Here is a 47,291-nt window from a genome sequence, read left to right as displayed (position 1 = left end):
GCAAAGAATGTGACTGGGCTGCGCGAATTCGCTTTCTATGGCGAGAACGCTTTTGATGCTCTTGTCCGGCTGTCTACCTCGCTCCAGGGGGTCAATGAAGGGTTGGAGCTGATAGACGGCACTTTCATTAGATCAACAATGTCAGGCGCCAATGCTGCTTATAAGCTCACCGAACTTATGGGCGGGCTTGATAAATTCTCCGACGCTATCGACACCTATTTTACAACCATGTTCAGCGATGCCGAACAGGAAGGGCGCAAGGCAGCCCAGGCAGCCCGCCAGGTGAATGTCGCTTTCAACGAGATGCATTTAACCGTGCCAACTACCCGCGAAGGATTCAGGACTCTGGTTGAAAGTTTGGATCTGACCAGGGAAACCGGCCAGGCGCTTTTTGCCTCTCTGATGAATATTGCCGAATCGTTCGGCACGGTCATGGACGCAGTTGACGCGGCGTATGCAGCCCAACAGGATCTGCAGATCCGCCGCTTGAGAGTAGCCGGCAACGATGCCTCGGCCGATCTCCTGGAGCTGGTAATCGATCAGCAGAAAGAATACCAGGATTATCTCGGCAAGGGCTATGACGTCACTGAGCTGCTGATTGTCCAGCAACTTGAATATGAAAAGGCAGTAAAAGACGTTTCAACCACCCTTAAAGAGTCGTCAAACGAGATGACCATTGCTGCCGAGCAGATCAAGAGCAAACTATCCTCGGCAGTTTCGGCTCAGATGCAGATCATGACTACTCTGAAAAACATGCTGAGTGGTGATCTTTCGACGCTCTCGCCTGATCTCAAGTACAACCAGCTCGGCTCATCGTTCCGGGCCACTGCCGACCGCGCCCGGCTCGGCGATGTTTCTGCTTTGGAAGGGATCAGCCAGATCGCCCAGGAGTTCCTGACCTCGTCGCGCAGTTACAATGCCAGCGGTCCGGCCTATGCTGCCGATTTTGCCTTGGTCACTCAAACCCTGGCCGAGCTTGGCGGCCTGCCAACCTCCACCGAGATCCAGATCGACGTGGCCCAGCAGCAGCTTAGCAAGCTTAAAGAGATCCAGGCCTCGATTGCTGACGGCAATATCGACCAGCTCACCTACCTCAAGTCGATCCTGGGTGAAAACAGCGGCGTTTCGACTTTGCTTGAGCAGTACCTCAAGGCGGATCAGGCGGCCAAGGATTCCGCAACCCAGGCGGCAGCCGATGCCCAGGCTGCAGCAGAGGCCGAGCGTCAAAGAATAGCTGCAGAGCAGGCGAGGGCAGCTGCCGTTGCTGCCGAGGTGCAAGTTAAGGCCAGAGAATATGCTCAGGTCGCCATGGAATATTCAGTTGGCAAGCGCACCGGCTACGACTCTAAATATGACGTCGGGCCAATAGTTAATGGCGTTTCTTCCCCGAACGGCAAGATTGACACCGGTGACGGTATTGTCTGGCTGAGTATCGCCAACGGCAGCGGCAATGTCACCGATGAAATCAAGAAAATGCTGGGTATCAGCAGCTATGACGTTGGCTCACCGTTCATCCCTTACGACCAGATGGCCCAGGTTCATAAAGGCGAGATCATTGTCGACCCGGCATCGTCGGCAGTGCTTCGCAAGTACGGAATCCAGGTCAACGGCAGTGGCGGCGATAATTCCGAACTGGTTGCGCTGCTCAAGGAAGTTATCACCGAAGTCCGCGCCCTGGTTCGCCTCTCCGGCGCCGGGCATTCCCAGCAGATCGATAAACTTACGGCATTGGAAAAGGTGCTGTCTGGCATTGAACGTGACAACCGGCAATTGGTTAATCAATGAGTGAATATCTTATAGAAATCCCTGCCCATACTGGCAGTGCTGTTGAAACTCTCCGATTCACCAGCGGTTCCGGTCGGATTTATGACGGCTATTACTATGAACCATGTGTGTCTAACCCTGGTGCGCTGAAAATAATGATGTTTGGTGAAGGTACTACAAGAGGCGCATCCAAAATAGGTTACGGAGAAATACAGCTGGTCAATAAAGATGGCCAGCTGGACAGCCTCCGCAACTATGGAATAGGTGGGAGAATCGCTGTGATACGAGAGTTAATTGCTGGGGTGACTATTGGCATGACGTTGAGTTGCAGCATGGAGCAACCAGTATTCAACGATTCATCTGTGTCAATCAGGATAAAGGATCCCCAAGTCGTTCTTGATGTAGCTTTCCAGGAAAATAAATATGCCGGCACCAACGTTCTTCCCGCAGGGGTTGAAGGTACTGCTGACATCAAGGGTAAGCCGAAACCTGTATTGTTGGGTCAGGTGTCGAATGCCACGCCTTTTCTGGTTAATACCTCGCGGTTGATTTATCAGGGGCATGACGGGGCGTTGCAGGATATCCCCGCAGTTTACGACAAGGGTGTTCTACTTGGCCGGGGCACTAATTACACTAGCCAAGCAGATATGGAGGCAAACCCGCCGGCCGAAGGATATTACCGAGCATGGCTGGGTGGTGGCATGTTCCGATTAGGATCGGCGCCAGCCGGAGTTGTAACGTTTGACGGGATACAGGGTGCAACTGCAGCAAATAGAACTGCTGCCCAGATTGCAAAGCAGATCGCCTTGCGGGTACTCACAACAAACGACCTGATCGACCAGGACTTCACTGATCTGGACACCCTTAATAGCGCTGTTATTGGCATATATATAAATAGCGAAACAACCATTGCAAAGGCATTGGATGAGGTAATCGGCAGTATCGGTGGATGGTATGGGTTTGACGCGAATAATAAGCTCAATGTTGGCCGGTTGGATTCTCCTTCAGGCACTCCTGAAATCGAACTCACAAAGCAGGAAATAAGCAACCTTCAGCTACTGCCTACCAAAGACGAAGGACGTGGTTTACCGGTCTGGAAAGTTAATTTGAACTATGACAAGGTTGCCACGGTTCAGAACATGACAAGTCTTGCCGGCAGCTTGAATTTCTCCTGGGTTGCCGGAACTCTCCCTGCATCAGCATATTGGTCGGCAATCACTTATGGTAATGGCTTGTTCGTTGCAATCCCGCAAAACGGTTCGGCCTACGCGACATCCCCGGACGGTATTGCCTGGGTCTCACGGACCCTGCCGTCGCCTCCGACTGGCGGTTATTGGGTAAAAATAGCTTATGGCAATGGCACTTTTGTCTTGCTGGGAAATGGGGCAAATGGCAATGCCACCAATGTTTATGCAACATCAACTGACGGCATAAATTGGACTCCTGGGACGTTGCCGGTTTCAAGTGTTTGGGTGGCTATTACCTATGCGAATGGCCGCTTTGTTGCCTTGGCTGCCAGCAGTACAGTTTGTGCCTTGAGTTCGACTGATGGTACTACCTGGAGCCAAGGCGACTTGGCTAATGGTACTTGGACCAGCGTTGCTTATGGTAATAATGTGTTTGTGGCTATTACCTATAATGGCAGCGCTTTGGCAACCTCTCCTGATGGTGTGACCTGGACGGCCCGGACGCCAACAAACAGCGCTGGCAGGTCTGTCACGTTCGGTAATGGGCTTTTTGTGGCAATCGTCTACAACAGCAATGTTTTTGCCACATCACCCGACGGAATAACCTGGACAGCGCGGACCATGCCGATGACGGCATATTGGTCAAATATTACTTATGGCAATAGGGTTTTTGTTGCGACAGTCGAGAATAACAGCAAGGTGGCAGCTGTTTCTCCTGACGGTATTTTATGGTATCAGGTCGGCTTGCCGTCAGCTGCCAACTGGCAGGGTATTTCTTATGGTAACGGCTCATTTATCGCCGTATCGTTCAATAGCGCCAACATCTTCACCTATAGAATCGCACCTTCCACGGAGTACCTTTCGCGGGTTTCCTTAGAATATCGCACGGTAAATGACTTTGATGATGCTGTCTTGACCGTGCATCCGTTGGCGACAGAAATAACCTTGGACAGTTTATTGGTGTCGTCAGCGGCGGCACAAACAGAAACCACTCGGCAACTTAGTCTGCGGAAAGTTCGTCGGGATTATGTATCGATCTCAATTGACTCGAGTGTTCTTGCCAGCATGCCTACGGTCGGGAAAGTCATAAAAATAACGTACCCACGTTACGGATATGATGCCGGAAAGCTATTTGTCTTGATCGGCGTGAATATGGAATTGTCGGCTAAAAAAATCACTTTTTATCTGTGGGGCTGATATGCCTTGTTTATTTTGTTTCCCGAACCGCTTGGATGATTCTCTCAGTTACAGCACGACATTGTCCGGCGGATCCTGGTCGGCCACTCTGCCACTGACAAATCTGAAAAGCCCATTGTTATCGAAAAAAGCCCGGTCAACGAATGCTCTGGCAGCATCCACCCAGTTCAATACTGATATGGGCACACCGCGAGCCATTAGAGCCCTGGCGCTGCTTAGGCACAACCTCAGCTCTGCTGCCACTGTCAGATTTCGGGGCTATTCTGATTCGGGCTATACGTCGTTGGTTTGGGATTCAACCGCACTGTCGGTATGGCCGGAAGGTTACCCGGCCGTGGAAAACAAGAAGCGTTACCAAGAGGATTTTTATGTCATTCTGACTGCGGCAGTAACTGCCCGCTATTGGAAAACCGAGATCGTTGATACCGCCAACTCGGCCGGATATATTGAGATCGGCCGGGCCTTTTACGCGCCGGCATTTGAACCGGGTTTAAACATGTCTTATGGCGCATCAATCAGTCTCGAGACAGACACTACCTCAGAGCGGTCAAAAGGTGGAGTGGATTATTATGACCGATCTGAACCGCGTCGGGTAATACAGTTTACTCTGCCGGTCAACTCTCAGGACCAGGCGTTCAGCGACATATTCGACATGCAATGGGATCGAGGCATTGATCAGCCGCTGCTTTTTGTATTCGAGCCAACAGACACCGGAGTACTGTTGAAAAAACGGAGCTGGCTGGCAACATTGCGGCGGTTATCTGCGATCGAATTCCCATACGTTAATAACCACTCTGTGGCGTTTGAATTGATGGAGACTTTATAGGAAGGAATTAAGAGGCAGCGATCGAGCCGTACTGGCATACGACTCGAACGCCAAACCCACAGAACAAGGCTGTGAGCCGACCAAGGCTGCCCCGCCCTGATCAGAGCAAGGGTAAGCCTACCATAAACTGACAAAACTGCAATGGAGGCTCAAATGAATAAACCGATTTTCCCATGGATAGGAGGCAAGAGAAGACTTGCCAAACATATATTGCCGCTCATCCCGGAGCATACCTGTTATGTAGAACCTTGCGCCGGGGCTGCTGCCATCCTCTTTATGAAAGAGCAATCCAAGGTTGAAGTGCTGAACGATATCAATCTTGACTTGGTCACATTATATAGAGTAGTCCAGCATCATCTTGAGGAGTTTTTACGACAGTTTAAATGGGCTTTAACCAGTCGTAAAATCTTCGAGTGGCTGCAGGAAACGCCACCGGAAACATTGACGGATATCCAGCGAGCAGCGCGGTTTTTTTACCTGCAAAAGCTATCATTTGGCGGCAAGGTTGATGGCCGGACATTCGGCACGGCAACGACAAGCATGCCCCGATTGAATTTGCTGCGGCTTGAAGAGGATCTCAGCCAGGCACATATAAGACTGGCCAGGGTTTGTATCGAGCATTTAACCTGGCAGCGCTGCATGACCAAGTATGATCGGTCGCACACGGTTTTCTATCTGGATCCACCGTATTGGCAAACCGAGGGTTATGGGGTTCCTTTTGGGATCGAGCAATACCAGGAGATGGCTGAAATGATGCGGGCAGTGAAAGGCCATGCCATTCTAAGTATCAATGACCATCCCGACATCCAGGAGATCTTTAAGAGCTTCTCTTCCAAGCTGGTGGATATAGACTATACAGTTGGTGGAGGAGCTAAGGGAGTAGGGAGGAAAGAGTTGATCATCTGGAACTGGTGACTCCCGTATTTAGATTGTAAGAAGTTTATATATGGCATGCTTCCCTATGCACTGTTCCCTGAAAATCGATCTGAGGGCAAATGAGAGCGTTGGGGTAAGTTTCACTAGTGGGACGAGGTGGGATTATTCATATAATAATGAAAGTCATTATCAATAAATAGTTGATATTTAAGGGGGCTTAAAACACCCCCTTATTTTATGAAATAATTCAATGTAGCTACTGCCAAAGCAATCGTACATCACTGTAAAAGCAATCGCGCCGCTATAGTAACTGGCTTAGGGATTCTAAAGAGGATTAAACGAGAAACGTCCCACAGATAATCACGTCAATATCGTACTTGACATAATATATCTTATGGGACGTAGAGTCTCGGAGGTCTTTTATGTCAAACTGCACCGTTTATGGGATTAAATTTGTAACCAAATTTTACACGAAATTGTAACCCTCTCAAACTCACCACGTTACTATCCCTCCTACAAAAAATAATTCGTAGCAATGCTAAAATCGGAGATATAGCCGATTGCAGATAAAATGACTAAGATTGTCAATTGGCATAAGACTTTCCCTTATAGGCTTAGAACCGTGCTCACAAAGAGTTACCATTCTAATTACGTATCAGGCAAAACAGTTGAATTGCGTTCACCGAGTTTATTGTTAAGATGATACAGTCTGTTAGTAAATCGCGAATATATAAATTAATGAGTTGCGCAGGATTCTCTAACAAGATTCTGTGGCTAGCCAAACCGAATCCTTGTAGCTAACGCCCTAAATCGTCAATACAGTGCATGAAAACTCTATTGGAGCAATGACGAATGGTTGAAGTGCTACAACAATTCCAGACATTGTTCAGCAATATGGGCCAAGGGGCGTTTCTGCAGAATGCCGATGGTCAGCTTGTGGACGTTAACTCCGCCGCCCTGGCACTCTTCGGCCTAACCAGAGAAGAGTTCTTCGAACGCACCTCCTCCCCCCCCGCGTGGCAAGTTATAACCGAAGACGGCCAGCAACTGCCGCCGGAATGTCACCCCGCCACGCTTGCACTGACCACTGGCAAAACGGTGCGGGACATGGTGGCCGGGGTGTTCAGCTCCAAGCGGAATGACTTTATCTGGCTGGAAGTCAATGCCATTCCGATGTTCCACGAGGAAGAAACAGTTCCTTACCAAGTATTAGTTACCCTTCACGATATCTCAGAGCGGAAGCAAGTCGAGTTGGTCTACCGGGCAAGGCTCCATCTGATGCAATTCGCAGCAGACCACACGTTGGATGAGCTGCTGGTCGAAACTCTGGATCGACTGGAGGCACTCACCGGCAGCTTGATCGGCTTCTATCATTCCTATGATGAAGAGAGCCGCTGCGTAACCCTCAAAGCATGGTCCACCAGAACAGTTCGTGATTGCTGCCGGGCTGATGAAAAAAACTGGTATTACAGCGTCGATAAGGCAGGAGTATGGATAGACTGCATCACGGCCCGTAAACCGGTGATCCACAACGAATATGCCTCCCTGGACCATTGCAACCTGTCAAAGGAACCTGCTGTCGTTGTTCGTGAGATGGTGGTGCCAGTCTTCCGCAACAACAAGATAGTGGCGATTCTCGGTCTGGGGAATAAGCCCCATGAGTACAACGAAAGCGACGTGAAGGTTGTCAGTCTGCTCGCCGACCTGGCGTGGGACATTGCCGAAAAGAAGCTGCAGGAAGAACAACAACTGCAGTCGGCAAGGCAGTATGAGGTACTGACGGAGACGTCGCTCGATGCCTACTGGATAGTTGACCGGACTGGAAAGATCATCGAGGTCAACGACCTGGCCTGCCGGCAGTATGGCTACAGTCGGGAGGAAATGCTGAATCTCTCCTTGCGTGATTTAGAGGCGCGCGAGAATGATGCCCAGTTGGAGGGGCACTCGGCGAACATCGTAGTCCAGCGTCATGACAGATTCGAGACCTGCCACCGCCGTAAGGACGGTACGCTGCTCGACGTTGAAGTAAGTGCCACCTTTATTCCGAGCAAGGATATTTTTCTCGCCTTTATCCGTGACATCACGACTCGGAAGAAAGAAGAACGGGCGCTTCAGGAGAGTGAGGAGCGATTCAGACAACTGATCGAGACAACAAATACCGGCTATGTAATTCTCGACGAATTGGGGCGGGTCGTGGATGCAAACTCGGAATACGTCCGCTTGACCGGCCGCAATAACCTGCAGGAGATCATCGGGCATTGCGTAACTGAATGGACCGCTACCCATGATTTAGACCGAAATGTGGATGAAATACGAAAATGCATCGAAACAGGAGTTGTACGGGGTTTTGTTGTTGACTACCTTTCTCCGGAAGGGGTACTCACCACGCTGGAAATAAATGCCTCCGTAACCCGAAAGTTGGACTCGTTGCAAATTCTCACACTGTGCCGGGACATTACTGAACGAAAGCGCATTGAGGAATCAATGAAGGCAAGTGAGGCGTTCCTGCTCAAGACCCAACGTACGGCTCATATCGGGATTTATGATTTCGATATTGTTCAAGACAGATGGACGAGTTCCAATGAAATGGACGATATTTTCGGCATTGACGCTGCCTTTACTCGCACATTCTCTGGGTGGCTGGACCTGATCCATCCTGATCAGCGCGACCGCATGGCAGCCTATTTTTCTGATCTCCTGGTTGCCCAGAGATGGTTCGAGATGGAATATGAGATTATCCGCCCGGTTGATGGCCAGATTCGCTGGGTTTTCGGCATTGGCGAATTTGAGTATGACACTGATGGCAAAGCCAAGAGAATGTTCGGCACCATACAGGACATCACCGATCGCAAACAAGCCGAAGAGGCACTGCGAGATCAGCAGCAAATGATCAATGCGATTGTGGAAAGTTCACAGGACTGGATCTGGGCGATTGATCTTTCCGGCAACCACACCTATTCAAATCAGGCAGTGCAACAGATTCTCAACTACTCCCCGGAAGAGTTCCAGTGCATGGGGTTGGAACTGGTCCACCACGAGGATCGGCAGAAGATTAACGAACTCTGGTCGGGATGGATTGCCTCCCGACAGGGATGGAGCAACATTGTGGTGCGCTGGCGCGCCAAAGACGGATTCTATCGCTACCTGGAAAGCACCGCCGTACCGATTCTCGATCCGCAGGGCGAATTGCTCGGTTTTCGTGGTGTAGATCGCGACATCACGGAACGCAAATTGGCGGAAGAGGCGCTTAGGGCCAGTGAAGAACGTTTTCGCAGTATTATGGCGTTGTCGCCCGATATTATCAGCATCATTGGCCAGGGTGGTGAGTTGCTCTACAACTCACCAGCAGCGCAGCGGATTCATGGCTACACAGATGAAGAGATGATTGGCATTAACACCTTTGACCTGATTCATCCGGATGATCAGGAAAAGGTGAGCAAAGGATTCAACCTCCTCCTGCAATCGCCGAATCAGGTCCATGTAGTCCAGTACCGCTACCGGAACAAGGACAGCAGCTACAGCTGGATGGAGTGCTCTGCCAACAATCAGCTGACCAATCCTCTCCTGCGCGGCATTGTTGCTATCTCACGTAATATCGACGACCGCATACGGATGGAAGATGAGCGCCTCCGACTGGAGCAGCAGCTTCTGCACACACAGAAACTGGAGAGCCTAGGCATATTGGCCGGCGGCATTGCTCACGATTTCAACAATATCCTTACCGCAATCATCGGTAACGTCGAGTTAGCCATTATTTCGCTCAATCCCCAGTCCCCCGCTCTAGACAACCTGCAGCGGATCGAAAAGTCTGCTGTCCGTGCCGCTGAGCTTGCCCGTCAGATGCTTGCCTACTCCGGTAAAGGGAAATTTGTCATTGAGGCCATCGATCTGAACCAACTGGTGGAGGAGATGGGGCACATATTTGAGGTCTCCATCTCCAAGAAGGCACTGCTCCGTTACGACCTCAATCGGCCGCTCCCCAGAGTGGATGCCGATGCAACTCAGATCAGTCAAATCGTCATGAATCTTGTGATCAACGCCTCTGAGTCCTTTGGCGATAAAAGCGGCATTATCGCCATCAGAACAGGCTGTGTGGAGTGCACTGAAAACTACCTGAAGGATGCCTGGCTGGTCGATCCGCTGCGGGGAGGGCTCTACGTCTACCTGGAAGTTGCCGATACCGGCTGTGGTATGGATCAGGAGACTCTTGCGAAGATCTTCGACCCGTTCTTCACCACCAAGTTCACTGGCCGTGGGTTAGGAATGGCGGCAGTGCTTGGCATTGTCAGGGGGCACCATGGAGCCATAAAGGTTACCAGTGAACTGGGCAACGGCTCCACTTTCAAGGTACTATTGCCAGCATCTGATCAGGAGCTAGAAATCGAACCCTTACAGACTCAGACAGAAGACTGGAAGGGGCAAGGAAAAGTTCTGCTGGTAGACGATGAAGAAGACGTAAGAGATATTGGAATGGCCATGCTTCAAATGTTAGGTTTCACTGTTGTCACTGCAAATGATGGTAACGATGCGGTAGAGGTTTTCAAGGCAAATCCCGACATATCCTTTATCGTACTAGACTTAACCATGCCAATAATGGATGGCGAACAGTGCTTTTACGAACTCATGCGAATCAAGCCAGACGCCAAAGTTGTCATGTCCAGTGGTTTTAGTGAGCAGGAAGTCACTCAGAAGTTTATGGGTAAAAAACTCTCAGGATTCATTCAGAAACCCTATACAATGTCAGCAATGAAAGAGGCGATTCAGAAAATACCAATATAGAAACACAGTAACGTTGCCTCTGTTCGCCTATACCCACACAGCATTGGGGAATTTTGTTACAGCTGTTAGCTGTTCCGCAACTTTAATCTCAAAAACGATGATTATTTTACTATCTCTGTAAATTGCTCAGAGTCTTTATGTCGATGACCTTTTGAATCACATTAGACAATTCGACGAAATTGACTGGTTTGTGTAGATAACAGTCAAATTGAAGTTTAGATTTTATATCATAACCTGATCTGCTGTGCGCTGATACTCCTATTATAAATGCTTGCGGTTCGAGTTTTTTGATATTGTTAGCCAACTCGAAGCCATCCATTCCTTGCATCGATAGATCTGTAATGACAATTATAGGATTATTCTCTTTAAACAGCCGAAACCCAGACTCTCCATCCAGGGCAGAATAAATGTTTAGGTTTGAAAATTTAACCGATAACATTGATAACATAAGATTCAAAGCATCAGGGTTATCTTCAACACATAAAATACTTGGTCTATTTGTGTTCATTGGATAACTCTCACTACTTCGATGCGGAACTCTGCTCCCTTTGATCCATTACTGACAGTCAGCATACCGTTCATGTTTTTCTCGATAATAGTTTTTGCCATATATAGTCCGAGTCCAGTACCTTGTTGTACACCTTTTGTTGTAAAGTACGGATCAAATACTTTTTCAATTATGTCGTCTGATACTCCTCCACCATTGTCTGATATTTTAATTGTACATTTATCATCGTTACTATCAACGCTTATAGATATTTCTGGATCGATTGCCTTGCGCTCGATCAAGACATCTCTTGCGTTTATAAGTATATTTAATAGTACCTGTGAAAATTCGTTTGGGTACCCTTCGGTAACGGATTTTGAATCCATTCTACAGTGAATAGATATAAGATTGCTGGCAAAACTCTCTTTAACAAGTGAAATTGCTTTTTCAATTGCTTCAGTGATGCTGAAAACGACAGGTTCCTTATCAGGTCTGAAGAAATCACGAAAATCATCAATTGTACGCGACATGTGTTGAATGATCTCCATCCCTTTTTTCACGCTTTGATCGAGATATTTTGAATCAAAATGTCCAATTTCATGATACATCTGCATTTGTTGGATCAATAGCCCAAGGATGTTCAATGGTTGTCTCCATTGATGGGCAATATTGCCAATCATCTCACCCATGGCAGCCTGTCGGCTCTGCAGCACCATAAACTTTTCCTGTTCTCGTAATCTCTCGACTGCTTTGATTCGTTCTTCTGACTCAAGGTTAAACGCCTCCTCAGCCTTAATCCGTTCCATGACCTCTTGCTGGAGCACCTCAACCAGGCTGGCAAGATCCGCTGTTCTTTCTGCTACCCGGTTTTCCAGTTCATCGTGCGCTTTACGAAGTGCCTCCTCTACTCTTTTTCTGTCGCTTATATCTCGGGCCATATGAACAGTGCCGATCATCTCTCCTGACTGATCTAAAAGTGGGGTCGTGCTTATCAGAAAATCGCCCCCCAGCGTCTCCTCGTGGAGTTCAGCATGATGGGTTTTACCATCATCAAGAGAGAGTGTATGCGGGCAGAAAGATGGGGGGATACTTGAACCATGTATCGCTTCGTGACATTCAAGGCCGATACATTCTTTCGGATGCTTGTTGAGATGGGCAGCCATAGCTTTATTAAGACGTATAATTTTGTGGTGTTTGTCCAGAATTGAGATTAAATCCGGGACAGCATCAAATGTCCGCTCCCAGTCTCTCTTAGCCCGTTCCAAGGATTCTTCGATCCTCTTTCTTTCGATAGCAATTGCAACAAAATCTGATAGCGCCTTCATTACTGCAATATCATCACTATCGAAAAAAGATCTCGTTCGAGTACCAAAAGACAGTGTGCCGAGTACCTCTTCCCCACGCAGGAGAGGATGACATACATATGCCTTTATCCCGTAGGAATTTACCAGTTCAGTACGGATATCGGGCGTGTTTGGTATATCTTCGGCAATAATTCGGCATGCGTCTTGCGCCACACAACCGCATACCGCAACGCCATAATCCAGCCTTTCGATTTTATCCCTGTCGCTGTCAGGGATTCCGGCACAGGCATTTAGCCGTAGTTGCCTTGAGGAGGCATCACTAATAAAGTTAAAGAAAACGTGACAATCCAAGATCGACAATGCCCTTATACAGAGCGACTCTATGGCGTCTAATGGTGATTCAGCTATCAAGAGCAGCCCAGCAGTATCGGCAAGGAGATTCAGGCGTTCCTCGCTCCGCTTCAAGTGAGTAATATCAAGGAAAGTTCCTACAGCTCCTCTGGGTTTTCCCGAACCGTCTAACAAAGGAACTGCGTTGCAATGAAGAACTAGCTTTACTTCGTCACTACGACGTATTTCTAAAACATCACCTGCGACTTTTTCTCCTCTTACAGCCCTTTGCATTGGCAGATCAAGCAACTGCAACTGCTGCCCTTCCCTGTAAACCGTGTATGAGCATTTACCACTAGCATATGAAAGATCAGAGACTGCATTGATTCCTAGCTGTGCGGCAATTGCCGAATTCCCCTTTATACGCTGCCCTGATGAATCTTCTGCTATAGCCAGTCCGATTGGGACTGTTTCGAAAATTGTCTGAAGTTCGTCAACTCGTTGCTGCAGATTAATATTCAAACTTTTAATCTGTTCATCGGCACGCTTTCTTTCTGAAATATCGCGCATAATTACCTGAATTGCAGGGCGGCCATTGAATTCAACCGGAACCCCAACCGACTCAATTGGCAAGGTATTACCATCAATCCTCACAATACTGCTTTCATAGCTAGCCGTGGTCTCCCCTTGAAGAACCATTTCCATACGCTTGAATATCTGTTCCCGGTAAGCCGAGTTAATAAAATGAATCACTTCTTGATCTAATAGCTGTTCAGCTTTTTCCGCCCCGTGTAATTTTATCGCTGCAGGGTTTGCATATACAAAGCGTTTATCCTGAACAACGAAAACCGCATCCGGTGAATGAGTTACCAATGTTCGATAGCGATTTTCACTTGCCTGTAACTCGCTGGCCTGAGCTTCGAGCTTTTCATACATCTCAACCAAGGAGTCATGATTGTTTTGCAGTTTTTTACGTGACTCATTGAAGTGTTCAATCAGAACGGCGACTTCTTTGATTGAGCTTCCAGGCAGTGCTTCAACATGACAATTATTAATATCATTTGGCAGAGAGCTTGTGGATAATCGTATTCTTTCAAGTGAACGTGTTAATAGCCTGCTTAATAGATAGGAGATCGGAATGGTAAATATGGATAATGTTATAAGAATGAATAGTGAAAATATTGCTTTATCCCGTAGATCAATAAGTGCAGGTTCATATGAGTTTTCTACAATGACTTTCCATTTATTCACTGCGCTAATTTCTTCTTCAGCTATAAACAGAGATTTCGACCAGCGTTGCATCAGGTTCTTTCCAGGTTCCGGCGGTGGAGTCCAGAGCGCCACTCCAGTGGATATTTGACGATATGTACCAGCGACTGGGCGTTCATAGCGACTCATTATCGGCATATTTTTGCGGGTGGAGACCACCACCAATCCTGATTGATCAAGAATGGTGATATTCATCTTTCGCTTACCAATAATGTATTTGAGATGTTGACCCATAATATCCGCTTTCAGCACTCCAACACAAAAGCCTTTATATTCACCAGTTGCAACGATCGGTGAAATAAACGGCACAATCGGGATCTTTTTGCCAAGCTTACCGATCACGACCCCTGCAATATAGGGCGTTTTTTCTTTTCTTAGACTAGCGATATAAGGGCGATCAGCAAAGCTGACTCCAATAGTCGATTTCCCCAATTCATCCTTGAGTGGCATATAGGCAACAGTAGATGCTGTACTATTCATGACCCCCATCCTCCAGAAAGGGGGAGAGGCGTCCAGGGTAATCCCCAGGATTTCCTGCATCTCCTGGAAACTCCTCTTGTCAGGATTCCCTATCCTGCTTGCTAACGAGGTAATAACCTGTTGCCGCTCCTTTATCCATTCTGAAACAGATGAACGGGCAGTGTCAGCACCTCGTTTGGTCTGTTCGGCCAATCTGGTTTCTGACTCATCTAGCTCTGATCTGAGATTGTAGAAAGTAATCAGGAAGGCTGGCAGCAACACAAGAGAAACCATGATTGTGAAAACAATTTGTTGAAAGGAGGGGAGATTCCCAGTCACTTTTTCTCTAGAGGTCAGAATAAGATAAATAATTGACGCCAAAAGAGTGTTAAAGATGCCGTTCATCGACTGCTTCAGCATGATCAGATAAGTTGATTGGTGTAAGTCCCCGAGATAATGATGATAGAAAAGCCATACCAATGGTCCGCCAATGATCAGCCAGTAGATAAAATCATGAAGCAGAATATCGGCTTTTTTGCGGCGAGCGTTGAACAGGCCTACAATTGCTGCTTCAGCGGTAAAAATGACCATGGCATATGGATGTTTCCACAAAATATAGGTGCAGAAACTGGCAATCAGGCTTGCGATAACCCCTGACAATGTTCCGCAATAAAGCACAGCCGTCATTACAAAAAAAGAACCAAAGAGAAAGTCTATATTCAGGAAAAGTGAATACTTGAACCAATTCCCGGCAAAGCCTGCCATCCCCAGAATTAATCCTACAAGCAGCTGTTTTTTAAGTGACATACTATTCTCCGGCTGAGGCCTTGATGCAAACATGAAACATAATTTGCTTGTGCAATAAATCTTTCAGTCAGTTAATTATTGATAACTAGCTCAATATGTTCAATTGGGAGTTGCAATAAATGTTGCAGGTAAATTATTTTAACATTAATGATTATTCTGAATAATCAACTGATAAGCCGCTCAGCTAAACATCAGATCCTGATAAAACGTATTAACATCCTCAATTTACATGCCAATCTGAAGTTCAAGCCAACACTTTGCATAATCTTGGCAGACAATGTGCTGAAGCTCAGTAGTTAAAATTTATGTATCAAGGGAGGGAATTTTATGGATCGCCGCACATTTCTTTTGCAAGCAGTTACGGCGTCATTTGTCACAGGAGTTGCTTCGCAGGTCTCTGCCACGAGCTATTTCTTTCAGCCGGCGGTGGACCAACTGCTTTTTGACGGGATAAACCGTGTGAAGGATCACGCAAAAAAAACCGGGCTTGAAAAAAGTCACTCCCCTGCTATTTTGGCACCAATATCGGCAAAATCCGGTGAACCCTTTACCGTTGAGATCATGGTTGGGGAAAACTTGCACCCAATGGGGCCCAGTCATTGGATTGAATATATTGAGCTTTCCATTGGAAATGAACCGGCCGGGCGCCTGGAATTTCAATCACGTGGTTTTATGAAACCAAAAGCTGTCTTCACCATTGCCATACCGAAAGATGCGGCGCCGAGCGGGAAGATTACTCTTGTAGCAAGGCAGCGCTGCAACTTGCACGGTTTATGGGAAAGCAGTGCCGATATTTCCATCACCTGACATTGCCTTGGCCTCGGCTTAAGGCCGGTTGCAGCATATTTTATTATCCCTGGTCAGCTGAATGCAGAGACAATTTTTTTTGATAAGATTTAGATAAATTTTCGATAGTTAGCTGTGAGGAGATTAATGATTCCAGAAAATTTCCATGATTTGCCGGTGGTCCTCGTAGATGATGATCCTCAAGCCCTTGAATTACTTGAATCGTTCCTGAGAAGTGTTGGGATGAAGCATGTAATAACCTTCAATGATGGTCGAGACCTCCTCAGGCACATCGAAAACTTCTCAACTGCTGTGATTGTTCTTGACCTAATGATGCCTAAGATTTCAGGGATTACTCTGCTCGAAGAGATTTCAAGGAAAAACCTGGGAATCTCGGTAATTGTTGTTACGGCCGAACAACAGATTGAGACGGCAATTGAGTGCATGAAACTTGGAGCGGTAGACTATCTCACGAAGCCGGTTGTCATCAAAAGATTCCTATCCAGCGTCAATCGAGCCCTTGAGCTATATACACTTAATGAAGAAATCATCGCTTCCAGGAAAAAAGCTGATTCAGAACCATTCGTCGCAACTCCTCTTGTCCCATCGATTATTACACAGAATAAGGATTTGCTTGAGCTTATCAGGTACGTTGGGATTATTGCCGAATCGTTTCAACCGATCCTAATTTCAGGTGAAACTGGCGTAGGTAAAGAGCTGTTTGCTCAGGCCATTCATTCCCTTAGTAAAAGAAAAGGTGTGTTTGTTTCAGTAAATGTTGCCGGTCTTGACGACACTCTCTTTTCTGACACCCTTTTCGGCCACAGGAAGGGATCCTATACCGGTGCGATATCCGACCGGGACGGACTTATAAAGAAGGCAGCCAATGGCACCCTTTTTCTTGACGAAATTGGCGATCTGAATGAACTTTCTCAGATTAAACTCCTGCGGTTGCTGCAGGAAAATGAGTACTACCCTATCGGTTCAGACATCCCAGTGCAAAATCATGCGAGATTACTGGTAGCAACCAATCAGAATCTCAAGCAGCGAATGTTGGAGGGGAAATTCCGTAAGGACTTGTATTACCGTCTATGCTCACATCAGGTTAATATCCCACCACTACGAAACAGGCTTGACGATATTCCGTTGCTGCTAAATCACTACGTCGCAGAATATGCCCATTTACAGAACAAGCACAAACTTACCTACAGAAAAGAACTGGTTAATCTGCTCGCAACTTATGATTTCCCCGGAAATGTACGCGAACTGCAGGCAATGATTCTCGACGTCGTTACCAGGAGTTCTGACGGTAAAATACATGTCACGGCTTTCAAGGAATTAATTAGCAGGGAAAAAGGCTCGCACTTGGTTGACGCGGATCTGCCGGCCCCAGTCGATTTCAATCCTATTTCTTTTCCCCGCTTTCCGACAATGAAAGAAGCCGAGACGGAACTGATTCGGAAGGCACTGGAAATAAGCAATAATAATCAGGGCATAGCAGCTCAAATGTTGGGGATCACCCGCCAGGCGCTGAACAATCGCCTAAGAAGAAACAGAAAACCATAAAGCTTATCTTGAAAGGAGTTTCACCATGAAGGCTCTGATTCTTTACTATTCGATGTACGGGCATGTCCACGGTCTTGCTGAAGCAGTAGCGGAAGGCGTCAGAGAAGTTCCTGGATGTGAGGCTGTTCTCAAAAGAGTTCCCGAAACACTCTCTCCAGAAATTATTGAAATGATGGGAGCAACTGAAGTGCAGCGTAAGCTAAGCCATGTGCCGATCTGCACTGTTGATGAGCTCCCGGAATATGATGCCATCATTTTCGGGACGCCGACAAGATTCGGCAATATGTGCGGCCAGATGCGCCAGTTTCTCGATGCAACAGGGCAGCTTTGGTCCAAAGGCGCCTTAATCGGCAAACCCGGAGCAGTTTTCACCAGCTCTGCTACACAGCACGGCGGCCAGGAATCCACCATACTCAGTTTTCACATCACCCTTCTCCACCAAGGCATGGTAATTGTGGGACTCCCCTACTCTTTTGCCGGGCAAATGAGTAACAACGAAATAACTGGTGGTTCACCATATGGAGTCTCAACAATTGCTGGGACCAAGGGAGAACGAACACCGATTAACAACGAATTGGCTGCCGCACGCTTTCAGGGGAAACATTTGGCAACGATAGCGGCGAAACTTGCCAAGTAAGCTTGGCAATACTTTTAGCTCCAAAACCCGTCTGAGCCTACTCAGCCGGGTTTTGGCATTATATGAGACTTTGTTTCATGAAGGATTTGTTGCTTTGGAAAGATTTGGGTCAACCGGCTAACCAGCTGAATTTTGTTGTTTATTAATTGATAATGCGAATTATTGTTTACTATTAACAAAAAGATTTTTTCGCATCTTGTTGAATTTAGATTGTTTTTTGCGCTGATAGTTAGGCATGGATTCTGCTCATTTAAGCATTATGCTTCGACGAGTAATTAAATGTTCTGTTGGAGGCCTGAGGTGAATCAGTCTTCAGAAAAGCAAGTGCCTATTTCTCTCCTCTATGTTGAAGATGAAAAAGATGCGCGGACAATCCTTTTATCGATGTTGCAAACCAAATTCCCCTCATTGCAGCTGACTGTAGCAGAAAATGGCGCTGAAGGGCTTGAGGCGTATTCTCTATTTAACTCAGACATTCTGGTAACTGACATAAGCATGCCTCAAATGAATGGCCTGCAGATGGCCCGAAAAATAAAAGAAGTTAACCCGGAGGTCCAGATAATTGTACTCACTGGCCGTACCGACACCCAGTATCTACTAGACAGCATCGATATTGGCATAAACCACTATGTAGTTAAGCCGGTTGACAATGCACTTCTTTTTGCTGCAATCGAAAAATGCATAGATTCGATTTCCCTCAAACTAAAAGTAAAAGAACAACATAGCCATATTACTGATCTTAATGCTCGATTGACCGCTAGGACAGAAGAGCTGGAAATGCTGAATCGTGAGCTGGAGGCCTTTAATTACACTGTTTCACACGATTTACGCACGCCACTGTCGGTAATTAATGGTTATTGCCAAGTATTGACGGAGCTGTGCAGTTCCAACTTGGACTCGTCTTGTCGCTCATTTGTCAAAGAGATAACGAATGGTGTCTATCAGATGAACGACCTTATAACGACACTTCTTAATTTTTCTAAGGTCAATCGCTTTACACTCAGGAAAACAAACATTGACCTCAGTAAAATAGTTGCCGAAGTGTCCAATGATTTAAAAGTTTCTGACCAGGATGACCGTCAGGTTGATTTTCGTATCTCGCAAAACGTGACTGCCATCGGAGACAAAACCTTACTTAAATTGTTACTGCAGAATTTAATAGGCAACTCCTGGAAATATACCAGTAACAAGGAAATTGCTATAATCGAGTTTGGCCTGAGTAACATCAACAAAAAGCCGGTTTTCTATGTGCGTGATAACGGTATCGGCTTTGATTCTAAGCATTCTATTAAAATGTTCACGCCATTTCAGAGGCTAAACAACGGCGAAAGTTTTGAAGGGACTGGTATCGGTCTGGCAACCGTGCAGCGGATAGTTCATAGGCATGGTGGAGTCATTTGGGCTGAAGGTGAGGTTGAAAAAGGGGCCACCTTCTATTTTACTCTGGAGGAAGGTGTTTTTGCTGAAACTCCTACCATTTGATTTACCCCAAGTGCGCAAGGAAACCGCCATGAGAGACAACAGATGGTCAATAATAATTGTAACGGTATTGGTTCTACTGACGCCGATAATAAAAGCTACAGGAGCCGATCTAACACCTCTTGCTGACTGCTCTGCCAAAGTGTTCAATGAGATTAACCGCACAAAGTCTTGGTCGGGCAAACCTCCTGAGGGTTGTCCAGCAAAGGTAACGGTAAGCAAAACTGTGAACGGCGCTCAAGTTACCGCTTGGTTTACTGATGTCGACGGGGCCGAGTGGGTAATGACTGCATTAACGGTGTTGATGGGATATCGTGAACTTGCCGATGCAACCGCTTTGGTAAAAGGGAATAAGGAAATCTTGCTGCGTGTACAAAAACTTGGAGACTGCCTGGATTCGATTGTAAAGCGAAACGACCCGGCTGAGTGCCGCTACAAGTCGTCAAAAGAGTACTTCTCGGGCGACAAGATGGGGGTTGAAAGGCATTGGGAAATATGGCTGGATGACGATCGCAGAAAGAGCGTTATCAATTATATTATTGGTGATACGGAGCAGATCCCCTACCCTCCTGTAGATCTAGGCCCCGCAGAATCCCTACCCCCTGGTACTGATCTGCATCTTTTGATTCGATAACACCCTGCATTTTATTTGCCGAATGTTCGATAACCATCTAAATTCATGACAATTTACCATGAATATGCCAAAATATATGCAGGAAGGTAGGTGAGGACCATGAAATGTGTCTATAGTGACGGTCTCAAGGTCGAATACAAAGGTTCTCTTATGATAAAAGATAACAGGGATGTCAACGTGTACATCAAGGAAGGGTTGATACCGTTACACGTCAAAGGTGAACTTGATGTCGCACTCATTAATTTTAACTGTTCGGATATGAGAACAGCAGTAAAAATTGTGACTGACACCGTAGGCAAGAGAGCCTGCATCCATTAAAATGGCATTCGATTTATGCTATAATAAATTCAAAGAGAACAGCGATTACTGGATGCTATGGTATGTTATCGCTTCGCTTCCCTTTGAGTTTGAGATTGAGGGGGTGGGATTAATGACGAGATTCTATGATGTGAAAAACGATTATGAGCTTGCAGCTGTTGAAGATATCCTGGAGGCAGGCGGTGTCGAGTATTCAGTGCAATCAAGTAAAGAGGAAAGCGAGATTAAGGAAGTTTTGGTTGCTGAAGAAGATCTCTCATACGTAGAGGAGTTGCTCTATTTATCTAAACGACGGCTGTTCTGCTCGCTTGCTGAAAACCATTGAAGGGCCGCTTAAGGCTCAATGACTTTTTTCAGGAAGAACCGGTTCAGGAACTCGGCGTCTCGAGGTGAAAGATCGAACTTGAAGATCGCCTCCTGAACGAGAACCTGAAGCGGTTGTTTATATCCCTCCTGAAGGTTTGTTGACACCCATTTTACGGCACGTCTGATATCATCGCCATCCGGCAGCAGTTCATTCATGATTCATTGTCCTTCCTAGTCATACCGATTGATGAAACTACTTTTTCTTGATAAAAGTTCCTTTCTCGTACTCTTCAAAGGCAATCCGCAGCTCTTCCTGACTGTTCATGACAATCGGGCCGTACCAGGCAACCGGCTCGCCCAATGGCTTGCCTGAGATGAACAGGAAGCGCACCCCCTTTTCTCCGGCCGTTATGCAGACCTCCTCACCTTCCCGCTCATAAAGAACAACTGTTTCCGGACCACAAATGCAGCGCCTGGCAACATCCATCCAACCCGCTCCGGCCATTTCAATGGCAAAGGGGTCGCGTCTTTCATCGAAATAGCCTTCACCGGCAAGCAAGTAAGCAATCGCCGTATGACCTGTTTTCACCTGATGCCGATAGACTGTCCCCGGAGGGACGGAAACGTCCAACATCTCCGGGTCAATGACAATATCCTGCACCGGACCTTGAGTGCCGTTTATCCGGCCACTGACAACCTTGATTTTCACACCGGAATCCAGCACCACTTCAGGAATGTCGGCGGCTTTTACGTCACGATAGCGCGGGGCCATCATCTTCTGAGCTGCAGGCAGGTTGGCCCAGAACTGGAATCCCCACATGATACCGGTCGGGCTCTTCTGTGGCATCTCCTGATGGATGATGCCGCTACCGGCAGTCATCCACTGCACATCACCACTGCCGATTACCCCTTTGTTTCCCATGCTGTCGCCATGTTCGACCAACCCCTCTAGAACATAGGTTATGGTCTCGATCCCCCGATGCGGATGCCAGGGAAAACCGGCCAGGTACTCAGCCGGATTGGCAGTGTGGAAATCATCCAGCATCAGGAACGGGTCAAACAATGGCACCTGAGAATAACCAAATGCCCGCTTGAGATGCACGCCGGCCCCTTCGATTGTGGGACGGCTTTTAAAGATCTTGTCGATAAGACGGGTTGCCATGCGTTATTCTCCCTTTGATCGTAGATACCTATTAAAGAGCAGAAGCTATGCCAAGGAAACGTTCGATTAACTTTCATGATGTTAACATGTTATATTTTACCGCAAAAACACAAGGTGCAATGTTTATTGCATCTTCTACAGATATTGCACGGTTGTAACTCGAACACTCTCCACGATTTTCCTTTCAGTCTGGAAATAACTGGCAGCTTACAGTTGCATTTGATTATGCCATAAAAACAATACACTCAATTAACCATATGAAATTATAGCAGCTTTTGCCCTTTCCTTCTACTGGCATGTTTGCTGCTATTATGAGGTAGATCCATACGCCAAGGCAAGATGTGAGTCTCTAATTGATTACTGCTCCATCTCGTATAAACTATCTGACATGGAGGGGATAATGGCAAGAGCGATAGTCGTTGATCAGGATAGCTGTATCAGTTGCGGTTTGTGTGTGGACAATCTGCCTGAAGTATTCAGGTTCGACGACAATGGCAAAGCCGTCAGTTTTGACTCGTCTGGCGCTCCGGAAGAGATGATACAGACTGAGGCGGTTGATGTGTGTCCTGTTGCCTGTATCCACTGGGAATGATAATGGAAAACCGCGACCGAAGAAAATTTCTGGGGGTATGTCTGGGAGGAATTGCTAGTGCATCAATTGCGGCAGTAGCATATCCCCTCTTTCGCTATCTATCACCGATCCCCGAACAGGAGAATTCCGGCAAAGTAACGTTTCAGGAAAGTGATATCCCTGAAGGTGAAGCTAAATTTTTCCAGTATGCCGGTTCGGCTGCAGTGCTAATCAAAAACAAAGAGCAAGGCGTGATTGCCCTCTCCGCTGTCTGCACCCACCTGGGGTGTATTGTCCAATGGCAAAAAGAGCGTGGTGAGTTTCTTTGCCCATGTCATGCCGGTCGATATACAGCGCAAGGACTGGTCATCTCAGGGCCGCCGCCGAAACCGCTTCAGCCGCTCCATGTCAGCATCGCAAACGGCACCATTACCATAGGGTGATAACTACATGTCCCTTTACAAAAATATTGACAACTGGCTCGATGTCCGGCTCGGAACTCATAGCCTTATCGAAAAAGAGCTGACCGGTTATCTCCTCCCCAGGAACATCAATGCCTGGTACTCGCTGGGAAGCGTTCTCCTCTTTATTTTTTCACTACAGATAGTTACCGGCATTCTCTTGTTAATCTACTATGTGCCGGATGCAGACAAGGCGTTTGCAAGCGTCACCATGATCATGAACAGGGTCCCGTTTGGTTGGCTGGTACGGATGTGCCATGTCGTAGGTTCCAACATGATGGTGCTCATCCTGCTGTTCCACATGCTGTCGGTCTTGTTTATGGGCAGTTATAAGAGTCCGCGCGAGCTTAACTGGCTATCAGGCTTTATCCTGTTCAATCTCGTGATGGCGATTTCTCTCACCGGCTATCTCCTCCCCTGGAGTCAGCTCTCTTATTGGGCGACCACCGTTGCCACCAATAGTGTCGGCGCAATCCCTTTCATTGGGAGCTACCTGGTTGAGTTCCTCCGTGGCGGCAAGCTGGTCGGCCCTCCCACTCTCGGGCGCTTCTTTGCGCTGCATGTAGCGGTTATCCCCATTACGATTGCTGCTTTTGTCGGTATTCATCTCGTTTTATTGCAAAGGATTGGGGTATCCACTCCGCCTTTTGGGTTAAAGGAAACCAAAAGTAATTGGCGTGGCGATACATTTCGCTATGAAGAACACCCCGGTGGTATTCCGTTCTTCCCCAACTACCTGTTGCAGGATATGACGTCGATAATGCTTTATCTGGCGCTGTTTTTTGCAGTGTTATTCTTCGATCCATACCTCTTTTTGCCTAAAGATGCTTTTATCCCGGCCGACCCTTTCCTTACCCCAGCCCATATAAAGCCGGAATGGTATTTCCTCCCTAATTACCAGACGCTCAAACTTTTCCCCAGCGAGTTCCTGGGACTTGCTGTCCAGGGCGCAGCTATGACATTCCTGGCACTTCTGCCGTTCATCGATCGTGGCACAGAAAAACACCCGCTTAAAAGACCGTTATTCATGGCCTGCAGCATTGGGGGGATTCTGTTATGGATCGGACTTGCCATATGGGGGCACTTTTCGTGATCTCTTCATTGCGGACTATCTTTATCCTGACTGGTCTTCTATTTACCATGACAACTCAGGCATCAGCAGCAGTCAAATCTGAAATTGTCTGTGTGCAATGCCATGGGTCGCAGACCGGAAGATTTGCCAAACCGGTTGAACTGTGGCGGGGCAGTATCCATGCGGAAAACGGCATTAATTGCAACCATTGCCATGGTGGCGATCCAGGAGACGCAGAGAATGCCATGAGCCCGGCCCGGGGCTTTCTGGGGACGCCGGTGGAGACTGGGATCCCTGGTTTCTGTGGTCGCTGCCATGTTGGAGTGTTGAAAGACTACCTTGGCAGTAAGCATGGCAAGAATCTCGGCAAGGGGGGACCGACCTGCATTACCTGTCACGGCAGCCATCAGGTAAAAAAGACAACCATCGAACTGATCAACGAAAAGAATTGTTCTCGCTGCCATAGCTATGAAAAACCGAGCCAAATCAAGAGGGCGATGACCGCTACTGAAGCTAAAATAGTCTATATCGATAGCCGGTTAAGCGACTTCAAAGGTAAAGGAATAGATACTTCTGCAATGGAGAAATCACTGTTTGCCGTCCGAAACAGGTTTCACACGCTGTTCCATGAACTTAATGTCGCCAGGATTAATCTGCAGACAGCAGAGATAGATAAAGAGCTTGAACAACAACTGCAATCTATTAAGAGACTTGATGAAACCGAGCAAAAGAGAAAACTGGTCGGAGTGATGGCTATTGCTTCGGCTCTGCTTGCGGCACTGGTTCTGAGGCTCTACGTGAAGAGCATGGATTAATACTTCTAACCTGCGACCTTTTATCAGTCGCCACCGACACATTCGATTTTCAATATGCATTTTTGCGGTGAAAATATTAGAATAATAAACAGGAGGAGAATGGTAGTTACCACAAAGGGGGTGTGAATTTTATGACCAGTAAAAACCCGAAAATATGCAGTTTACCTGATTCACGGGTGAAAACTCTGCTTGCAAGTAACCCTGAGTTTGTGTGCGAACGGTGCGGATCCAAGGCTCACAGCAAAAATACGTTATGCGCACCGGTACCTCTTGAATCAGATCACTTATAGTTACAAAGCTTCATCTAGGTAAGATACAAGCGCCTGAGCTCCCACCAGTGGTGGTTGGCAGGCGTTTTTTGCACATACATAGCTGGTGGGCTTGTTATCAACGACAGGGAATTCCCCTTCGACTTCACATCCGCCATATCTCAAAGCAAGGTTAGGAATGTACCTTCCATTCAAAGCGTAGATAATTTGGGACAAATCTTCCTCTGCTCCGGAAATAGTTACTGTAAATTCAGGCGACACAGAGAAGGCAAAGGCGGAAAAGAAATTGATCGAATTAACAGGCTGTCGTGCCACAGTCCCCATGAATGAGTGCAGAATGGCTTCACCTCTCTGTTGATATGATAAATCTCCAGTGATCCTGGCGAGTCTTAACAGGTCGAATACCGCCATGCTGTTGCCAGAGGGAATCACCCCGTCATGAGCACTTATGTGGCGCACCAATAGTTTTTCTGCATCGATTCCGGTTTCGTATAAAGCCCCGCCAGCTTCCTGGCCGAACAGACGTTGCATTTCATCAGCAAAGAAACAGGCTTGTTCCAGATAATTTGTTTCCAACGTAACCTGATGCAGTTCTATCAGTGCCCCTATGAAAGCGGCATAATCTTCTAGATACCCTGGCCCAGAGGCTTTGCCCAAATGATAACTGCGCATCAATCGTAAAGATGGATCAACTAATGAGGAAAAGATAAAATCAACTGCAGTCTTGGCAGCAGTCAAGTATTTCTTGTTGCTGCTAATGGCATATCCTTTTGCCAGAGTGGTAATCATCAGGCTGTTCCATGCAGTGACGATCTTTTCATCACGAAACGGCCTAACACGTTCCCGGCGATTTTTAAGCAACACACTGCGCCATCGCTCAAAACCAATATAAAAGCTTTCTGGCAACATATTGTCGTCAGCAGAAAACTGCTTAGGTGAAAATTGCAGATGAAGGATGTTTTTACCTTCAAAATTACCCTGCGCAGTTACATCAAACAGTTGGCAAAACAGCGCGGCCTCCTTTTCCCCGAGCGCCTTTTCTATTTCCGAGTGCGTCCAAAGGTAATATGTACCCTCTTCGCCCTCGGTATCTGCATCAAGTCCTGCAATAAAGCCCCCTTCACAAGAGGCCATCTCGTCGAACACAAACGACAAGATCTCTTCTGCTACCTTCAGATAAAAGGGATTAGACGTAACTTGAAACGTCTCCAGATAGGTACTGCCAATCAGAGCTTGATCATAAAGCATCTTTTCAAAGTGTGGCACCCGCCATTCACTGTCCACAGAATAACGGTGGAAACCGAATCCGAGCTGATCATAAATTCCACCGTAGCGCATGTTACGCAGGGTTTGTTCAATCACTGCTAGAGATCTGCCACTATCATTCCTCTTTCTATAGCGGATAAGGAAATCGAGAAAAAGTGGCATCGGAAATTTTGGCGCAGTGCCGAACCCGCCTGACCTGTCATCATAAATATTTAAAAGTTGCTGATTAACCTTTTCCAGCATAGAAATTTCTGGAAGAAGCCCTGCTTCGGGAGCAAAGAAGTTTTCAAGAACTGATAGAGTCGATGCCGCGTTGTTTTTCAGTTTTTCCCGATCAACCCGCCAAAGCCGATCAAAGTACTCCAGCACCTGAATGATACCAGGCATGCCCATTTTCTGCTGCCGCGGAATATAGGTAGTTGCATAAAAAGGGCTCTTCTCGGGGGTCATGAAAATATTGAGTGGCCAGCCCCCGCTTCCGGTCATTATCTGAGCGACTGTCATGTACTGCTCATCGATATCAGGTCGCTCTTCACGGTCAACTTTAATACAGACGAACAAGCTATTCAAAACTGCTGCAACCTCGGGATCTTCGAAAGATTCATGGGCCATGACATGACACCAATGACAGGTCGAATAGCCGATTGAAAGGAAAACTGGTTTGTCTTCTGATAGCGCTTTTATAAAGGCCTCTTCTCCCCAAGGGTACCAATCTACTGGATTCTCGGCATGCTGCAACAGATATGGGCTCGCCGAGAAAATCAGTCTATTGAAGTCTGGGCCGCCGTCGAGGGGTAAATTCCCTTTCGGCATGCTGATTAGGTTCCTGATTCGTATGTTTTCGTCCACGCTCTTTTTCACGGGTATTACTCCTCTCAGAGCTAAATATGTGAACCAGATCATTTACTGATACAAAAAGAGACAGAATCCAAACGATTGCTGTCTCTTTTCGCTGGTATTTAGCTAGTAGCTGTCAGCCACCATACTCCATGAACTCAAGTTCCCTTTCTGTATCGCGAAGTTTACCCTTGAGGTTCTCCAGTTCATCCTTCGTATATACATCGGTCCCTTTTATGATTTCTTTGTTCAGCTTCTCAATCCGCTGCTGAATTGAGTCTACGTTATCTGTGCAGTTTTTAGAAACTAACAGACACTCATCCCTCTTAATTTCATCTTTGTAAGTTGCGTCCGCAGCTAACACCTGACCTGATGTTAAAAGAATAGATGTAGCCACAATCCCTATTATTGTAAGTAACCGTCTCATGGCTCTCCTCCGAAATTTCAGTGTACACCTTTGTATTTAATATAGCTGGGTTATGTTTTTTTTGCAAATGAAAATCACATTCATTTACATGTCGCTTACTGTTATATTTTTAAATTAAAAGTATCCTTGAGAAATTTAACGGTCTGCCCCCAGGAATCCTTATCAGCGTTTTTATTGTACGCCAGTGGCAGATTAAATCGTTTTGCATAATCATCTGCCGCCGGATTGGTGAAGCTGTGCATTACTCCCGGATAGCCCACATACCGATAGTTTGCTCCAGCCAAATCCATTTCATTTTTAAAAGCAGTAACCTGCTCAGCGGTGATCATTTTATCAGCCTCACCATTGAATACTAGCACACGTGCCTTGACAGCCCCTGGCGCAGCAGGTGAGTCAGTAGCCAGACTCCCATGGAAACTGACAATACCTTTCAAATCAGCGCCTTGCCTTGCCATATGTAGCACTACCCCTCCTCCAAAACAGTAGCCAATGGCCGCAATCTTGGTCGGATCAACAGATTTCTGTTGTTTTACGAATTCAACCGCGGCATTAAACCGAGATTCTGACAATTCCTTATTCTTCATAAGTTCACCGGCAAATTTCGCCGCATCATCCGGGTGCTGTGCTGTTTTGCCGTTACCGAACATATCAACTGCCAAAGCAGTATATCCTAACTTCGCCAACATTTTAGCCCGATTACGCGCATAGTCATTATGCCCCCACCACTCATGGACCACCAATACCGCAGGCCTTTTCCCTTTGATTGCAGTGTTTTCGACAAGGTAACCTTTCAGCATTGTTCCGTCTGAGGTATACTCCACTTCCTTGCCGCGTATCTCTCCCCAGGCAGCGGTAGAAACAGTTGACAATAACAGACTCCCAATCACTATGCTCAAGCGAATTGACATATACAATCTCCTCTTTAATTAAATTCAGCGAAGATGCTTTTTATAAACCTCGCACAAATTGTGCCGTTGATAAAATTGACAAAAAATCAACAATTCCTGGTTGATATGAAACATAGATAAAGTTACGGATGAAATCATTATTGCTCTCATAATGCTTCAGAAAGAGCCAACCGTCTTACTTTGAAACGCAATTGCATTATGCAACAATTATTTCAGGCAATACAAATCTTGCCCGTTACCGGATCACGCCGACGTCATCAAACATATTAGATTTACAGAATTGATAAATACACCAGGGTGGCACTATTGATTTTGAGGCTCAACATAAACTCCTGAAAACAGATCCAGACAAACAAGGCATAAATGCTGCTAAACATTCTTTATCTGATAAAATATATAGATCATATTTTTGATAAGGAGCAATTATGGGCAAGAACCTCACCACAAAAATTCTCGAGTCTCATCTGGCCTCAGGTGAAATGATTCCCAAATCAGAGATCTCGCTAAAAATTGATCATTCTCTTCTTCAGGACGCCACAGGAACCATGGCGATGCTCGAATTCATCGCCATGGGAGTAGACAGGGTCAAGGTGGAACTGGCTGCCCAATATATTGATCATAATCTTCTGCAGACGGACAACAGAAATGCCGACGATCATATATTCCTGATGACTGCCGCTCAAAAATTCGGGATTTACCTCTCAAAAGCTGGAAATGGAGTGTCGCACCAGGTTCATCTCGAACGGTTCGGGGTCCCCGGCAAAATCTTGCTGGGAGCTGATTCGCACTCACCGACTGCTGCCGGCTTGTCGATGATTGCAATTGGCGCCGGCGGGCTGGACGTTGCCTTGTCAATGGCAGGGAAGCCGTTCCACCTCCCCTGTCCGGCAGTTATGGGTGTTAAGCTGTCTGGAACATTGCCGCCATGGGTATCTGGAAAGGATGTTATTCTTGAGATGTTGCGCAGGCACACAGTTAAAGGTGGCGTCGGCAAAATCATCGAATACTATGGACCGGGCGTGGCCACCTTGTCAGCGACTGACCGGGCAACCATCGGCAACATGGGGGCAGAACTTGGGGCTACTTCCAGCATTTTCCCGTCAGATACGCGGACCAGGGAATTTCTCATCTCCCAGGGACGAGGTGACAGCTGGATTGAGCTATCAGCCGACCCCGACGCCACCTATGACGAGTACGACGAAATCGATCTCTCCGGGCTGGAGCCATTGATTGCCTGCCCGTCATCCCCGGATAACGTCGTTCCTGTCAGGGAAGTGGCAGGCACTAAGGTTGACCAGGTGCTTGTCGGCAGCTCGGTAAACTCGTCGTTCAGGGACCTCATGACGGTCTGTAGAATTCTTGATGGAAGAAGAATCGCTTCTCACCTGTCGTTCAACGTCAACCCGGGTAGCCGTCAAGTACTGGAAAACGTAGCTGCGCAGGGGGGCGTCATGATGCTTCTCATGGCTGGTGCCCAGATACATCAACCCGGTTGCCTTGGCTGCATAGGCATGGGGCAGGCACCCGGCACCGGGCAGGTCAGCCTCAGAACCTTTCCCCGAAACTTCCCCGGTCGTAGTGGCACCAAAAATGACTTAGTCTATCTCTGCTCACCGGAAACGGCCGCTGCTGCCGGTATTTTCGGGGAGATCACCGACCCTCGCAAGCTTGGGGACTTAATGGCATGGCCAAATGTCCAGAATCCGGAAAAGTATATTGTTGATGATTCAAGCATCATATTCCCGGCAGTTGATTCGTCCAAGGTCGAGATTATTACCGGCCCGAATATCGTTCCGTTCCCTGATTTCGAAGCGCTGCCGGATAACCTTGCAGCAGAAATTATCATCAAGCTTGGCGATAATATCTCAACCGACACGATCATGCCTGCTGGCAACAAAGTTCTCCCGTATCGCAGTAATATTCCGGCCATCAGCCAGTTCGTGTTTGAGCAGATCGATCCGGAATTCCATAAACGTGCGCAGGATAAAGGCTGCGGAGTGATTGTTGCCGGTGATAATTACGGGCAAGGCTCTTCGCGGGAACATGCCGCTCTTGCTCCCAGATATCTCGGGATCAGGGTAAAAATTGCCAAGAGTTTCGCACGAATACATAAAGCTAATCTGGTTAATTTTGGGATTGTGCCCTTGGTTTTCAAGAACCCTTCGGATTATGACGCCATTCAGCAGGGTGAGATTCTTACCTTCAGCAATATTCGCAGCTTGATTGCCAATGGTGAACGTGAAATCGGGGTTGAGTCACAAAGGGGCACCATTACAACCATCCTTGATGTCTCTGAAAAAGAGCGGAAAGAACTATTGGCTGGGGGGACACTGAACTATGTAAAGCAGGCGAAGTAGCTTGCCAACAAAACGCAGCATCCTGATAACTCTTGCCATGCTTCTTTTGCCAAGCAGCCACGAAGCAGTTGGTCAGGAGTTCTCCTTACTTGGCGGAGCTGTAAAGAATGCTGATGTGCATGACAGTTCCTACTCATGGCAACTCGAATACAAAGAATCGCTGGGGGCCAATTTCGCCGCCGGCTTCTCTTACCTGAATGAAGGGCACGTCCCAAACCACCATCGCGACGGCCATGCCATCCAGTTATGGGGCAAGACCGACATCCTCGTCCACAGACTTTCACTGGCAACAGGGGTAGGACCGTACTATTATTTTGATACGACCAACAACAGCGGTAATTCTTATAGCAATGAACACGGACTTGGGATCATAGCAAGTGTTGCTGCAACCTGGTACGTCAAAGACTGGCTTTTCCAGTTGCGGACCAATTGGGCCGGCGTTGGTGGCAGCTTTGATACGGTTTCGACGCTGGCAGGTATCGGTTACCGGTTGGATACCTCCCCCGCTTCCCCCGCCATCAGATCAAGCACACCGAATACCGATAACGAAATAACTGCCTATCTGGGACAATCTATTGTAAATAGCTTCAATTCTGAGAGCAACCTTGCCTCAGGCGTGGAATACCGGCGTTCTCTGGTGCAATATATTGATTGGAGTGTCGGGTGGCTCTATGAAGGGAATAACCATCTGGTCAGGCGCAACGGCATTACCTCAGAACTATGGGGCGTCAGGAATTTTTGGGGCGATCGGTTTTCACTCAGCGCTGGTGGCGGCATCTACTTTACCGTCGACCATTATGCCGGCAAGATTTCCCACAAGCCGTTGTCCGGAATTATCACCATGTCCGGCAGCTACAGGCTCCATGGCCCTTGGGGGGTAAGAGCCTCGTGGAACCGCATATTAACTCACTATGACCGGGACGCCGATGTTCTTCTCGGGGGGATAAGCTACTGCTTTTGAGCGGTTAAAAATAGTACGTTACATTTACGGCCCCAAATTGCTCGACTTCTTTTTGCCCATAGAACTCTTTACCAATTAGGTTGTAGGTATACGAGCTCTTTAGTCTGCCGATCAGCAAGGCAACGCCAACCGATCCTGATGGGACAAAGTTGCGCTTCGCAACACTTCTACTGCTTTCGAAGCTATTGCCATCCAAGGTGATATCTCTTGTGACGAAATCAGCCCCTGCCCCACCAAACAGATAAGCCCCCCAGAAATGCTTGTCCCAGAAATTGTCCGGTAACGGAACAGTGCCGATGCCGCGAATAGAAGTATCACCAATGGATTCGGGCAAATTGTACCCAATGCGCAGTTGCAGTTCCAGGTGCCCCTTTGTGAGGTAATTGCCAAGCATGCCCCCACCAATTGGGAACAGCTGAATACCGAAGCCATCACCTCGATGTGCGGTTTCGAATTTATGGCGATACTCGTATTGGAGATCAATAAGCGGTTCATTATGGATCTGATAGTCCCACCCCTGGGGCAGACTGCTCTGGAACAGCTCATGAGATGTTTTTTGTCCGGACTCTCCGAGGGAATACGGGCCGATAACGCCGCCAATAAGTTTTATGGATTGAAGCGAAGAGCTGGTTTGCAGATGTGATGTCAACCCTAGATAAAGGATACCTGCGTATGGCCTGTCTTTGGGGTCAGGCACTTGCAGATGGGTTTCTGTCGGGGTAAACAACAGTTGCGCTATTTCATAGGTTGAGAAGTAACTGCCGCTATCAGTACCGACTATGCTCCAGGAGCCGCCCAAAAAACCTTTGTTATTTCTGGTTATGACAAGGGAACTGCCGGCAGTGTAATTTTCGTCCTTGCCGTAAAAGGCATCATTTTCGACGTTGATGGCTAATGCTGTGTGCGATTGCTCAGCTGCATGAGCATCCGTTCCCAACAGCCCGAGGCAGAGCATAAAAATCAGCGTTAGGTACATTGCCTGAGCAATAGCAGTCTTGTCGGTAGAGTATTTCATTTAGCGGCTTTAAGCTCAGCAAAAGTCATGGCATCCGAATTCATGCAGTAGCGTTGACCGGTCGGTTGCGGCCCATCATCAAAAACATGTCCCAAATGACCGTCGCAACGGGCACAAAGCACCTCTGTTCTCTTCATGAAAAAGCTGTTGTCTGATTTTAACGTTACATTTTCTTTGGCAATCGGTTTAGTGAAACTCGGCCAACCGGTACCAGACTCGAATTTATCATCGGAACTGAAGAGATCCAATCCACACCCGGCACAACGGAATACCCCGCGACCATGAACATTCAGCAGTTTGCCGCTAAAAGCCCGCTCAGTCCCCTTTTCCCGCAAAATGTGGAATTGCGCCGGAGTAAGGAATTTTTTCCATTCGGCCTCAGACTTTATTACCTTTTCAGACATGACGTATCTCCCTTCTGTGACAGAAAAGATTTTAAGAGCCGAAGGACCGCTTTTACCGGAATAACCAGTTGTTGGGTTACAGGCAAATAATCCGGTGAAAAGGAGAACCGTTGATATCATGGAGTATCTCATTTCTAATCCTCGCCAATACTTTTTATTAACTCCACTATTGCTTCAAGCTCATCTTCCTTTAGGTCAGGATTTTTTGGCATTATCGGCTGATACCCCTTGACAATATCGGCCTCCGGCTTCTCAATTGAGCGTTTAAGATACTCTTCATCCACAATGATACTCCTCTCCTTCCCATTGGTAATGACTGCCTGCCGCTTCCCCCAAAGTCCCTTGAATGTTGGCCCGACAACCTCTGTACCGTCGAGCGAGTGACAACCGAGACAACCATATTTCTCAAGGAGCTTAATGCCGGGTGTCTTGGAAGCTTCCGGTTCCGGACTCTCCAGCCATTGGTTGAACCTGTCTTCGGCAACAGCCTCAACAGTTGTCGTCATTTTATAGTGTTCGGTGCCGCAATAAACCGAGCAGAAAAGATCATACGACCCTTTTTGCGATGCTACGAACCAGACATGATTCTTCATCCCTGGGACAATGTCGCGTTTAACCCTAAAGGCCGGCAGATAAAACCCATGAATAACGTCCATGGAAACCAAGTTAACCAGGACAGGCCTGCCAGCAGGAACATAGAGCTTTTTGCTGGACTTCCCGTTTGCATAAGAAAAACTCCATGACCACATCCTGGCAGTTGCAGTTACTGTCAATGCGCCTTTGGGTACATTACGCAGCGCAAGATAACCGGCCCAGCCGTAGTAAAACATTGCCATTACCAGCAGTGTTGGAACGGCAGTCCAGAGAACCTCAAGCCAGAGATTACTTGCCTGCAGCGACGTCGGTTGGGGAGCGCGTGAACGGTGATAACGAAAAACAAACCAGAACATCACCGCTGAGATCCCTGCAAATAAAAGAATACACACCACGTAGATAAACTTGAATACCGGATCAACCGCCTGATTTGTCGTCAGCAGATATGGGTCCACATCAACTCCTAGCGGTATGCAAGATCAAAGAATGTGAAACCGATAAACACTGCCAGGGTGAGCAGGGCAACAAATAACAACCAGCGAAGCAGACGACCCTCGAAGCTCATGTGCATGAAGAAGGCGATCACTAAGCCTCCTTTAGCAACAGCGATAGCAAGTGACCCCAGGATATGCCCTACGCCCAGGTCCTGTCGAGATACCCATACTGTCAATCCTGTCAGGATCATCAGGGTAAGCCATACCATCATCAGAACTTTATAACTGATAACATGAACGCCGGTTTCATGTTTTTCTAAAGCCATAAGACCCTCAGAGAACCAGATAATAAAGGGGGAAAATGAATATCCAGATCAAGTCCACCAGGTGCCAGTAGAGAGCTGAGTTTTCCAGCAGAACATAATTACCGGCATGAATGGTGCCGTGGCTGACCTTCACAGATACCAACGTCAGCAAAACGATACCTATCAGTACATGCAATCCGTGAAGACCTGTTGTCAGGTAATAAAGACTGAAATAGAGCGCCTCCCCCATCGGACCCGTAGCGAGCCGTGGAGAATTTGGGTAAAAGCCGCTGTTGATTTCGGAACTCCATTCAAAGTACTTATTCACAAGAAAGATTATGGCGCAAAAGATCGTAGCCCCGAGCATTATCAGAGCTTTCCGCTGCTCTCTCAACTGAACAGCGGTAAGTGACATTGCCGCTAGCATGCTGCTGGTGATGAGAACCAGGGTGTTAGCGAAACCGAATGCCAACTGCATCTCGTGACCGGCAGAGGCGAACTCGTGGGGATACTGGGAAAGATATGCGGCATAAAGCAGAAACAACCCTCCGAAAAGAAGTATTTCCGTAAACAGAAAGAGCCATATTCCGAGCTTGGCCCCGGCATAGCGATTTTCATCTCGTTGAATCATGGAACTCCTGCCCCATTAAAATCATACGGACCATGGGTAACTACCGGTTCCTGTTCAAAGTTTTCCGTCACCGGCGGCGATTGTGTGGTCCATTCAAGCGTGGCCCCACCCCAAGGATTTCTGCCGATAGGCTCACCCTTTAGAAGACCTCGGCTCAGATTGACCAGCATTAAGGCAAGCCCGGTCGCAAGAATCCAACTGCCAAAGGTTGATAACTGGTTCAGATGCGTGAATTCAGGAAGATAGTCATAATAGCGCCGCGGCATTCCTTTCAACCCAAGAAGTATCATCGGGAAATAGGTGATATTGAAACCGACAAACAATAATCCCCAGGCAACAACAGCCGGTTTTTCGGCATAAGTGCGACCGTAGAACTTGGGAAGCCAGTAATGCATGGCACTGAAAAACGCAAAGCCAGCGCCGCCAAATATGACATAGTGAAAATGACCGACAACAAACTGGGTGTCATGGACATGAATATTGGTAGCTGCGGCTCCTTGCAAAAGGCCTGTCAGACCACCTATAGAAAACAATAGTATGAAACTTAGCGCAAAAAGCATGGGCGCTTCAAGAGATATGGATCCTTTGTAAAGTGTTGCTACCCAGTTGAAGACCTTGATCGCCGAAGGGATGGCAACGACAAAGGTGAGAAATGAGAAGACAAGTATTGCCGTGTCGCTCATGCCGCTGGTAAACATGTGATGAGCCCAAACCAGCGAGCCTGCTCCAGCAATTGCCAGACTTGAAAATGCAATCATCTTGTAGCCAAATATCGGCTTGCGGGCAAAAACCGGAAAGATTTCGGAGATAACCCCCATACCTGGCAAAATCATTATATATACGGCAGGATGGGAATAGATCCAAAACAGGTGCTGGTATAGTATCGGATCTCCGCCTCGTGCCGGATCAAAAAGCCCTGTACCGAGAAGACGTTCCGCGACGATCAGAAGCAACGTGATCCCGAGGACCGGCGTGGCAAGAATCTGTACCCAGGCGGTAGCGTAAACAGACCAGACAAAGAGCGGCAATCGCCCCCATTGCATGCCATCTGCTCGCAGGCGGTGAATTGTCGTTACGAAATTGATTCCGGTGAGAATCGAGGAAAACCCGACGATAAAGACGCCGAACACGGCAAGAGAGACATTAGTGCCGGTTTTGACACTAAACGGCACATAAAAGGTCCAACCGGTATCTGGTGGGCCACCTCCGGTGAACAGAGAAAAAATAATAGTGACCGCGCCTATTAGGTACAGCCACCAAGAAAAAAGGTTGAGGCGTGGGAAGGCAACGTCGCTTGCCCCGATCTGAATCGGCATCACCAGGTTGCCGAAAGCCCCGGGAAAACCGGGAATGATGAAAAGAAAAATCATCAGCACGCCATGAACCGTAAAAAGGGCGTTATAAGTCACTGGCCCCATTATTGTCCGGCCAGGCGCGATCAATTCTATCTTCAGGAGGAGTCCGATCGTGACTGCTACCAGAAAAAATGAGAGAACAGAATAAAGGTAGAGGAGTCCGATCCTTTTATGGTCTGTGGAAAAAACCCAGGCAGAGATTCCTGTTTTACCGGTATCATTCCAGAAACTGAGTTTCTGATGAGCCAAATCATCACAATGTTGCATGGTCACCCCGTCTTACCTTTGTCCCGTTTTTTACCCCACAGGACTAAAAATGCCAGAAATCCTCCAGATGTAAGGATAACTGCTGTAGCGCTAACTCTCAAAAGGTTAAAGACATAGCTCTTTTTCTCAGGGTCAAAACTGAAACAGTACCCAACAATCCTTTTTACCGTCTCGCCGATCTTTCCCTCTCTGGCCTCAAGAATTGCCAGAGAAAGGTCCTTGGAGAGGAAATTAGTACCATACAGATAGCGAACGATAGTGCCATCACGGGCAACCACAATAGATACCACAGGATGAACGAATTCGTGCTCTTTCCGCTCAAAATGATAGCCTGCGGCATCTGTCAGTTTGATGATATTATCACGGTCACCGGTCAGGAAACGCCAACCATCTTCAGGAAATGGCTTATTCATCGACGACAGGTAGGTTTTCTTGTATTTCAAAGCCAATTCCGGAGTTTCGGTCTCGTCAAAACTGATCGAGAGGACGCGATAATCCGAACCCGGCTTAAAATTAACATCCGGCAGCGCCTTAGCCAGTCCTCCCTGGAGAAAGTTACACACATTGCTACAACTGTAATACACAGGGAGAATAATGGACGGTGCTGTTATCAATTCCGTCAGCCGAACAGACTTGCCGTACTCGTCCCGAAATGTCAGTCCAAGGGGGATTTTATAGCCCAGACGCTCTTCAAGACTGATTCCTTTGGAAGTTGTCACCTCTCCAGAGAGCGGTTCTGCAGTGTGAGCTGACACGATGACGGCATCCAATGGCATTATGAATAACAACACCGTCACAACCGTTTGCCAAAAGCGCTTCAGTTCTGCAGTGAAATATGGCATTAAGAATTGCCTCAGATAGAATGCAACAATTATTTCCCCTGATTCATACTTCATGCCTGATCATGTCCCCAGCTTTAACTCGTTGATTTTCAGGGTATACTCTAGACGTTCCTGTTCTAAAGCCTGAGTAACACCCGCAATAATTAACAATAACATCAAGCAGTTGGCATAACTCACCCATATATTATTCACTCAATGGCAGACACTGGCGCAGCTGAAATATTTTTTGCAGATGCAAATAGAGTGTACTACCAATTTGTCTACTTTAAAAATCATGCAACGTAATGTTTTATGCAAACGTTCAGACAACAATAATTGCCATTTACAGTGAACCTCACCTCTAAAAAATAACGTAAACTAGTATAGATTTATTATTTCAAGCAAGGCATGGTTGCTGCTTAAACGAGGGGAAGAATAGGTAAGGGGCAACAAAATGCAGATATCGTCGGAGTCATATGGTGACTCATCAGTCGTTGTCTCTGAGATGCATCAGTGTGAAGCAATGTTGCTACTCGCAAAACCTGGGATTGTTTGCGCGGAGACCCTGTCAGCATTTACTGCAATGGTTATGGCATCTTCCCAGTTGCACTCGTTTGTTCTTGAAGCTTACGGGATCATCTGTATCGTTCTGGCCGCGACCGGTGCAGCCATGGCGAATTCGGTTCTTGAAAGCAATACCGATCGACAGATGGTTCGCCTGAAGCGAAGATGTCGCGCCCTTGAAGTGGTAGGAAGTGTTAAGGCCACAGTTATTGCTCTCGCATTAATCTCATCAGCCCTTATCATCGCTGCAACGTTTGTGAATATGCTGACGACAACGCTGCTGATTGCGGCGGCAGCAACATATTTATTGCTATATACCTCATGGCTTAAAAAGAGTTCCTGCTGGGGAGTGGCCGCAGGTGCAATTCCCGGGGCTTTACCACCTCTCATTGGCTCAGCAGCTGTCACAGGTCACGTTTCAGCCCCCTCTCTCATGCTTGCTTTCTTGATTTTTGTATGGCAACTCCCACACTTCTGGTTTCTAGCATTGCAGCATTTGGATGATTATCGTCAGGCTACTATTCCGGTTCTCCCTGTAACCCATGGTATTAATCTAACAAAAGCATTGAGCTTACTCTGCGTAGTGCTTTTGACCCCTATATCATTGACCTTCTATATCACTGGCTATAACTCAGTTGAGTATGCAGTTGTTGCGTGCATTGTAGGCAGCGCTTTTTTGGTAATCTGCATGGTCGACATATTCCGCTTGCAGGTTCAAGCACAAGCGTATCATGCATCTATTGCCTACCTGGCAGTTATCCTTGTGGCTCTTATTTGTGATTGTTACGTAGGCTAAAGAAAGGGTTTAGAGGGCTTTAGTGAGGGTGTTGGTAGAGTAAATAAGCCCCATCTGTTAATCCGGCAAGAAAAAGAACAGATGGGGCTACACGGAAGGAAGGAACCATGCCCCTAAAGTATTACAAAGTTGTAACCAGCTGTCAAATAATAATTTTATAATTTAAGCGCTTTTTTTATGGTTGCCTCAAGTCCAGCTTCATCTAAGCCATACCGTGATTTCAATTCTGCTTGCTCACCCTGTTCAATAAAACGATCAGGATAGCCGATACGAATGACCCTGATACCTGAAAATCCACTTTCTTCGATCAGCTCTAGAATTGATGAGCCAAAACCACCTTGAATGGCATTCTCTTCGGCAGTGAATACTGGCCCATTGGTAGTACGAATCAAATCGATAATTAACTCCGAGTCTAACGGCTTAATAAAACGTGCATTTACCACTGCTAGATTCATCCCCTCCTTGGCGAGAGCTTCAGCAACGGCAAAACAAGGAGAAACCATGGTACCCACCGCAAGTATTAACCCATCCGTACCACTGCGAAGCAGTTCGGACTTACCGATGGGTAGTGTTCGTAATTGCTGGTCAAGCGGCACGCCTAATCCGTTGCCACGAGGATAGCGTACTGCTGAAGGGCCCTCATAATTAACTGAGGTGAAAAGCATATGCTGCAGTTCGTTTTCGTCTTTTGGCGCCATAACTACCATGTTGGGCAAGTGACGCAGAAAAGACAGATCAAACACCCCATGGTGGGTGGGGCCGTCACTACCAACAACCCCGGCACGATCAATTGCAAAAGTTACCGGCAAATTTTGCAAGCAGACATCGTGAAATATCTGATCATAGGCTCGCTGCAAAAAAGATGAATAAACAGCAAATACCGGCCGCAAACCTTTTGCGGCAATACCTGCAGCAAAGGTAACGCCATGTTGCTCTGCAATACCTACATCAAAAAAGCGTTCGGGGAACTCTTTGGCAAATGGAGAAAGCCCAGTCCCATCAGGCATTGCGGCAGTAATAGCAACCAATCGCTCATCCTCAGAGGCAATCTTCCGGATGACATCGCCAAAAATGCCGGTATAAGACGCAGCGCCCCCCTTCCCTTTAATAACCTTTCCGGTCGCAATATCAAAAGGGCCCACGCCATGGAACAATGAAGGGTTCTTTTCTGCAGGCGGGTAACCTTTCCCTTTTTTGGTAACAACATGGATTAATACTGCATCATCGAAACGCTTGACCTTCTCGAAGGTCTCGGTGAGCAATTCCACATCATGACCATCAATAGGCCCGATGTATTCAAATCCAAAGGCCTCAAAGAGCATGCCTGGCGTGAATAACCCTTTTAGCGACTCTTCAGCCCTCTTCGCAACTTTCAACACACTGTGGCCTACACTGTCTAGACCTTCCAGAAAAGATTCGAGATCCTTTTTGATTTTGTGGACAAATTCATTGGTTATCGTTCTTGATAAGAAATTTGAAAGAGCCCCCACATTCTCGGCAATGGACATCTCGTTATCATTGAGGATGACAACCAGATCCTTATTCAAGTGCCCGGCATGATTTAGCCCTTCATAGGCAATCCCACCAGTCATTGATCCGTCGCCGATAACGGCAATTACCTTGTTTGTTCCTTTGAGCAAGTCACGAGCCACCGCCATGCCGGTAGCTGCAGAAATCGAGGTTGAAGAGTGCCCTACGTCAAAATGATCATGTTCCGACTCCGCCCTTTTCGGAAAGCCACTAATGCCGTCCAAAGTGCGCAGCGTGTGAAAAGAGTCTTTTCTGCCGGTGATGAGCTTGTGGGCATAGGCCTGATGTCCGACATCCCATATAATGCGATCTTTCGCAGTGTCGAATATACGGTGCAGGGCAAGGGTCAACTCAACAACCCCGAGGCTTGGAGCAAGATGACCACCGTTTTTCGAACAGGTCTCAATAATCTCGGTGCGAAGTTCCGCAGCTAAGGTTACCAGTTCAGGGTGCGAAAGCATTTTAATAGCTTTCGGATCTGTTATTCTGTCGATAATTCTATTATTCATGATTTCCGCGCAACGATATAGCGTGCGATCTCTCTGAGAGGATCGGCATTGTTGTTAAACATCTCCAGAGATGTCAAAGCCATCTCGACCAATTCGGTTGCTCTACTCTTGGCAGAGGTCAAGCCGATAACCGCCGGGTAGGTCGCTTTACCTCGTGCCTGATCACTGCCAGCATCTTTGCCGATCTCCTCGGTAGTTCCTTCGATATCGAGGATGTCGTCAGCGATCTGAAATGCCAGACCAATGGCTTCGCCATAGCGGGTCAATGCGGCAAGCTCCTCGTCAGAAGCTCCTCCCAGGATTGCGCCAGCCTTTACGGCTGCCTTCATCAAAGCACCGGTCTTGTGCGTGTGAATATATTGAACCGTTGCCAGATCAATGTCACTTTTACCTTCACTCTCCATATCAACAACCTGCCCACCAACCATGCCATGGGAGCCGGCACAGAAGGCAATTTCACGAATCACGGCAAGCATTTTTGCGGCATCAATCTTTAAGTATTCAGGGTTTGAGAGTAAGACAAAAGCTTCGGTAAGAAGTGCATCACCTGCAAGAATAGCTACCGCCTCGCCATAGACCTTGTGATTGGTAGGCCGGCCCCGGCGGAAATCGTCGTCATCCATTGCCGGTAGGTCATCGTGAATAAGTGAATAAGTGTGAATCATCTCCATTGCGCATGCAGCAGGCATGGCAGCTTCGTGGTCCCCTCCGACGGCATCACAGGCAGCAAGCAATAAAACAGGCCTAATTCTCTTGCCTCCAGCGAATATCGAGTATCGCATGGCTGAATGCAGAGAGGCCGGGAGCTCGTCCTCAGGGGGGAGAAATCTATCCAGTGCCGTGTCGATGATAGCGCATCGGTCTTTAATGTATTCCTTAAGATTCATGAAGGTCTCTTTCCAAATGTTAATCCGTAAAAACCGGTTTACTCAGACGGGTTGAATGGTTCGGTGTGAAATGTGCCGTCCTTATGCTTAAGCAATATTTCTATTTTCTTTTCTGCCTCATGCAGTTTTTTGTTGCAGATGGCGGCGTGCTTTACCCCTTCCTCAAAGGCCTTGAGCGCTTCGTCCAGGGTAAGTTCACCACTTTCGAGACGATTTACAACGTCTTCCAGCTTAGCAAGGGATGTTTCAAACTTTTCCGCCATTCTTGCTCCGATCAAAATAAGCAGCCATTATACTGATTACGCAATCCCAGTCAAGAAATCGCGGAATTTTGACGTTAATCCGAGGTGGTTTGCTCAACAATGCATTGAGCTTTACCATGGGCGAATTGCACACCAATATGATCTCCGGAAGTGATCTGGGAGCTGTCACGAATCAACCGTCCGTCTGAGATGCGAAAAGCCATTGAATAGCCTCTGGCTAACGTTGCCAGGGGAGATAAATTATCAAGAGCTGTGCTCTTCATCATCACGGATTTCTTGAAACGCTCCATCAGGTTGGTAGCAGCCCTTCCCTGCCGCAGATAAAGGGATTGCACCAGTGCTCCATACGTAAAAACAAGTTTTTGTGGGTTCACTGCGGAAAGCCTGCCCAAAAGTAGTGCAAGCTTCTGCCCACGCAGATCAGTCTGTTTAGTTATTGATGCATTAAGCCGTTCCAGCAGGTAATCGTTTTTTTGATAAAGCGTGTCGATCAAAGATGAAGGATCTCTTAACCCTTTGCAGAGCGCCAGAACCTCTCCTCTAGATTCTCTGAGGATCAAATTAATAACTCTATTGAGTCGGAATAGCTGGGTCGTTAATTTTTCGGACAATTCTGCTTTTGTGGCAATAACCAGCTCTGCTGCTGCAGAAGGCGTGGGAGCTCGAAGATCGGCAGCCAGATCAGAGATGGTAATATCCACTTCGTGACCTACTGCCGAGATTAATGGGATTTTTGATTCAGCTATTGCCCTGGCAACGACCTCTTCATTAAACGCCCAAAGATCCTCGATTGAACCGCCTCCGCGGCCAACGATAATGACATCGACTTTGCCGTACCTGTTGAAATCGCGGATTGCCGAGGCAATTTCTGCCGCTGCCCCCTCACCTTGGACCCGTACTGGATTCAGAAGTAGGTGAATATTACTGAAGCGCCTGTCTAGGACGTGCAGGATATCGTGAATTGCTGCCCCAGTGGGGGAGGTAACGATACCAACCCGTTGCGGAAGCCTGGGGACTGGTTTCTTCCGGGCTTCAGAGAATAATCCCTCTTTATGTAACCGTTCTTTTAGTTGGAGAAAAGAGAGTTGTAATGCGCCGATCCCTTTCGGTTCCACATACTCCGTAATAAGTTGATATTCACCCCTGGGGGCAAAGACTGAAACCCGCCCACGAGCGATGAGTTGCATGCCATCGGTAATTTTGAATTTGAGAATCCGCGCAGACGCCCTGAATATGACTGCCCTGACCTGAGCATTAGCGTCTTTCAGTGTAAAGTAGATATGACCTGATGTTGGTGTGGATAAATTAGAGACCTCACCCTCTATCCAGACATGATCAAAATTCTCCTCAAGAATGCCTGAAACGAGATTTGTAAATTGGGTAACGGTAAGAATCCGCTTTCCTGTAAACAGATCCACTCTGCCTCCACTGGTCATTCATGTTGACCGGGCAACACTATCATATTATTATGCCGGCATGCAAAATTATCCATTCGTGATTACAATATGTTCCGAAAAGGGGGGCGTTGGCAAAACAACGCTTGCCACCAACCTGGCGATCTTCCTGAAAGCACTGAATGAAGAACTCCATGTCTCAGTTTTCTCGTTCGACAACCATTTTACCGTTGACAGGATGTTTGCGCTCCCAGGGCATCAAACGACAAATACCGTGGCAGATCTCCTGAGAGGCGTCACTGGCGGGGATCTGCTTTACACCGGTCAGTATGGTGTCAGTTATATCCCGTCATCCAATGAACTTTCAGAGATGAGAGGGTCCATCCAGGGACCAATGGCCCTAGCCAAAATGATGGCAAGCTCCGGTATCCCGGGAGTTGTCATCATCGACACGCGCCCGGAACTCGACATCCTCACCCAGAATGCTCTTTACGCTGCTGACCAGGTTTTTATCCCGGTCAAAGATATGGCCTCGCTGGAAAACTGTAAAAACATCTTTGCACTGTTTGACAGCCGTGGACTTGATAAAAAGAGTCTGTCGCTGATCCCATGCTTGGTTGATTCCAGAATCAAATTCGACGGCATGTTCCGCGATCAGCGCACCCTGCTCAAGGCTTACGCGATTAATCGCGGTTATCGCTGCTTAGATACGTATATTTCCAAAAGCCCAAAGGTCGACAGCCTCAACACCAATCCTGACGGTAAGATATACCCTGTGTTGACTCATGCCAGGGGCACTGATGTTTACGGCCAGTTCACCATGATCGCGAAACAGGTTCTATCTACTATTGCCCAAACCCCTGAACCGCGCGCTCTTCAATTCAGCAGATGGATGAAATCTGAGGAAGAGCGGCGTAATGCGGCATACATGAGCAGACGAGCAACAATAAGGTTAAATTGCCCGGTTTGCAACAGAGCGTTGGTCGATTCCGGACGTAGCACCCCACCGTCGCATTTCTTTGAAAACCTTGATGGCTCGATACGCGGCTTTTTCCACAAGGAATGCTTTTCAGGCCTGATCATGGCGCTGTTCAATCCCAATGGCAATGTTACCTCAGCAAAAGATCCTTTCCAGCAACTGCTTGCCAAAGCCATAGTCTCATCAACGTTTATTTTTAGGCCGGTAACTGTCGGATCTTCGTCGCAAGTTGAGGTAATCGTAAATGATAAGGATGGCCGGCAACTGATCCGTCAATTGTTTGCATCCGGGGATTACGCTGATAGCTTTATGAACATGCGAGAAGGAAGCCTTTTCAGGCTGCTTGAGGATACTCTAGGCCAGCAGACATCGGCACAATATGGCACGGTATTGGTAGTGCAGCCGGTTGCCGACCAAGATCACGAAGCAATTCTCAAGGAGGATGATTACCGGAAGTTTCGAAAAATCAAGCAGCAGATCGCAGCTGAGATCCGTGTATAGGAGGATATCGCTACCGGACTAAATCTCCTGCCGGAACAAAGATTATCCCCTCTTTTTTCAATCGAGGAAGATGTATGGCAAGTGCTTGAATTGTAGTCTTATGCGGATGGCAAATCCCTATGGCACTCCCCTTTTTCCGGGCCAATGCCGCCAGTTGTTCAAGTTGTGCAGTTATCGCAGGCACATCCTGGGTGTTGTCCAGAAAGACATTCCTTCCTGCTGCATAGACTTCCATAGATCTGGCCAGCGAAAGGCCTACCGAGTCCGGGGTTGTCCGGCTGTCGACAAAGAACAAGGAACGGGCCTTCAGCTGATTTAACACCAGCCGCATTTTTTGATCGTCTTCGGAAAACCTTGACCCCATATGATTATTGGCTCCTGCAGCATGGGGCACCTGCTTGAAATAAGAACCAAGCCTCTTCTCGATTTCTGCATCAGTTTGCGACAACAGAATCCCATTTTCTTCAAGCCGCTGTTTTGGGTATCCCTTTGGTTCCATAGGGATATGGATCATGACTTGATATCCCCGCTCACTGGCGAGCTTGTCAACCTCCCTCACTTTTGGCAATCCCGGTATCAGCGAAAAGGTTAACGGGACGTTTATTGCCATCAGGGCCTTTGCCTCTTGCAGATTCGTGCCCATATCATCGACAATAATTGCAACAGTCCCTACAGATACCGGTTTCTTTTTGTGCTGCGGCTTATGCTCCGGCATTGCCGAAGTATAAGGTTGCAGCTCGATTTGGTTGTATGACTGCCTTGCAGGGAGTTTATGACGTTCTTCCTGAGCAATCGGGGGCTTTTGCTCAAGAACCCGTGAGGTTGTGCTTTTCAACCACTCCAATAAAACCAGGATGGCGCAGAGGATAACTGCCACCACAATCAGGGTTATGATTGGTCGATTGCCTGTACTTGTTTTGCGCCGGTTTGGTCTGTTTTTCTTGACTGCCATTAACTTTTCCCTATTTACAACTTACATAAACAAACAGCCCTCGGAATACTCCGAAAGCTGTTTATTTATGAAATCAAAGAAGATTGATTACTTAACGGTTTTCTGTACCGGTTTTTCCACAGCCTCTTTCTTGGGTTGGGTCTTCACATCATCCGATTTCGTCGGCGCCGCTTTTGTCTTTGGTGCCTGAACGAGATAGTTTGCGATGAAAATGTAGTCATCAATGTAATCTACCAGCTTATCCCCGTTAAGATCCTGCGACAGGTCAGGTTTTGCTGCCTCGGGCCGCGTCAGGAACTGAATCAGGTCGCTTTCGGTAAGCTTATTAAACGGCTTGCCATTATAAGTTTCCAGGAGCGGAGCAACGTTAAGTGGAATATCAGTCGTTACGTCATCGAGGAAATAGGAAAGGGTTGCCTGATATACTCCTTTTTTCGGCTTCAACTCGACAACCCAATTATCCTCGACGATTTTGGGGAACGATGCCATCTGCGCTTCCTTGCTGATAGCGAAATTAGGCGAAGCAGAGGCCGAAGCATCAACAGGAATAGTAATTTTAAGGGTGCTCTTGCCGTCAACAAGGAATATTGGCGGCTGTTGCGTATAGCCCTTTGCTGGAGCGGCAAACAGCGCCAGCAACCCCTTCCGTTCCCCCTTGTACTCCTTGAAAAGATTCAGGATTGAAGTGGCGCTGACAAATTGAGCCTTTTTCTCCTTCTTGGTTTCTGTTGCCGTCTTTTCAGGCTCGTTTATCGTGCGCTCGGATTCAGCAGCTGTCTGCGAAGGAGCAGCTCGCGGAGGCTCAACGTTTGCGTCAGCCGGTTTAGGCTGATCCTTGCGATCAACTGGAGTGGGATTGTCCGATTGCATGGAGACACTACCAAGCCAAGCACCGCTTCCGCTAGTTCCGCTAGTTCCGCTAGTTCCGCTAGTTCCGCTAGTTCCGCTAGTTCCGCTAGTTCCGCTAGTTCCG

At 47.4% G+C, this 47,291-nt stretch carries 39 protein-coding genes and 1 pseudogene; 20 read left to right on the top strand and 20 right to left on the bottom strand.

The genetic code is table 11. From position 1 onward, the window contains the following. The 5 genes from KI809_RS19965 to KI809_RS19945 form a co-directional block, all read left to right on the top strand. Window positions 1-1,785 (top strand): hypothetical protein (locus KI809_RS19965; RefSeq protein WP_214173370.1); only part of this gene is annotated, 1,785 nt, incomplete at its 5' end. Beyond that, window positions 1,782-4,148, top strand: a complete 2,367-nt coding sequence (locus KI809_RS19960) for a DUF6242 domain-containing protein (protein WP_214173369.1) — start codon at window positions 1,782-1,784, stop codon at window positions 4,146-4,148. The genes KI809_RS19965 and KI809_RS19960, both read left to right, overlap by 4 nt. A gap of 1 nt (window position 4,149) precedes the next feature. Next, entirely contained in the window at window positions 4,150-4,974 is an 825-nt protein-coding gene (locus KI809_RS19955) for a hypothetical protein (RefSeq protein WP_214173368.1), read from the top strand. 153 nt (window positions 4,975-5,127) lie between these two features. Continuing rightward, window positions 5,128-5,889, top strand: coding sequence for a DNA adenine methylase (locus KI809_RS19950; protein ID WP_214173367.1), 762 nt, complete (start codon window positions 5,128-5,130; stop codon window positions 5,887-5,889). An 813-nt stretch (window positions 5,890-6,702) separates the two neighbouring features. Further along, the gene (locus KI809_RS19945) at window positions 6,703-10,629 is read left to right on the top strand and encodes a PAS domain S-box protein (protein ID WP_214173366.1); all 3,927 of its coding nucleotides are present in this window, start codon (window positions 6,703-6,705) and stop codon (window positions 10,627-10,629) included. A gap of 109 nt (window positions 10,630-10,738) precedes the next feature. On the opposite strand, the gene KI809_RS19940 is transcribed toward KI809_RS19945, so the two are convergent. Both KI809_RS19940 and KI809_RS19935 read right to left on the bottom strand, forming a co-directional pair. Continuing rightward, window positions 10,739-11,137, bottom strand: a complete 399-nt coding sequence (locus KI809_RS19940; RefSeq protein ID WP_214173365.1) for a response regulator — start codon at window positions 11,135-11,137, stop codon at window positions 10,739-10,741. Next, window positions 11,134-15,285, bottom strand: a complete 4,152-nt coding sequence (locus KI809_RS19935) for a PAS domain S-box protein (protein ID WP_214173364.1) — start codon at window positions 15,283-15,285, stop codon at window positions 11,134-11,136. Before KI809_RS19935 ends, KI809_RS19940 begins: the two co-directional genes overlap by 4 nt. A 327-nt stretch (window positions 15,286-15,612) precedes the next feature. On the opposite strand from KI809_RS19935, the gene KI809_RS19930 reads away from it, so the two are divergent. From KI809_RS19930 to KI809_RS19900, 7 genes are all read left to right on the top strand, one after another. Further along, window positions 15,613-16,092 carry a class II SORL domain-containing protein gene (locus KI809_RS19930; RefSeq protein WP_214173363.1) on the top strand — a complete coding sequence of 160 codons (480 nt, stop codon included), beginning with the start codon at window positions 15,613-15,615 and terminating at the stop codon, window positions 16,090-16,092. 126 nt (window positions 16,093-16,218) lie between these two features. Continuing rightward, window positions 16,219-17,637: a sigma-54-dependent transcriptional regulator gene (locus tag KI809_RS19925; protein WP_214173362.1), complete on the top strand. Its 1,419-nt coding sequence runs from the start codon at window positions 16,219-16,221 to the stop codon at window positions 17,635-17,637. 25 nt (window positions 17,638-17,662) lie between these two features. Beyond that, a complete protein-coding gene (gene wrbA, locus KI809_RS19920; protein WP_214173361.1) occupies window positions 17,663-18,274 on the top strand; it encodes an NAD(P)H:quinone oxidoreductase in 612 nt (203 codons plus the stop codon). Window positions 18,275-18,574: 300 nt separating this feature from the next. After that, entirely contained in the window at window positions 18,575-19,756 is a 1,182-nt protein-coding gene (locus tag KI809_RS19915; RefSeq protein ID WP_214173360.1) for a sensor histidine kinase, read from the top strand. Beyond that, window positions 19,734-20,387: a hypothetical protein gene (locus tag KI809_RS19910; RefSeq protein WP_214173359.1), complete on the top strand. Its 654-nt coding sequence runs from the start codon at window positions 19,734-19,736 to the stop codon at window positions 20,385-20,387. The genes KI809_RS19915 and KI809_RS19910 overlap by 23 nt, the downstream gene beginning before the upstream one ends. 99 nt (window positions 20,388-20,486) lie before the next feature. After that, window positions 20,487-20,705 carry a hypothetical protein gene (locus KI809_RS19905; RefSeq protein WP_214173358.1) on the top strand — a complete coding sequence of 73 codons (219 nt, stop codon included), beginning with the start codon at window positions 20,487-20,489 and terminating at the stop codon, window positions 20,703-20,705. A 1-nt stretch (window position 20,706) separates the two neighbouring features. Next, a complete protein-coding gene (locus tag KI809_RS19900; RefSeq protein WP_246559535.1) occupies window positions 20,707-21,030 on the top strand; it encodes a hypothetical protein in 324 nt (107 codons plus the stop codon). Between the two features lie 8 nt (window positions 21,031-21,038). Here KI809_RS19900 and KI809_RS19895 read toward each other — a convergent pair whose 3' ends face one another. Together KI809_RS19895 and KI809_RS19890 are read right to left on the bottom strand one after the other, a co-directional pair. After that, entirely contained in the window at window positions 21,039-21,227 is a 189-nt protein-coding gene (locus KI809_RS19895; RefSeq protein WP_214173357.1) for a hypothetical protein, read from the bottom strand. Window positions 21,228-21,264: 37 nt separating this feature from the next. Then, window positions 21,265-22,173: a pirin family protein gene (locus tag KI809_RS19890; protein ID WP_214173356.1), complete on the bottom strand. Its 909-nt coding sequence runs from the start codon at window positions 22,171-22,173 to the stop codon at window positions 21,265-21,267. Window positions 22,174-22,573: 400 nt separating this feature from the next. Here KI809_RS19890 and KI809_RS19885 point away from each other — a divergent pair, with 400 nt between their 5' ends. From KI809_RS19885 to KI809_RS19870, 4 genes are read left to right on the top strand one after another with little or no spacing between them, the layout of a single operon-like run. Continuing rightward, a complete protein-coding gene (locus KI809_RS19885; protein WP_214173355.1) occupies window positions 22,574-22,765 on the top strand; it encodes a ferredoxin in 192 nt (63 codons plus the stop codon). A gap of 2 nt (window positions 22,766-22,767) precedes the next feature. Continuing rightward, on the top strand, window positions 22,768-23,187 hold the full coding sequence (locus KI809_RS19880) for a QcrA and Rieske domain-containing protein (protein ID WP_214173354.1): 420 nt from the start codon (window positions 22,768-22,770) through the stop codon (window positions 23,185-23,187). A gap of 7 nt (window positions 23,188-23,194) precedes the next feature. Then, complete coding sequence (locus KI809_RS19875; RefSeq protein WP_214173353.1) at window positions 23,195-24,298, top strand: cytochrome b; 1,104 nt, start codon at window positions 23,195-23,197, stop codon at window positions 24,296-24,298. Continuing rightward, window positions 24,262-25,092, top strand: a complete 831-nt coding sequence (locus KI809_RS19870) for a cytochrome c3 family protein (RefSeq protein WP_246559534.1) — start codon at window positions 24,262-24,264, stop codon at window positions 25,090-25,092. Before KI809_RS19875 ends, KI809_RS19870 begins: the two co-directional genes overlap by 37 nt. 290 nt (window positions 25,093-25,382) lie before the next feature. Here the strand turns inward: KI809_RS19870 and KI809_RS19865 are convergent, their stop codons facing one another. The 3 genes from KI809_RS19865 to KI809_RS19855 all read right to left on the bottom strand — a co-directional run bounded on the left by KI809_RS19865 (window position 25,383) and on the right by KI809_RS19855 (window position 28,799). Further along, window positions 25,383-27,488 (bottom strand): thioredoxin domain-containing protein, encoded by a 2,106-nt coding sequence (locus tag KI809_RS19865; RefSeq protein ID WP_337833340.1) that lies wholly within the window; start codon window positions 27,486-27,488, stop codon window positions 25,383-25,385. A gap of 112 nt (window positions 27,489-27,600) precedes the next feature. Then, window positions 27,601-27,891, bottom strand: coding sequence for a hypothetical protein (locus KI809_RS19860; RefSeq protein WP_214173351.1), 291 nt, complete (start codon window positions 27,889-27,891; stop codon window positions 27,601-27,603). Window positions 27,892-27,992: 101 nt separating this feature from the next. Continuing rightward, window positions 27,993-28,799 (bottom strand): dienelactone hydrolase family protein, encoded by an 807-nt coding sequence (locus KI809_RS19855; RefSeq protein ID WP_214173350.1) that lies wholly within the window; start codon window positions 28,797-28,799, stop codon window positions 27,993-27,995. Between the two features lie 425 nt (window positions 28,800-29,224). On the opposite strand from KI809_RS19855, the gene KI809_RS19850 reads away from it, so the two are divergent. Next, window positions 29,225-31,156 (top strand): aconitate hydratase, encoded by a 1,932-nt coding sequence (locus KI809_RS19850; RefSeq protein WP_214173349.1) that lies wholly within the window; start codon window positions 29,225-29,227, stop codon window positions 31,154-31,156. Between the two features lies 1 nt (window position 31,157). Then, the gene (locus KI809_RS19845) at window positions 31,158-32,117 is read left to right on the top strand and encodes a hypothetical protein (RefSeq protein ID WP_214173348.1); all 960 of its coding nucleotides are present in this window, start codon (window positions 31,158-31,160) and stop codon (window positions 32,115-32,117) included. A gap of 4 nt (window positions 32,118-32,121) precedes the next feature. Here KI809_RS19845 and KI809_RS19840 read toward each other — a convergent pair whose 3' ends face one another. The 7 genes from KI809_RS19840 to KI809_RS19810 form a co-directional block, all read right to left on the bottom strand. Then, window positions 32,122-33,132 (bottom strand): lipid A deacylase LpxR family protein, encoded by a 1,011-nt coding sequence (locus tag KI809_RS19840; protein ID WP_214173347.1) that lies wholly within the window; start codon window positions 33,130-33,132, stop codon window positions 32,122-32,124. Continuing rightward, window positions 33,129-33,536: a peptide-methionine (R)-S-oxide reductase MsrB gene (gene msrB, locus KI809_RS19835; RefSeq protein WP_246559533.1), complete on the bottom strand. Its 408-nt coding sequence runs from the start codon at window positions 33,534-33,536 to the stop codon at window positions 33,129-33,131. Before msrB ends, KI809_RS19840 begins: the two co-directional genes overlap by 4 nt. A 134-nt stretch (window positions 33,537-33,670) precedes the next feature. Then, window positions 33,671-34,585 carry a cytochrome c oxidase subunit II gene (coxB, locus tag KI809_RS19830; protein ID WP_214173345.1) on the bottom strand — a complete coding sequence of 305 codons (915 nt, stop codon included), beginning with the start codon at window positions 34,583-34,585 and terminating at the stop codon, window positions 33,671-33,673. A gap of 8 nt (window positions 34,586-34,593) precedes the next feature. Beyond that, window positions 34,594-34,890, bottom strand: a complete 297-nt coding sequence (locus KI809_RS19825; protein ID WP_214173344.1) for a cytochrome C oxidase subunit IV family protein — start codon at window positions 34,888-34,890, stop codon at window positions 34,594-34,596. 7 nt (window positions 34,891-34,897) lie between these two features. Next, the gene (locus tag KI809_RS19820; RefSeq protein ID WP_214173343.1) at window positions 34,898-35,500 is read right to left on the bottom strand and encodes a cytochrome c oxidase subunit 3 family protein; all 603 of its coding nucleotides are present in this window, start codon (window positions 35,498-35,500) and stop codon (window positions 34,898-34,900) included. Beyond that, a complete protein-coding gene (ctaD, locus tag KI809_RS19815) occupies window positions 35,497-37,122 on the bottom strand; it encodes a cytochrome c oxidase subunit I (RefSeq protein ID WP_214173342.1) in 1,626 nt (541 codons plus the stop codon). The genes KI809_RS19820 and ctaD overlap by 4 nt, the downstream gene beginning before the upstream one ends. A 2-nt stretch (window positions 37,123-37,124) precedes the next feature. Continuing rightward, the gene (locus tag KI809_RS19810) at window positions 37,125-37,964 is read right to left on the bottom strand and encodes an SCO family protein (protein ID WP_246559532.1); all 840 of its coding nucleotides are present in this window, start codon (window positions 37,962-37,964) and stop codon (window positions 37,125-37,127) included. A gap of 433 nt (window positions 37,965-38,397) precedes the next feature. Between KI809_RS19810 and cyoE the strand changes: the two genes are divergently transcribed. Then, window positions 38,398-39,303 (top strand): heme o synthase, encoded by a 906-nt coding sequence (gene cyoE, locus KI809_RS19805; protein ID WP_214173341.1) that lies wholly within the window; start codon window positions 38,398-38,400, stop codon window positions 39,301-39,303. Between the two features lie 155 nt (window positions 39,304-39,458). On the opposite strand, the gene dxs is transcribed toward cyoE, so the two are convergent. The 4 genes from dxs to xseA form a co-directional block, all read right to left on the bottom strand. Then, window positions 39,459-41,294, bottom strand: coding sequence for a 1-deoxy-D-xylulose-5-phosphate synthase (dxs, locus tag KI809_RS19800; RefSeq protein ID WP_435052265.1), 1,836 nt, complete (start codon window positions 41,292-41,294; stop codon window positions 39,459-39,461). A 44-nt stretch (window positions 41,295-41,338) separates the two neighbouring features. After that, window positions 41,339-42,229: a polyprenyl synthetase family protein gene (locus KI809_RS19795; protein ID WP_214173339.1), complete on the bottom strand. Its 891-nt coding sequence runs from the start codon at window positions 42,227-42,229 to the stop codon at window positions 41,339-41,341. A gap of 38 nt (window positions 42,230-42,267) precedes the next feature. Beyond that, the gene (locus tag KI809_RS19790; RefSeq protein WP_214173338.1) at window positions 42,268-42,492 is read right to left on the bottom strand and encodes an exodeoxyribonuclease VII small subunit; all 225 of its coding nucleotides are present in this window, start codon (window positions 42,490-42,492) and stop codon (window positions 42,268-42,270) included. Between the two features lie 74 nt (window positions 42,493-42,566). Further along, a complete protein-coding gene (gene xseA, locus KI809_RS19785) occupies window positions 42,567-43,910 on the bottom strand; it encodes an exodeoxyribonuclease VII large subunit (RefSeq protein WP_214173337.1) in 1,344 nt (447 codons plus the stop codon). Window positions 43,911-43,968: 58 nt separating this feature from the next. Here xseA and KI809_RS19780 point away from each other — a divergent pair, with 58 nt between their 5' ends. After that, entirely contained in the window at window positions 43,969-45,366 is a 1,398-nt protein-coding gene (locus KI809_RS19780) for a ParA family protein (RefSeq protein WP_214173336.1), read from the top strand. A gap of 10 nt (window positions 45,367-45,376) precedes the next feature. Here the strand turns inward: KI809_RS19780 and KI809_RS19775 are convergent, their stop codons facing one another. Together KI809_RS19775 and KI809_RS19770 are read right to left on the bottom strand one after the other, a co-directional pair. After that, a complete protein-coding gene (locus tag KI809_RS19775; protein ID WP_214173335.1) occupies window positions 45,377-46,318 on the bottom strand; it encodes a divergent polysaccharide deacetylase family protein in 942 nt (313 codons plus the stop codon). 87 nt (window positions 46,319-46,405) lie between these two features. After that, window positions 46,406-47,291 (bottom strand): annotated as a pseudogene (locus KI809_RS19770) (hypothetical protein); the annotation flags it as partial.

Source organism: Geoanaerobacter pelophilus, assembly GCF_018476885.1.
GTDB classification, from domain to species: domain Bacteria; phylum Desulfobacterota; class Desulfuromonadia; order Geobacterales; family DSM-12255; genus Geoanaerobacter; species Geoanaerobacter pelophilus.
The sequence above is the reverse complement of the archived record's forward strand: the minus strand, read 5'-3'. Positions and strand labels throughout refer to the sequence as shown.

Coding starts and splice junctions, on each gene's coding strand:
- KI809_RS19950 (WP_214173367.1), top strand. CDS start 5,128: ATGAATAAACCGATTTTCCCATGGATAGGAGGCAAGAGAAGACTTGCC.
- KI809_RS19905 (WP_214173358.1), top strand. CDS start 20,487: ATGAAATGTGTCTATAGTGACGGTCTCAAGGTCGAATACAAAGGTTCT.
- KI809_RS19925 (WP_214173362.1), top strand. CDS start 16,219: ATGATTCCAGAAAATTTCCATGATTTGCCGGTGGTCCTCGTAGATGAT.
- KI809_RS19825 (WP_214173344.1), bottom strand. CDS start 34,890: ATGGCTTTAGAAAAACATGAAACCGGCGTTCATGTTATCAGTTATAAA.
- KI809_RS19895 (WP_214173357.1), bottom strand. CDS start 21,227: ATGAATGAACTGCTGCCGGATGGCGATGATATCAGACGTGCCGTAAAA.
- KI809_RS19955 (WP_214173368.1), top strand. CDS start 4,150: ATGCCTTGTTTATTTTGTTTCCCGAACCGCTTGGATGATTCTCTCAGT.
- KI809_RS19780 (WP_214173336.1), top strand. CDS start 43,969: ATGCAAAATTATCCATTCGTGATTACAATATGTTCCGAAAAGGGGGGC.
- KI809_RS19890 (WP_214173356.1), bottom strand. CDS start 22,173: ATGGCAACCCGTCTTATCGACAAGATCTTTAAAAGCCGTCCCACAATC.
- KI809_RS19860 (WP_214173351.1), bottom strand. CDS start 27,891: ATGAGACGGTTACTTACAATAATAGGGATTGTGGCTACATCTATTCTT.
- KI809_RS19900 (WP_246559535.1), top strand. CDS start 20,707: ATGGCATTCGATTTATGCTATAATAAATTCAAAGAGAACAGCGATTAC.
- KI809_RS19840 (WP_214173347.1), bottom strand. CDS start 33,132: ATGAAATACTCTACCGACAAGACTGCTATTGCTCAGGCAATGTACCTA.
- msrB (WP_246559533.1), bottom strand. CDS start 33,536: ATGTCTGAAAAGGTAATAAAGTCTGAGGCCGAATGGAAAAAATTCCTT.
- KI809_RS19935 (WP_214173364.1), bottom strand. CDS start 15,285: ATGTCACTTAAAAAACAGCTGCTTGTAGGATTAATTCTGGGGATGGCA.
- KI809_RS19945 (WP_214173366.1), top strand. CDS start 6,703: ATGGTTGAAGTGCTACAACAATTCCAGACATTGTTCAGCAATATGGGC.
- wrbA (WP_214173361.1), top strand. CDS start 17,663: ATGAAGGCTCTGATTCTTTACTATTCGATGTACGGGCATGTCCACGGT.
- ctaD (WP_214173342.1), bottom strand. CDS start 37,122: ATGCAACATTGTGATGATTTGGCTCATCAGAAACTCAGTTTCTGGAAT.
- KI809_RS19930 (WP_214173363.1), top strand. CDS start 15,613: ATGGATCGCCGCACATTTCTTTTGCAAGCAGTTACGGCGTCATTTGTC.
- KI809_RS19885 (WP_214173355.1), top strand. CDS start 22,574: ATGGCAAGAGCGATAGTCGTTGATCAGGATAGCTGTATCAGTTGCGGT.
- cyoE (WP_214173341.1), top strand. CDS start 38,398: ATGCAGATATCGTCGGAGTCATATGGTGACTCATCAGTCGTTGTCTCT.
- KI809_RS19960 (WP_214173369.1), top strand. CDS start 1,782: ATGAGTGAATATCTTATAGAAATCCCTGCCCATACTGGCAGTGCTGTT.
- KI809_RS19810 (WP_246559532.1), bottom strand. CDS start 37,964: ATGCCATATTTCACTGCAGAACTGAAGCGCTTTTGGCAAACGGTTGTG.
- KI809_RS19940 (WP_214173365.1), bottom strand. CDS start 11,137: ATGAACACAAATAGACCAAGTATTTTATGTGTTGAAGATAACCCTGAT.
- KI809_RS19850 (WP_214173349.1), top strand. CDS start 29,225: ATGGGCAAGAACCTCACCACAAAAATTCTCGAGTCTCATCTGGCCTCA.
- dxs (WP_435052265.1), bottom strand. CDS start 41,294: ATGCTTTCGCACCCTGAACTGGTAACCTTAGCTGCGGAACTTCGCACC.
- KI809_RS19855 (WP_214173350.1), bottom strand. CDS start 28,799: ATGTCAATTCGCTTGAGCATAGTGATTGGGAGTCTGTTATTGTCAACT.
- KI809_RS19875 (WP_214173353.1), top strand. CDS start 23,195: ATGTCCCTTTACAAAAATATTGACAACTGGCTCGATGTCCGGCTCGGA.
- KI809_RS19795 (WP_214173339.1), bottom strand. CDS start 42,229: ATGAATCTTAAGGAATACATTAAAGACCGATGCGCTATCATCGACACG.
- KI809_RS19775 (WP_214173335.1), bottom strand. CDS start 46,318: ATGGCAGTCAAGAAAAACAGACCAAACCGGCGCAAAACAAGTACAGGC.
- KI809_RS19790 (WP_214173338.1), bottom strand. CDS start 42,492: ATGGCGGAAAAGTTTGAAACATCCCTTGCTAAGCTGGAAGACGTTGTA.
- KI809_RS19870 (WP_246559534.1), top strand. CDS start 24,262: ATGGATCGGACTTGCCATATGGGGGCACTTTTCGTGATCTCTTCATTG.
- KI809_RS19880 (WP_214173354.1), top strand. CDS start 22,768: ATGGAAAACCGCGACCGAAGAAAATTTCTGGGGGTATGTCTGGGAGGA.
- KI809_RS19820 (WP_214173343.1), bottom strand. CDS start 35,500: ATGATTCAACGAGATGAAAATCGCTATGCCGGGGCCAAGCTCGGAATA.